53 protein-coding genes and 2 other annotated features (1 of these 55 running past the window's edge) are annotated in these 57,671 nt (G+C 37.1%); of the genes, 47 read left to right on the top strand and 6 right to left on the bottom strand.

The features are described from left to right. Positions 1–202, top strand: partial view of a CopG family transcriptional regulator gene (locus COO03_RS16110; RefSeq protein ID WP_097898132.1) — the end only. 338 nt of this gene lie to the left of the window's left edge; 202 of the gene's 540 nt are visible here — the last part of the coding sequence; the start codon falls outside the window, past its left edge; it ends in the stop codon at positions 200–202. Positions 203–767: 565 nt separating this feature from the next. On the opposite strand, the gene COO03_RS16105 is transcribed toward COO03_RS16110, so the two are convergent. Beyond that, a complete protein-coding gene (locus COO03_RS16105) occupies positions 768–2,156 on the bottom strand; it encodes an MFS transporter (protein WP_097898131.1) in 1,389 nt (462 codons plus the stop codon). Positions 2,157–2,954: 798 nt separating this feature from the next. Between COO03_RS16105 and COO03_RS16100 the strand changes: the two genes are divergently transcribed. Next, positions 2,955–3,716, top strand: coding sequence for a class I SAM-dependent methyltransferase (locus COO03_RS16100; RefSeq protein WP_230322538.1), 762 nt, complete (start codon positions 2,955–2,957; stop codon positions 3,714–3,716). 25 nt (positions 3,717–3,741) lie between these two features. Next, positions 3,742–4,269 (top strand): DUF6886 family protein, encoded by a 528-nt coding sequence (locus tag COO03_RS16095; protein ID WP_097898130.1) that lies wholly within the window; start codon positions 3,742–3,744, stop codon positions 4,267–4,269. Positions 4,270–4,564: 295 nt separating this feature from the next. On the opposite strand, the gene COO03_RS16090 is transcribed toward COO03_RS16095, so the two are convergent. Further along, the gene (locus tag COO03_RS16090) at positions 4,565–5,305 is read right to left on the bottom strand and encodes a GntR family transcriptional regulator (protein WP_097898129.1); all 741 of its coding nucleotides are present in this window, start codon (positions 5,303–5,305) and stop codon (positions 4,565–4,567) included. Positions 5,306–5,548: 243 nt separating this feature from the next. On the opposite strand from COO03_RS16090, the gene COO03_RS16085 reads away from it, so the two are divergent. The 16 genes from COO03_RS16085 to ysxE all read left to right on the top strand — a co-directional run bounded on the left by COO03_RS16085 (position 5,549) and on the right by ysxE (position 24,740). Further along, positions 5,549–5,962 (top strand): group I intron-associated PD-(D/E)XK endonuclease, encoded by a 414-nt coding sequence (locus COO03_RS16085; protein ID WP_097898128.1) that lies wholly within the window; start codon positions 5,549–5,551, stop codon positions 5,960–5,962. Between the two features lie 289 nt (positions 5,963–6,251). Next, a complete protein-coding gene (locus tag COO03_RS16080) occupies positions 6,252–6,500 on the top strand; it encodes a hypothetical protein (RefSeq protein WP_097898127.1) in 249 nt (82 codons plus the stop codon). A gap of 346 nt (positions 6,501–6,846) precedes the next feature. After that, positions 6,847–7,845 (top strand): hypothetical protein, encoded by a 999-nt coding sequence (locus COO03_RS16075; RefSeq protein ID WP_097898126.1) that lies wholly within the window; start codon positions 6,847–6,849, stop codon positions 7,843–7,845. Positions 7,846–8,176: 331 nt separating this feature from the next. Continuing rightward, positions 8,177–9,460 carry a trigger factor gene (gene tig / locus COO03_RS16070; protein ID WP_097898125.1) on the top strand — a complete coding sequence of 428 codons (1,284 nt, stop codon included), beginning with the start codon at positions 8,177–8,179 and terminating at the stop codon, positions 9,458–9,460. A gap of 262 nt (positions 9,461–9,722) precedes the next feature. Continuing rightward, entirely contained in the window at positions 9,723–10,982 is a 1,260-nt protein-coding gene (gene clpX, locus COO03_RS16065; protein WP_097898124.1) for an ATP-dependent protease ATP-binding subunit ClpX, read from the top strand. A gap of 106 nt (positions 10,983–11,088) precedes the next feature. Continuing rightward, positions 11,089–12,759: an ATP-dependent protease LonB gene (gene lonB, locus COO03_RS16060; protein ID WP_141523118.1), complete on the top strand. Its 1,671-nt coding sequence runs from the start codon at positions 11,089–11,091 to the stop codon at positions 12,757–12,759. A 231-nt stretch (positions 12,760–12,990) separates the two neighbouring features. Beyond that, entirely contained in the window at positions 12,991–15,321 is a 2,331-nt protein-coding gene (gene lon, locus COO03_RS16055) for an endopeptidase La (protein ID WP_097898122.1), read from the top strand. Next, entirely contained in the window at positions 15,318–15,914 is a 597-nt protein-coding gene (ysxC, locus tag COO03_RS16050; protein ID WP_097898121.1) for a ribosome biogenesis GTP-binding protein YsxC, read from the top strand. Before lon ends, ysxC begins: the two co-directional genes overlap by 4 nt. Positions 15,915–16,252: 338 nt before the next feature. Beyond that, a complete protein-coding gene (gene hemA / locus COO03_RS16045) occupies positions 16,253–17,590 on the top strand; it encodes a glutamyl-tRNA reductase (protein WP_097898120.1) in 1,338 nt (445 codons plus the stop codon). Between the two features lie 17 nt (positions 17,591–17,607). Further along, positions 17,608–18,441 (top strand): cytochrome c biogenesis protein, encoded by an 834-nt coding sequence (locus COO03_RS16040; RefSeq protein WP_097898119.1) that lies wholly within the window; start codon positions 17,608–17,610, stop codon positions 18,439–18,441. Between the two features lie 15 nt (positions 18,442–18,456). After that, a complete protein-coding gene (gene hemC, locus COO03_RS16035; protein ID WP_097898118.1) occupies positions 18,457–19,386 on the top strand; it encodes a hydroxymethylbilane synthase in 930 nt (309 codons plus the stop codon). Positions 19,387–19,388: 2 nt separating this feature from the next. Then, a complete protein-coding gene (gene hemD, locus COO03_RS16030; RefSeq protein WP_097898117.1) occupies positions 19,389–20,147 on the top strand; it encodes a uroporphyrinogen-III synthase in 759 nt (252 codons plus the stop codon). Positions 20,148–20,176: 29 nt separating this feature from the next. After that, complete coding sequence (gene hemB / locus COO03_RS16025) at positions 20,177–21,166, top strand: porphobilinogen synthase (RefSeq protein ID WP_097898116.1); 990 nt, start codon at positions 20,177–20,179, stop codon at positions 21,164–21,166. Further along, positions 21,166–22,455, top strand: a complete 1,290-nt coding sequence (hemL, locus tag COO03_RS16020) for a glutamate-1-semialdehyde 2,1-aminomutase (RefSeq protein ID WP_097898115.1) — start codon at positions 21,166–21,168, stop codon at positions 22,453–22,455. Before hemB ends, hemL begins: the two co-directional genes overlap by 1 nt. A gap of 139 nt (positions 22,456–22,594) precedes the next feature. Continuing rightward, the gene (gene spoVID / locus COO03_RS16015; protein WP_097898114.1) at positions 22,595–23,608 is read left to right on the top strand and encodes a stage VI sporulation protein D; all 1,014 of its coding nucleotides are present in this window, start codon (positions 22,595–22,597) and stop codon (positions 23,606–23,608) included. A gap of 106 nt (positions 23,609–23,714) precedes the next feature. Further along, positions 23,715–24,740 (top strand): spore coat protein YsxE, encoded by a 1,026-nt coding sequence (gene ysxE, locus COO03_RS16010; protein WP_097898113.1) that lies wholly within the window; start codon positions 23,715–23,717, stop codon positions 24,738–24,740. 27 nt (positions 24,741–24,767) lie between these two features. On the opposite strand, the gene COO03_RS16005 is transcribed toward ysxE, so the two are convergent. Beyond that, a complete protein-coding gene (locus tag COO03_RS16005) occupies positions 24,768–24,962 on the bottom strand; it encodes a hypothetical protein (protein WP_097898112.1) in 195 nt (64 codons plus the stop codon). A gap of 253 nt (positions 24,963–25,215) precedes the next feature. Beyond that, positions 25,216–25,447, top strand: a binding site (T-box leader). A 38-nt stretch (positions 25,448–25,485) separates the two neighbouring features. Between COO03_RS16005 and COO03_RS16000 the strand changes: the two genes are divergently transcribed. The 24 genes from COO03_RS16000 to pheA all read left to right on the top strand — a co-directional run bounded on the left by COO03_RS16000 (position 25,486) and on the right by pheA (position 50,182). Next, positions 25,486–28,131, top strand: coding sequence for a valine--tRNA ligase (locus tag COO03_RS16000; protein ID WP_097898111.1), 2,646 nt, complete (start codon positions 25,486–25,488; stop codon positions 28,129–28,131). Positions 28,132–28,227: 96 nt separating this feature from the next. Next, the gene (locus COO03_RS15995; RefSeq protein ID WP_097898110.1) at positions 28,228–29,529 is read left to right on the top strand and encodes a bifunctional folylpolyglutamate synthase/dihydrofolate synthase; all 1,302 of its coding nucleotides are present in this window, start codon (positions 28,228–28,230) and stop codon (positions 29,527–29,529) included. 168 nt (positions 29,530–29,697) lie between these two features. Beyond that, entirely contained in the window at positions 29,698–30,654 is a 957-nt protein-coding gene (locus COO03_RS15990) for a stage II sporulation protein B (RefSeq protein WP_097898109.1), read from the top strand. Positions 30,655–30,879: 225 nt separating this feature from the next. Next, positions 30,880–31,455 (top strand): Maf family protein, encoded by a 576-nt coding sequence (locus COO03_RS15985; RefSeq protein ID WP_097898108.1) that lies wholly within the window; start codon positions 30,880–30,882, stop codon positions 31,453–31,455. A gap of 47 nt (positions 31,456–31,502) precedes the next feature. After that, positions 31,503–32,180 carry a RadC family protein gene (gene radC, locus COO03_RS15980; RefSeq protein WP_097898107.1) on the top strand — a complete coding sequence of 226 codons (678 nt, stop codon included), beginning with the start codon at positions 31,503–31,505 and terminating at the stop codon, positions 32,178–32,180. 159 nt (positions 32,181–32,339) lie between these two features. After that, the gene (gene mreB / locus COO03_RS15975; RefSeq protein WP_097898106.1) at positions 32,340–33,356 is read left to right on the top strand and encodes a cell shape-determining protein MreB; all 1,017 of its coding nucleotides are present in this window, start codon (positions 32,340–32,342) and stop codon (positions 33,354–33,356) included. Between the two features lie 41 nt (positions 33,357–33,397). After that, positions 33,398–34,255 (top strand): rod shape-determining protein MreC, encoded by an 858-nt coding sequence (gene mreC / locus COO03_RS15970; protein WP_097898105.1) that lies wholly within the window; start codon positions 33,398–33,400, stop codon positions 34,253–34,255. Between the two features lie 12 nt (positions 34,256–34,267). Next, positions 34,268–34,813 carry a rod shape-determining protein MreD gene (gene mreD, locus COO03_RS15965; RefSeq protein WP_097898104.1) on the top strand — a complete coding sequence of 182 codons (546 nt, stop codon included), beginning with the start codon at positions 34,268–34,270 and terminating at the stop codon, positions 34,811–34,813. A 35-nt stretch (positions 34,814–34,848) separates the two neighbouring features. Continuing rightward, the gene (gene minC / locus COO03_RS15960; RefSeq protein ID WP_097898103.1) at positions 34,849–35,535 is read left to right on the top strand and encodes a septum site-determining protein MinC; all 687 of its coding nucleotides are present in this window, start codon (positions 34,849–34,851) and stop codon (positions 35,533–35,535) included. Between the two features lie 2 nt (positions 35,536–35,537). After that, the gene (gene minD / locus COO03_RS15955; RefSeq protein WP_097898102.1) at positions 35,538–36,335 is read left to right on the top strand and encodes a septum site-determining protein MinD; all 798 of its coding nucleotides are present in this window, start codon (positions 35,538–35,540) and stop codon (positions 36,333–36,335) included. A 175-nt stretch (positions 36,336–36,510) separates the two neighbouring features. After that, positions 36,511–37,254 (top strand): M23 family metallopeptidase, encoded by a 744-nt coding sequence (locus tag COO03_RS15950; RefSeq protein ID WP_097898101.1) that lies wholly within the window; start codon positions 36,511–36,513, stop codon positions 37,252–37,254. Beyond that, on the top strand, positions 37,247–38,107 hold the full coding sequence (locus COO03_RS15945) for a M50 family metallopeptidase (protein WP_097898100.1): 861 nt from the start codon (positions 37,247–37,249) through the stop codon (positions 38,105–38,107). Before COO03_RS15950 ends, COO03_RS15945 begins: the two co-directional genes overlap by 8 nt. Before the next feature lie 66 nt (positions 38,108–38,173). Next, positions 38,174–39,562 (top strand): Rne/Rng family ribonuclease, encoded by a 1,389-nt coding sequence (locus COO03_RS15940; protein ID WP_097898099.1) that lies wholly within the window; start codon positions 38,174–38,176, stop codon positions 39,560–39,562. Between the two features lie 77 nt (positions 39,563–39,639). Continuing rightward, positions 39,640–39,717, top strand: a sequence feature (ribosomal protein L21 leader region). 14 nt (positions 39,718–39,731) lie between these two features. Next, entirely contained in the window at positions 39,732–40,040 is a 309-nt protein-coding gene (rplU, locus tag COO03_RS15935) for a 50S ribosomal protein L21 (RefSeq protein ID WP_000270908.1), read from the top strand. A gap of 11 nt (positions 40,041–40,051) precedes the next feature. Beyond that, positions 40,052–40,396 (top strand): ribosomal-processing cysteine protease Prp, encoded by a 345-nt coding sequence (locus COO03_RS15930; protein WP_097898098.1) that lies wholly within the window; start codon positions 40,052–40,054, stop codon positions 40,394–40,396. Between the two features lie 3 nt (positions 40,397–40,399). Further along, positions 40,400–40,690 carry a 50S ribosomal protein L27 gene (gene rpmA / locus COO03_RS15925; RefSeq protein WP_017150650.1) on the top strand — a complete coding sequence of 97 codons (291 nt, stop codon included), beginning with the start codon at positions 40,400–40,402 and terminating at the stop codon, positions 40,688–40,690. 64 nt (positions 40,691–40,754) lie between these two features. Further along, complete coding sequence (locus tag COO03_RS15920; RefSeq protein WP_097898097.1) at positions 40,755–41,303, top strand: sporulation initiation phosphotransferase B; 549 nt, start codon at positions 40,755–40,757, stop codon at positions 41,301–41,303. Then, on the top strand, positions 41,303–42,589 hold the full coding sequence (gene obgE / locus COO03_RS15915; protein WP_097898096.1) for a GTPase ObgE: 1,287 nt from the start codon (positions 41,303–41,305) through the stop codon (positions 42,587–42,589). The genes COO03_RS15920 and obgE overlap by 1 nt, the downstream gene beginning before the upstream one ends. Positions 42,590–42,724: 135 nt before the next feature. Further along, positions 42,725–43,432, top strand: a complete 708-nt coding sequence (locus COO03_RS15910) for a response regulator transcription factor (protein WP_097898095.1) — start codon at positions 42,725–42,727, stop codon at positions 43,430–43,432. Continuing rightward, positions 43,422–44,504, top strand: a complete 1,083-nt coding sequence (locus tag COO03_RS15905) for a HAMP domain-containing histidine kinase (protein ID WP_097898094.1) — start codon at positions 43,422–43,424, stop codon at positions 44,502–44,504. Before COO03_RS15910 ends, COO03_RS15905 begins: the two co-directional genes overlap by 11 nt. A gap of 93 nt (positions 44,505–44,597) precedes the next feature. Continuing rightward, positions 44,598–45,374, top strand: a complete 777-nt coding sequence (locus COO03_RS15900; RefSeq protein WP_097898093.1) for an ABC transporter ATP-binding protein — start codon at positions 44,598–44,600, stop codon at positions 45,372–45,374. Next, on the top strand, positions 45,349–47,271 hold the full coding sequence (locus COO03_RS15895; protein WP_097898092.1) for an FtsX-like permease family protein: 1,923 nt from the start codon (positions 45,349–45,351) through the stop codon (positions 47,269–47,271). The genes COO03_RS15900 and COO03_RS15895 overlap by 26 nt, the downstream gene beginning before the upstream one ends. A gap of 49 nt (positions 47,272–47,320) precedes the next feature. Next, complete coding sequence (locus tag COO03_RS15890; RefSeq protein WP_097898091.1) at positions 47,321–49,234, top strand: FtsX-like permease family protein; 1,914 nt, start codon at positions 47,321–47,323, stop codon at positions 49,232–49,234. 96 nt (positions 49,235–49,330) lie between these two features. After that, complete coding sequence (pheA, locus tag COO03_RS15885) at positions 49,331–50,182, top strand: prephenate dehydratase (protein WP_097898090.1); 852 nt, start codon at positions 49,331–49,333, stop codon at positions 50,180–50,182. 42 nt (positions 50,183–50,224) lie between these two features. On the opposite strand, the gene COO03_RS15880 is transcribed toward pheA, so the two are convergent. From COO03_RS15880 to COO03_RS15870, 3 genes are all read right to left on the bottom strand, one after another. After that, the gene (locus COO03_RS15880) at positions 50,225–50,872 is read right to left on the bottom strand and encodes an MOSC domain-containing protein (protein ID WP_097898089.1); all 648 of its coding nucleotides are present in this window, start codon (positions 50,870–50,872) and stop codon (positions 50,225–50,227) included. An 86-nt stretch (positions 50,873–50,958) separates the two neighbouring features. Beyond that, entirely contained in the window at positions 50,959–51,501 is a 543-nt protein-coding gene (locus COO03_RS15875; protein ID WP_097898088.1) for a transcription repressor NadR, read from the bottom strand. After that, on the bottom strand, positions 51,501–52,643 hold the full coding sequence (locus COO03_RS15870) for an IscS subfamily cysteine desulfurase (RefSeq protein WP_097898087.1): 1,143 nt from the start codon (positions 52,641–52,643) through the stop codon (positions 51,501–51,503). Before COO03_RS15870 ends, COO03_RS15875 begins: the two co-directional genes overlap by 1 nt. Positions 52,644–52,811: 168 nt before the next feature. On the opposite strand from COO03_RS15870, the gene nadB reads away from it, so the two are divergent. The 4 genes from nadB to safA all read left to right on the top strand — a co-directional run. Continuing rightward, a complete protein-coding gene (gene nadB / locus COO03_RS15865) occupies positions 52,812–54,338 on the top strand; it encodes an L-aspartate oxidase (protein WP_097898086.1) in 1,527 nt (508 codons plus the stop codon). A 20-nt stretch (positions 54,339–54,358) separates the two neighbouring features. Beyond that, positions 54,359–55,192 carry a carboxylating nicotinate-nucleotide diphosphorylase gene (nadC, locus tag COO03_RS15860; RefSeq protein ID WP_097898085.1) on the top strand — a complete coding sequence of 278 codons (834 nt, stop codon included), beginning with the start codon at positions 54,359–54,361 and terminating at the stop codon, positions 55,190–55,192. Positions 55,193–55,223: 31 nt separating this feature from the next. Further along, positions 55,224–56,330 (top strand): quinolinate synthase NadA, encoded by a 1,107-nt coding sequence (gene nadA, locus COO03_RS15855; RefSeq protein WP_097898084.1) that lies wholly within the window; start codon positions 55,224–55,226, stop codon positions 56,328–56,330. Positions 56,331–56,577: 247 nt separating this feature from the next. Continuing rightward, positions 56,578–57,671 (top strand): SafA/ExsA family spore coat assembly protein (gene safA, locus COO03_RS15850; RefSeq protein WP_142316257.1); only part of this gene is annotated, 1,094 nt, incomplete at its 3' end.

Raw genomic sequence — 57,671 nt, 5'->3', positions numbered from 1 at the left:
GCAGAAGAATACTAATCCGATTCATTCGTTGTATATGCGTATTGGAGAAAGTGGCGCGCAAGAAAAGGCGAGCCGAACAGTTAATCTCGACAAGGAGATATGCGCAAGGTTAGACGGCTTTGAAGATAAGCATCGGTTGAATCGTGATGAGATCGTAGAGATTGCGCTTTGTGAATTCTTTGAGAAATATAAGGCGCAATAGTTGCGAGAGGGGGCGTGGATTTCATTATCTACGTCTTTTTTTCGGTTATAAGTGCGGAAAGGTACGCCGAGATTTGTATTTTAAGGCGATTATCTTTTCTTTAGTGGTAGGTATTTTAAATGCGTCAAAATTGTCGATAGATAATCGGTAGAATAAGAGGGCTTTCAACGTTGACGTAGAACTGCTATATAGCGTATAATAGTAATTAACAAAGACGGTCAGTTGACCGCCCAAATGAACGTTCAGCAAACGATGAAAGAGTCGTTTATATATCGTAGGTAAATGACGGAACGGGAGTTCGAATCTCTCCTGGGACGTACTTTGAAACCGTTAAGTTCGTAATGAACTTAACGGTTTTTTCGTTTTAGGTAATACTAAAAAGATTCTACCTTTGAAGAAATCACTTAAAAAATCATCAACAAAAATCAACTTCCTAAATATAATTTAGGAGTTTTTTGTGACTAAAAAACAGGAGTGTTTGATGTTTCATTTAATAAAAAAAGAACCCTAAACTTTTGGTCTTAGGGTTCTAATATGAAATAATCATTTTAAAGTTTTTATAAACCTACTTTGTTGCTTTTCGTCCCACTAATACCCAGTATAGAGATAAACTGAAAAGGGTAATGAGTACGAGAATGAATAGAATATTACTAAACATGGAAGCATCCGCATTGTTTATAATTCCTAGGAAATTTTTCTTCATTGCGGAATGGTCCATCATTGCAGCTGTATAGGCAATTCCGATTGACATAGCGACATTAAGTGTTAAATTATAAAATCCGATTGCTGTTCCTGTTTTTTCTTTATCAATTGTACAAATGCAAGAATCAAGTAATGGTGCATACATGAATGCAAATGAACTAGAGAATAGAACCATAGATATTACGAATACAACAACAGAAGTTTTGATAAAGAATCCGCCTAATAGTAAGCTGAGCATAATGCTGCACATAGCGATTGTAATACATTGCTTGCTTCCCATAACCTTCGCAACTTTTCCGGAAAGAGCCCCGACTATAGTAGCTGCTACATAGCCTGGAATCAATAATAGTGAAATTGTATCTAGCTTCAAACCATAAATCTTTTCAAGCAAGAATGGAAATAGGAAAATATATGCTAACTGTACAGAGTAGATTACAAAAGCAACTCCAAGCAATGAGATAAACTGTTTATTTTGAAAGAAGGATATACCGATAAAAGCCTTTGAGTTCTTGCTAATATAAGTAAGGAACAAGGCAATTGCAACAATAAACAAGATCAGGTACATCCAATTGAAATCTGTAATGTATAGTAGTAGAGACGCTGAAATGGCTCCAACTAAGAATAATCCTAATACATCTACATGACCGTTTTGCGCTTCTTCCTTAGGAAGATATTTTAAAATAAAAGGAAGAGTTAAAAGTGTTACTAAAGAAATTAAAAATAGAGTTGTCCAATGGAAATATGTTGAAACATAACCACCAGTTAATGCACCGATAAGCTGTGAAAGAGCAAAACTACTTGTACTTAATCCTAAAAATTTCTTTTGTTCATCTGCAGCTAAATGCTTTGTAACAAATATTACATATAACGTTTCAGCTGATGCTAAACCAGCAGTCTGGACAATACGTGAAATAACAACTAGTAAAAACGAATGTTGAAAAATATATCCCATGATGGAACCAGCGCAGATTAAAATAATCCCAGCGCTAAAAAGTTTTCTAAAACTAATGGAATCCGCTAAAGCTGCATAAACCACCGCCCCAATTCCAATCACAAGGCCAGCTAGGGTTGCTTGCCAGCTAACTGTTGTCGCTGAAATATTAAAATCTTTTGCCATATCAACAGAAATAATCTTAAACGAATTGTCAATTACTAAACATAATAGAAATAACAGTAAGGTAACAGGTACTGCTTTCTTGGCATTATATTTCTGAGTTTTCTTCATGCTTACATCTGCATTTATTGTAGACATAGCTATATTCCTCTCCTCTTGTTATTCAGGGAATTGTCTTCCTGAGTCATGATTGTCTGGCCTTTAACTACCAATTGATCCTTTTGTAAAAGGATGGTTTCAGTAATTTCTACACCATTTGTTTAATAGGGGATTCCTTGTGCACAGTTGTACCCATTTTTGTTCGTTCCTTCTTATGGTGCTTAGAAGGAAACGTTTTCATAAACAACTAAAAACATCTTGCTTTTTGATTACGCTTTCATGGTGATGCATAATAATTCTTTGAACTATATAATATTGTCTGTTTATCTAAAAACTTGTATGCACCTGAATAACGAAAAAAGATACCATGCTTTTCATTATTCAGGTGCATAAAAGGAAGCATTTTCATGAAGAACCAAAAATATCTTACTTTTTGATTACGCTTTCATGATCGTGCATGATAACTCTTTGAAATATACAATATTGTCCGGTTGTCTAAAAACTTGTATGCATCTGAATAATGAAAAGGATACCATACCTTTTCTTTGCTCACAACCCATCTTTCTTTTGGAATTTGTCTTTTTTGTTACAAAAAAGCGGTGGCAAATTTAATTGTTGTTTTGAACAGAAAGCCTTAATATTTTAAGAATTAAAAAAGCCAGAAATCCAACTAAGGATATCTGGCTTGATTTTATATTATATTAAAAAAGACATGACACTATCTACATGATATAAAAAACTGAATTATAAGTCTATATCTTTTTTTGGGAAAATGAAAAAATAAGAGTGTGCACAAGAAACGTAACGTTACGATCAATATAGAAAAGAGGGCGTACAATGGAAAGAACAATGACGACTGATGAAGCAATTAAGCGTTGGAACAAACATGCAGAGCATTTTACAGCAGGCTATGATGAGCATGGTGGTATTCATAGAGAGGTATTGTTAAATCCTGCAATTTTTTCATTAATAGAAGAGGTTAAAGGAAAAAAACTTTTAGATGCTGGATGTGGAGAAGGTTATTTAAGTAGGATCCTTGCCAAACAAGGTGCTACTGTGACAGCTGTTGATTATGCCGAAAAGATGATTGAAATTGCTAAACAAAGAACGAAAAGCGATGAAGCAATCGAATACAAACAGGGAAATTGTGAGAAGCTCGATTTTTTAGCAGATGAACAGTACGATATGATTGTTTCAAATATGGTTATTCAAGATTTAGAGAATTATGAGGCCGCATTAAGCGAGATGCATCGGCTTTTAAAGCAAGGTGGTACGTTTATTTTTTCTATTCTTCATCCTTGTTTTATTACGCCAAATAGTGGATGGATACGACATGAACAAGTCGATCAACAATATTGGAAGGTTCAGCGTTATTTCTATGAAGGGGTATATGATCAAAGGTTTCCGATAGATTCCGATGAAAAAATTGTATTTTATCATCGCACATTGACGAGCTATTTTAAGACGATTCACCGAGTTGGGTTTACCTTGGTAGATGTTATTGAACCGATTCCTTCTGTAGAAATGCTAAAAAGGTATCCGCAATTTGAAGAGGATTTACACTGTGCGGACTTCATTGTATTTAAATTAAGAAAATAAGGGATTATGATAAGGAGGGAAGCGTGTGCGCATATTTCATGTAAGTGAAGAAAAACGTATTCAAGTGTTTCACCCTCGAAAACCGACTCGGACGGACTTAGATCCAACGAAAGGGCTTGTATGGGCAATAGATGATCAATGTTTACCTGATTTTTTGATGCCTAGAAATTGTCCACGTGTTTGCTATCGTGTTGGCTCAAACACATCTGAAAGCGACAAGCAAACATATCTATCATCAAAATCATGTTCGCATGTCGTCGTTATTGAAAACAAATGGTTTGAAACGATGAAAAATACGAAATTATATTTGTATGAATTTGATACAAAGCAGTTCACACTGCAAGATGAGAATGCTGGTTATTATGTAAGTGAAACATCGCAAATTCCAATTGCTAAATTAGAAGTGGTTGATTTATTTGAAGAGCTGTTTAAACGTAATGTTGAACTACGTTTAGTAAATAATTTGTGGGATATGTTTGATGAAATTCAAAAAACAACATTTCAATGGTCTATGTGTAGAATGGGTTTTGCACAGCCGAGGTTGGATAAATAATTTGTAATCTAATAAGAGAATCCACTTTGAGAAATCTTTTCAAGATGGATTCTCTTGTTTTGATGTGATAAGAGGGGGTATTTTTGATTAGATTTTTTTTAGATGACTTCCTACTAATAAAAGTTTATATATAAATTCAATAAGTCATGGCTATGCAGAACAAAATATGACATGCATGTGCCTGCTCCTTTTGTTTGAAACATTGCATGTGGCAGGAAAAGGCCCTGACCGCTTCAATGTATGGCTAGATGCTCTCGTCCCTCTAAAAGAAAGTATTTTTTAAGAGCTTCTCCGATTACTTCGATGTTTTAATCCTAATTTGACTAAATTCTATTGGTATATAGTATTTATTATAAACCACAGGGTATTTATCGCTGATATATATACTTTCTAAAATTAAATCAAATTCCTCCCCATGGAAAATTTGGTATTTTAATGATGGAGTATTGGCGGAATTAGAACGTTTAATTTCAATGGTGGAGGAATTAGCCAGTTCATATATTTTCTCCTCTAGCATTTCCAATACTTGCTTCTCGTTATGTAAGTCAAGGTTTAATCTAGAAACGGCTTCTATTGGCATCATGGTAAAAGCAAACGCTACTATCTTATCGTGATTTTTATACCAGCGTTCCAACGCAACCACTGCGGTCATTTCTTGATTTAATACTTGCATTGCATAGTCCGTTACTAGGTCAATTCGGAAATTAAGCTCGATGTCATCTATTTTTTCTGTATAGCATTTATATAAGGGATTCCCCAGCTTCTCCAAGCCATCGCTACTTTCATTATGATGAAATTTTGTAATGAAATTTCCTTTTCCATGGATATTTTTAACCAATCCATCTTCCTGTAACAGTGCCAAAGCATGTCTTAATGTCATTCTGCTCACACCAAATATTTTGGCCAATTCAGGTTCTGTTGGAAGTTGGCTGCCTAGAGGAAATGTTCCATCCATGATTAATTTATATAATTGGTCATACACAGTGACGAATAGTGGTTTTTTTTGTTTATTGAGTTCATGAAGTTTATTATTCATTTTCTTATACCCCTATAGTTTTTTTAGTTCATGACTATAAATTCCGTTTCGTCTCGTTTTATAGTAGATTATTTTCTTTTTCTATTGTAACTTACTTTTTCTTGTAAATTAATACGCTTTCAAAAAATCATTATAATTTGTGCTAGATGTATGTGTCACTCAAACTGAAAAATATTGAAGAAGGGATTGTGAGTAGGTTATCGAATTTAGTAGAGAATAACTTTAAAGGTGTTGAATAGATATATGTATCATCATACAAAAACAAAAGGAGATTTAGGTGTTTTAAAAGCTCAGGTAGACTTGTATGAAAAGGGATATATGATTTTAATACCGCATACAGAGCATTCTCCATTTGATCTTGTAGTTTACAAAGAAGGGATATTTAAGAGAGTGCAAGTGAAATACAGAGAATTAAATGAGAGAGGAATACTTGAAATTAGATTTCGTTCTAGTTATTCAAATGCAAATGGGGTAGTCATAAAAAATGTAGATAAAGAGGAAATAGATATCTATTGTATATATTGCCCTCAAACGGATTTATGCTATTACTTTGATCCAAAATCGTTTCATAAATCAATTAGTTTAAGAATAGATCCGCCAAAGAATTATCAAGAAAAGAATGTCCACTTTGCAGATTATTATAGAGAACTTCCGTAAAACTACCTTCAGTTCTGTTAGGTAGTTTTTCTTTCGTCTTGAAATCTTACAATTCTGTAAGGTAAGTGTAAGGAAGTTCGATGGTAACCAATTGTCAGTCATTTATAATTAAGGTAACAAAGATGAGACGAGGAGGAAGAAAAAATGAAAGGATTAGTTGTAACGGGTTTAACAATAGCTTTTGGGTTTGTAGCATATGAGAAGTTAACGGATGTAATTGATATTGTGAAGCATCTAATAGCATAGAAAGATATTTTGACGTGAGAAGGGAAAGGGAATGAGGAAATGAATGGAATGGCTATTTGGAATTATAGGTGTCTGTAGTGTTGTATTAGTATTATTTGTTCCAAGTGTTATATTAAGTTCGACCACAAGTTTATTTTTTATGTGTTCGCTTGCCTGCATTATGCTTATTATTATGTTTCTAATGAAGCGAAGTAAGCCAATCTTCTTTTTTAGCGTGATTGTTATTACAATTATTGTTCTCCAAATGATTACTCTTTTTGTATATCCTACAATTATAAGTGCTTTTTGCTAATGAGAAATCCTCCGCTCCGGTTGCTGAGGGTTTTTATTTGTATAAAGTGAAACTTTAATCAGTGGGGGTTCTTCCTCCCCCATTGATTATTAGTTGAACCAATCGGGCTTTTACAGGCAGTTTATCTCTCGCCTAACTTCTTTGCTTTCGCTGAATTTTGAGGTGGGAGAATTACTGCCTGTTAATGCGGGATAAATGTATATTTCTAGTGTGAATTTGTTGATTTAATTACAAAAATTAAATATTTTTATATTCCGAATAAACGAATTTGGGATGTTGTGTTCTTATTACTCATTTGATATATTTACTTTGAAGATATTTAAAATCTAAAAAAAGAGGCGGACGTATGGATAAAAAAAAAAATACGGTCGTATTGTTTCCACAGTTATCAGAGCGCTATATTGATCAAGGTTTTTTGGCGCTGAAGGAACGAAAATTCGAAGATGCATTACGCTGCTTTGAAATATTACGTCAGTATAATGCAGAGACAGAACAAACAGAATTAGCTTCAGTTATTTGTTTGCTGGAATTAAAAAGAATAGAAGAATCAAAAGAACAATGTGAGAAGTTACTTGAGACAGGAACAGTCTTATTTGGAGATATTCTTGAAACATATGTGACAATTTTAGTTCAAACAAATGATTATGAAGGTGTCATTGAAACAATTGAGGAAGTTTTACAAACGAAGGAATTTGCTCCTGAGCAAAAGGAAAAATTAGCACAGCTTGCCTTATTTGCGCAAGGGATGCTACATGGGGAGGAAGGGCCTCAGGTAGATTCTAATTTTGATTTGGATGAATTTACCAACGAACTGTTTGTAGAAAATTTTGGGCACAAGCTACGGGTTATTAATAATCTTTCATTAAAAAATCTTGATAAGGCGTTGCCTGCTTTACAGAAATTTCTACTGGATGAAGAGCAACATCCCTATTTGAAAACTTCTATTTTATATAAAATGGTAGAAAATCGAATGGAAGAGAAAGTAGAAGTAGAGAAGTTTGGAGATACAATTACTGTTATCCCAGTAAATATAGGTCATAATGAGGAGCAATCCAATAAAATCATACATATATTATCGAATCGATTGGAACATGATCATCCAGATATATTTGAGACAATCATTACATATTGGAGAGAAATGCAAACTAGTATTTTCCCGTTTCCGCTATTAATGGATAAAGCCGAAGTTTGGGCAGCTGTTTTAGAGAGAATAGGGAGAAAACGTTTCGGATTGATAATCGATGAAGAGGAACTTATGACAGCATATAATATTAAGTTAGAAGAATTTCATATTGCTTATCAATGGTTTTTACGTGTTGAGAGGGAAGGGTATTTACCCGTATAATTATGAAAAAGAATCGTTCAGTTATTGAAACGAGAATATTCTATGTTATAATGTAAGGGTTGCAAAAGGCTGATTTCTGCCTGTTTGTAAGAGGAGAGAAGTATAATTCTCTTACTTAATATGTTTCATATTATTCTCGAACAAAATATACCTTGGTTGTTTTTTAGACAATTTATAGATTGGAACTGTGTATCTGAAAGCATTTGCTAGAGGAAAAGAGAGCCTGAATATAGTGGCTTTCACACTTTCGTTGTTTCTAAGAAAGGAATAATGGGAATCTTAATCTATAGAGGTATGTGCATACATTATTATAGTTGGAGGGAAAGAATAAATGGCTGCAAAATGGGAAAAATTAGAAGGTAACGTTGGCGTTTTAACAATCGAAGTTGAGGCTAAAGAAGTAAACAACTCTATCGACGCTGCGTTCAAAAAAGTAGTACAAACAATTAACGTACCAGGTTTCCGTAAAGGTAAAATGCCTCGTCCGTTATTCGAACAACGCTTTGGTGTTGAATCTTTATACCAAGATGCTTTAGATATCATCTTACCAAAAGCATATGGTGAAGCAATCGACGAAACTGGTATCTTCCCAGTTGCTCATCCTGAGATTGACATCGAGAAATTCGAAAAAAATGCAAACTTAATCTTCACTGCAAAAGTTACAGTAAAACCTGAAGTAAAATTAGGTGAATACAAAGGCTTAGCAGTAGAAAAAATTGAAACAACTGTAACTGACGAAGATGTAGAGAACGAATTAAAAGCTTTACAAGAGCGTCAAGCTGAGTTAGTTGTTAAAGAAGAAGGAACTGTTGAAAACGGTGATACAGCTGTAATCGACTTCGAAGGTTTCGTTGATGGCGAAGCATTTGAAGGCGGAAAAGGCGAAAACTACTCTCTAGCAATCGGTTCTGGTACATTTATCCCAGGCTTTGAAGAGCAATTAATTGGTCTAAAAGCTGGCGAATCTAAAGACGTTGAAGTATCATTCCCAGAAGAGTACCACGCTGCTGAACTTGCTGGCAAACCAGCAACATTCAAAGCAACAGTTCATGAAATTAAAGCAAAAGAACTTCCTGCTTTAGATGACGAGTTCGCTAAAGATGTAGACGAAGAAGTTGCAACTCTTGATGAGTTAAAAGCAAAACTTCGTACAAACTTAGAAGAAGGCAAGAAGCATGAAGCTGAGCATAAAGTTCGTGACGAAGTAGTAGAAAAAGCTGCTGCTAACGCTGAAATCGAAATTCCAGAAGCTATGATCGAAACTGAGTTAGATCGTATGGTTCGTGAATTCGAGCAACGTTTAAGCCAACAAGGTATGAATCTTGAGCTTTACTACCAATTCACAGGTACTGATGCTGACAAGTTAAAAGAACAAATGAAAGAAGATGCACAAAAACGTGTAAGAATCAACCTTGTTCTTGAAGCTATCATTGAAGCTGAAAAAATCGAAGTTACTGAAGAAGAAGTAGCAGCAGAAGTTGAAAAAATGGCTGCAATGTACAATATGCCAGTTGACGCTATCAAGCAAGCTCTTGGAAGCGCAGATGCTCTATCTGAAGATCTTAAAGTTCGTAAGGCTGTAGACTTCTTAGTAGACAACAGCAAAGCTGCATAATAAAATAACAAGGCACGATTTTGATCGTGCCTTGTTTTATAAATATAAATATATTTATAAAACTTTTCGATGAAGAAGGAAAAGTTCCTTTAAAAGTCGAATATACATATTTCAAAAGTTTTAAAAACTTTTTATTTGTACATAACTAGTCATATTATTTGTATTTCTCGCCACGTAGTGACATAATATGTATTTACATACGATACATTTATCGTGTACATACGAAGGCAAGATATTAGCACTTTGTAAGGGGTGTGAAAATATGTTTAAATTTAACGATGAAAAAGGGCAATTGAAATGTTCTTTCTGTGGTAAAACACAAACGCAAGTTCGAAAGCTTGTTGCTGGTCCAGGTGTTTATATTTGTGATGAGTGTATCGAGCTTTGTACAGAGATTGTGCAAGAGGAGCTTGCGAAGGACGAAGAAGTAGAATTCAAAGATGTACCGAAACCGGTAGAGATTCGTGAAATCTTAGATGAGTATGTCATCGGACAAGATAATGCAAAGAAAGCACTAGCGGTAGCGGTATACAATCATTACAAACGCATCAATTCTAACAGCAAAATTGATGATGTAGAATTGGCGAAGAGTAATATCGCACTTATCGGGCCAACAGGTAGTGGTAAAACACTATTGGCACAAACATTAGCGCGTATTTTAAATGTTCCATTTGCAATCGCGGATGCAACATCTTTAACAGAAGCTGGATATGTAGGGGAAGATGTAGAAAACATCTTACTAAAACTAATTCAAGCTGCTGATTACGATGTAGAGAAAGCGGAAAAAGGAATCATTTATATTGATGAGATTGATAAAGTGGCTCGTAAGTCAGAAAATCCATCAATTACACGTGATGTATCTGGTGAGGGTGTGCAGCAGGCCCTTCTGAAAATTTTAGAAGGTACTGTAGCAAGCGTTCCACCTCAAGGTGGTCGTAAACATCCACATCAAGAGTTTATTCAAATTGATACAACGAACATTCTATTCATTTGTGGCGGTGCGTTTGATGGCATTGAGCCAATTATTAAACGTCGCCTTGGTGAAAAAGTAATTGGATTTGGTTCAGAGAAGAAAAATGCGGATGTAAATGAAAAGCATGTTTTATCTCACGTATTACCAGAGGACCTTTTACGATTTGGTTTAATTCCAGAGTTTATTGGTCGTCTTCCGGTTATTGCGAACCTAGAGCCGCTTGATGAAGGTGCTCTTGTTGATATTTTAACAAAACCGAAAAATGCACTTGTAAAGCAGTTCCAAAAATTATTGGAGCTTGACGATGTTGAGTTGGAATTTGAAGAAGGCGCACTGATTGAAATTGCGAAAAAAGCAATTGAACGTAAAACAGGTGCTCGTGGACTTCGCTCTATTATTGAAGGCTTAATGCTGGATGTAATGTTCGAACTTCCATCTCGTAAAGATATCGAGAAATGTATTCTTACAAAAGAAACAGTAACGGACAACGCACCACCGAAATTGGTATTACAAGACGGTACTGTACTGGATACAAAAACATCTGCATAATGTAAGTGAGAAACAGCAATTTTTATAATTGCTGTTTCTTATTATGTTTAGCACTATTCCTCCCCGGAAATACTAAATGGTAAAACATAGCGGGAGGAAATGAATGATGAGCTGGACAAACATATTCTTACTTGTTCAACTTGTTTTTGGTGTCATTGTTGGATTATACTTCTGGCATTTGCTCCGAAACCAGCGAACACAAAAAGTTTCAATTGATCGAGAATCGAAAAAAGAATTAGAACAACTTCGTAAAATGCGTGAAATTGCTTTAACAGAACCGCTTGCTGAAAAGGTACGACCGAATTCTTTTCTAGACATTGTAGGACAAGAAGACGGGATCAAATCATTAAAGGCAGCGCTTTGTGGTCCGAATCCGCAACATGTCATTATATATGGACCTCCGGGAGTAGGGAAAACAGCGGCAGCACGTCTTGTGTTAGAAGAAGCAAAGAGAAATCCAAAGTCACCATTCCGTAGTAGTGCAACGTTTATTGAACTCGATGCAACGACAGCTCGCTTTGATGAACGCGGTATTGCTGATCCTTTAATCGGTTCAGTGCATGATCCGATTTATCAAGGTGCAGGTGCAATGGGACAAGCAGGAATCCCACAACCGAAAAAAGGCGCCGTAACAGATGCGCATGGCGGTATTTTGTTCATTGATGAAATTGGTGAGCTGCATCCGATTCAAATGAATAAAATGTTAAAGGTATTAGAAGATCGCAAAGTATTTTTGGAAAGTGCGTACTACAGTGAAGAAAATACAATGATTCCAACATACATACATGATATTTTTCAAAAAGGCTTACCAGCCGATTTTCGTTTAGTTGGAGCGACAACTCGTTCTCCGGATGAGATCCCTCCTGCTATTCGTTCACGTTGTTTAGAGGTTTTCTTCCGTGAACTTGATACGGAAGAGATTCAAAAAGTAGCGAAGAACGCAGCCGAAAAGGTAAAAATGGAAATTGGGGCACAAGGGATTGAAATGATTGGAATGTATGCAAGGAATGGGCGAGAAGCCATTAATCTTGTGCAGATTTCTGCTGGAATGGCGATCAATGAAGATCGTTCTTTTATTAAGGATGAGGATATTGAGTGGGTTGTACACTCTAGTCAGCTTACTCCAAAGTATGAGAAACGAATTTATCCGATTCCAAGGATTGGTCTAGTAAATGGCCTGGCGGTATATGGGCCCAATACAGGTGCGCTATTAGAAATTGAAGTAACAGCTATTCCTGCTCAGGATAAAGGGACAGTCAATGTTACAGGAATTGTGGAAGAAGAGAGCATTGGTAGTCAAACGAAATCAATTCGCCGTAAAAGTATGGCAAAGGGGTCAGTGGATAATGTATTAACCGTGCTCCGCTCTTTAGATTTGTTGCCAGAAGGATATGATATACATATTAACTTCCCAGGCGGTATTCCAATTGACGGACCTTCAGCAGGAATTGCAATGGCAACAGGAGTATACTCAGCCTTGCATCGCGTTTATGTGAATAATGAAATTGCGATGACAGGAGAAATAAGCATTCATGGGGAAGTCAAGCCAGTAGGCGGCGTATATGCAAAAGTGAAAGCGGCGAAAAAAGCAGGGGCGAAAAAGGTCATTATTCCTGCTGAAAATATGCAGCCATTTTTATACACGATAAAGGGTATTGAGATTATTCCTGTTCGAAAACTAAAAGAAGTTTTTGAGTTAACATTCGTACAGGAAAAATTACATCGTGAAATTGATGTGCATCGTAAGTTAGATGAAGGTGATGTACAATCGATGTAAAATGAAATTCAATAGGGCTTTAAGAAGTGTTTTCCTTTTAGGTAAATGCGAAACAGAACAGATAATATTTGCCAGACTTCGTTTAAGTTTGTATGCTTAAGCGGGGTCCCTTTTTTCTTTTATAGAAAGAAAAGTAGGAGATTTGCAATTGTAAAGAATCTCTGCAATTGCATCAAGGTGTATTGTAATATAAAATAGTTGAACAGGAGTTTAATTTATTATGGAGGTGCTATGTCTAGTATGAATACGAACGAAAGAATTGTGCCCCTCCTACCATTAAGAGGCGTTCTCGTATATCCAACGATGGTTCTGCATCTTGATGTAGGACGTGATAAGTCGATACAAGCACTAGAGCAGGCAGCAATGGATGAAAATATCATCTTTTTAGCAATGCAAAAAGAAATGAATATCGATGATCCAAAAGAAGATGACATATATAGTGTAGGTACAGTGGCGAAAGTAAAGCAGATGTTAAAACTGCCGAATGGTACGCTTCGTGTCCTGGTAGAAGGTTTACATAGAGCAGAAATAGTAGAATTTATTGAAGAAGAAAATGTAGTACAGGTTTCTATTCAAACGGTAACAGAGGAAGAAGAAGGCGATTTAGAAGAGAAAGCTCTTATGCGCACGTTACTTGAACATTTCGAGCAGTATATTAAAGTCTCAAAAAAGGTTTCAAATGAAACGTTTGCAACAGTAGCTGATGTAGAAGAGCCAGGCCGCTTAGCAGATTTAATCGCTTCTCATTTACCGATTAAAACGAAACAAAAGCAAGAAATTTTAGAGATTCTATCAGTGAAAGAAAGATTACATACACTTATCTCCATTATTCAAGATGAACAAGAACTACTTAATTTAGAAAAGAAAATTGGGCAAAAAGTGAAACGTTCGATGGAGCGTACGCAAAAAGAATACTTCTTGCGTGAACAAATGAAGGCGATCCAAACAGAGCTTGGTGATAAAGAAGGTAAGGGTGGCGAAGTTGAAGAGCTTCGTGAAAAAATCGAAGAGGCAGGAATGCCAGAAGAAACAAAGAAGGCTGCCCTAAAAGAATTAGATCGTTATGAGAAGTTGCCAGTAAGCTCTGCGGAGAGCGGTGTGATTCGTAATTATATGGATTGGTTATTAGCACTTCCGTGGACAGAAGCAACAGAGGATATGATTGACCTTGCACATTCTGAAACGATTTTAAATAAAGATCATTATGGTCTTGAAAAAGTGAAAGAACGTGTACTGGAATATTTAGCTGTACAAAAGTTAACAAATTCTTTAAAAGGACCGATTCTTTGTCTAGTAGGACCTCCTGGGGTCGGAAAAACATCATTAGCACGCTCGATTGCAACATCGTTAAATCGTAATTTTGTCCGTGTTTCCCTTGGTGGTGTTCGTGATGAATCTGAAATTCGAGGTCACCGTCGTACATATGTTGGAGCTATGCCAGGTCGTATTATTCAAGGGATGAAAAAGGCAAAGACAATCAATCCAGTCTTTTTATTAGATGAGATTGATAAGATGTCCAATGATTTCCGTGGTGATCCGTCTGCGGCGTTACTTGAAGTATTAGACCCAGAACAAAATCATAACTTTAGTGATCATTATATTGAAGAGCCATATGATTTATCAAAAGTTATGTTCGTTGCAACTGCAAACACACTTGCAAGCGTTCCAGGTCCGCTTCTTGATCGTATGGAAATTATTTCGATTGCTGGTTATACAGAGATTGAAAAAGTACATATTGCTCGTGAACATTTATTGCCAAAGCAATTAAAAGAACACGGCTTACGAAAAGGGAATCTACAAGTGCGTGATGAGGCGCTTCTTGAAATCATTCGTTATTATACACGTGAAGCGGGTGTCCGTACGTTAGAGCGTCAAATTGCTAAGATTTGTCGTAAAGCAGCGAAAATCATTGTTACAGAAGAACGTAAGCGAGTTGTTGTAACGGATAAAAATATTACTGACCTTCTAGGTAAGCATATATTCCGTTATGGACAAGCTGAAAAGAGAGACCAAGTCGGAATGGCAACTGGTTTAGCGTATACAGCTGCTGGTGGCGATACACTTGCAATTGAAGTTTCTGTATCACCAGGAAAAGGGAAATTAATTTTAACAGGGAAACTTGGGGATGTTATGAAAGAATCCGCACAAGCTGCATTTAGTTATATTCGCTCTCGTGCAGAAGAACTTCACATTAATCCAGATTTCCATGAAAAGAACGATATTCATATTCATGTTCCAGAAGGAGCAGTTCCAAAAGATGGTCCATCAGCTGGGATTACAATGGCAACGGCACTTATTTCTGCGCTAACAGGCGTTCCTGTAAGTAAAGAAGTTGGTATGACGGGTGAAATCACCCTTCGTGGTCGCGTATTACCAATTGGTGGTTTGAAAGAAAAAACATTAAGTGCTCACCGCGCGGGCTTAACAAAAATTATTTTGCCAGCAGAAAATGAAAAAGATTTAGATGATATTCCAGAAAGCGTAAAAGAAAACCTTACGTTTGTGCTTGTGTCTCATTTAGATGAAGTATTGGAGCACGCATTAGTAGGAGTGAAACAATGAAAGTAACAAAAGCAGATATTGTAATTAGTGCTGTTAGACCAGAACAATATCCAGATAGTGACTTACCAGAAATTGCATTAGCAGGTCGTTCTAATGTTGGGAAGTCTTCCTTTATTAATAAAATTTTAAATCGTAAAAAGTTAGTGCGTATTTCTTCTAAACCAGGAAAAACGCAAACGTTAAACTTTTTCTTAATCAATGAAATGATGCACTTTGTCGATGTTCCAGGTTATGGATATGCGAAAGTATCGAAATCAGAGCGAGCGGCATGGGGCAAAATGATTGAAACTTACTTTACAACGCGTGAACAATTAGATGCGGCTGTATTAGTAATTGATTTGCGTCATCCACCAACAAATGATGATGTCATGATGTATGATTTCTTAAAGCATTATGAAATTCCTACAATTATTATTGCAACGAAAGCTGATAAAATTCCGAAAGGGAAATGGCAAAAGCATTTGAAAGTTGTAAAGGAAACGCTTGATGTGGAAGCTGGCGATGAAGTGGTTCTATTTTCTTCCGAAACAGGACTTGGAAAAGAAGAAGCATGGAAAGCCATTCATAAGTTTACAAAAACAAAAAACGCGTGACGATTCGTCGCGCGTTTTTTTGTTACATTATGGAACAATCATACATAATTTTCTGCATGGTGAAAGAAGATAGAGAAAGAGAGTATTTCAATTCTTATGGAATAGTTTCCATCACTTGATTCTGACAGTTTTTTTTGGTAACGTACAAATAGAGTTATTATCTTGTAATGATTATAAAGTAAAATATTTATTTTGGAAGATTTGGTTTGTCTCCTGTAAGCAGTAGGCAGAACGAATAAAAAAATTCTTGTTGTTCACACGATTGTCAGATTCATAACAGGAAAGTTGTATTATGATAGTAGATAAGGTGATAAAACGGGTGAAGGGGGACATGCTGCGTGCATATTCTTGTTGTTGGTGTAAATTATCGAACAGCCCCTGTAGAATTTCGTGAGAAACTCACATTTCAGGCAGCAGAGCTAGAAAGGGCAATGACAACATTACAGAATCAAAAGAGCGTGTTAGAGAATGTCATTGTATCAACGTGCAATCGCACTGAGATTTATGCTGTCGTCGATCAATTACACACGGGACGATATTACATTAAGAAATTTTTAGCTGAATGGTTTCAGCTTGAGATAGAAGAGGTTTCGCCATACTTGTCTATTTTTGAACAAGATGGTGCTATTGAACATTTATTCCGTGTAACGTGCGGATTAGATTCTATGGTGGTCGGTGAAACGCAAATTTTAGGTCAAATTCGAGATAGTTTCTTAGAAGCGCAAGAGATAAAAGTAACAGGGACGATTTTTAATGAATTGTTTAAACAAGTGATTACGCTAGCGAAGCGTGCTCATTCAGAAACAACAATCGGTGAAAGTGCGATGTCTGTTAGCTATGCTGCGGTTGAACTTGGAAAGAAAATTTTTGGAGATTTAACAGATTGTCACGTTTTAATTCTTGGCGCTGGAAAAATGGGTGAACTTGCGCTGCAAAACCTGTATGGAAGTGGAGCGCGCAAAGTAACAGTTATGAACCGTACGTTTACGAAAGCGGAAACAATGGCTGAGAAATATATGGGACATGCAAAACCGTTAAGTGAATTACAATGTGTATTATTAGAAGCAGATATTTTAATTAGTTCAACTGGTGCATCAGATTATGTCATTACGAAAGAAATGATGACAAGAGTAGAACGGCTGCGCTGTGGTCGCCCGCTATTTATGGTTGATATTGCAGTGCCGCGTGATATTGATCCGGCAATTGATGAGCTAGAAGGATCTTTCTTGTATGATATTGATGATTTGCAAGGAGTAGTCGAGGCAAACCGCGCTGAACGTTTAAAAGAAGCGGAAAAAATTCAACTTATGATTGAAGAAGAAATCGTTACATTTAAAAGCTGGGTAAATACGCTTGGGGTTATTCCTTTAATTTCAGCTCTTCGTGATAAAGCACTAGCTATTCAAAGTGAGACGATGCAAAGTATTGAACGGAAAATTCCGACGCTTAATGATCGTGAGAAAAAAGTAATTAGTAAGCATACGAAAAGTATCATTAATCAACTGCTGAAAGATCCAATTTTAGTAGCAAAAGAGTTAGCAACAGAAGAGGGAGCTACGGAAAAGCTCGCTTTATTCGCGAAAATCTTTGATTTAGAAGTGGAAGAAGAGGTCGTAGAATATACGGAAGAGCCGAAACATAAACGAGCGTGGACAACATCCGTTCCATCTTTATAACATGGAAGGATGGTCGGATGAGCTTTTTAAATAATAGTATTATTTATCATATCGCAATTATTTTATATGCTTGTAGTATTAGTTTATATTTTATAGATTATTTCCAAAGTAACCGAAAGGCGAATCGACTTGCTTTTTGGTTACTTTCAATTGTATGGGTACTTCAGTCTGTTTTTATGCTACTACGGGCTACAGAATCAGAAACAAATCCGATTTTAACTTTACTGTCAGGAATTTATTTTTATGTGTGGTTATTAATTACAATGTCATTAGTAATCAATCGATTTATGCGCATTGACTTTTTAGTTTTTTTTACAAATGTCGTCGCTTTTGGCGTAAGCGCTTTTTCTATTTTTACTCCGATCGGAAAGATGTCGCCGATACTAGCGCATCAATTAGTTTCAGAGCTTGTATACGTCCATGTAGGCATGGCGATTACTTCATATGCGGCATTTACAGTGTCATTTATTTTTTCTATTATGTACTTGCTGCAATATCGATTATTAAAACAGAAAAAATGGAATGCAAGATTAAGACGGTTAGGAAATTTATCGAAGCTTGAGTCTATGTCATATGGATTGAATCTATTTTCTGTTCCGTTTTTCTTACTAGCTATTTTGCTTGGATGCATATGGGGATATACAAAATTAGATAATTTCCATTGGTATGACACGAAAGTAATCGGGTCTTTTGTTGTTTTATTTGTCTATTGTGCGGGTCTATATTTACGAGGATCGGATACATTGCAAGGTAAGAAGATTATACATTGGAACATTGGAGCCTTTCTCGTGATGCTAGTCAATATTTTTCTATTAAGCAGTTTATCGAACTTCCACTTTTGGTATTTATAATGAGGAGAGAAAATTATGCGCAAAATTATTGTAGGTTCAAGAAAGAGTAAGTTAGCATTAACGCAAACAAATTGGTTTATTGATCAATTAAAAGCGCTTGGCTTGCCATATGAATTTGAAGTAAAAGAAATTGTTACAAAAGGCGATGTCATTTTAGATGTGACACTTTCAAAAGTAGGCGGGAAAGGTTTGTTTGTAAAAGAGATTGAACATGCATTGCTTACAAAAGAAATCGATATGGCTGTACATAGTATGAAGGATATGCCAGCTGTGCTTCCAGATGGATTAACCATTGGATGTATACCAAAGCGTGTCGATCCGCGTGATGCGTTTATTTCGAAGAACGGAGAATCTTTCGGAGACTTACCAGAAGGTGCGATACTTGGGACAAGCAGTTTAAGACGCAGTGCACAGCTATTGGCCGCTAGACCAGATTTACAAGTGAAGTGGATTCGCGGGAATATCGATACGAGATTACGTAAATTAAAAGAAGAAGACTATGATGCAATCATTTTAGCAACAGCTGGATTACAAAGAATGGGCTGGGATGATGATGTCATTACAGAACACTTAGATGAAACATTGTGCGTACCAGCTATAGGACAAGGTGCTTTAGCGATTGAATGTCGTGAAGATGATAAAGATTTATTGCAATTATTATCACATATCAATGATGCAGTAACAGAACGAACAGTGGCTGCCGAACGAGTATTCCTTCACAAGCTTGAAGGTGGTTGCCAAGTACCGATTGCTGGCTATGCAACGCTTCAGGAGAATAATGAAATTGAATTAACAGCGCTTGTTGGCTCTATGGATGGTTCAGTTTTGTTAAAAGAAACAGTTGTAGGTGTGAGCCCTGAGCAAGTTGGATTAGAAGCTGCAGATCGTTTAATGAAACAAGGAGCAAAAGAGCTCATTCTCGCTGCAAATAAGGAGCAACATTAATCATGGACGCTCTCGCTGGCAAAACAGTATTGGTTACACGGGCCCAGCATCAAGCAAAACAAATGAGTGCAGCGGTGAAAAAAGAGGGCGGAATTCCAGTGGAAATTCCGCTTTTGCGTATGGAAGGAGCATCTCAGCAAACGTTTCAAAGTGTATCTCAACAGTTGAATGTATATGACTGGATTATTTTTACGAGTAAAAACGGGGTAAGCTTCTTTCTGGATAGTTTAGGCAAGAACATGCCTTCGACTGTACAGATTGCCGCAGTAGGTGTAAAAACAAGGCGGGAGTTAGAAAAAAGAGGTTATCAAGTTCATTTTGTTCCAACTGCGTTTGTTGCTGAAACTTTTGCAGAGGAGTTTGTAAAAAAATTAACCGGGAAAGAACGTATGTTATTTCCAAGAGGAAATTTAGCTAGAGATGTTATTCCGAATAAACTGCGGGAGCTTGGGGTGCTTTTAGAAGAGCTGGTCGTATATGAAACAAAACCAAATTATATGAAGCGTCTAGAACTGATCGAAGCTTTAGAATCAGGTAAGATAGATATTGTGACATTTACGAGTCCCTCTACAGTTGTAAGCTTTGTGGAATTACTTAAGGGTACAAACTGGAGAGAATGGATAAAAAAATGTACAATTGCTTGTATAGGACCGATAACAGAACAAGAGGCAAAGCGTTATTTTGCTGATGTCATCGTTCCAGAAGAATACACAGTGGAATCGTTAATACAATGCATTTCTAAATTGAATCTAAATGCATAATTTAAATAAAAGAATGGGGATAGAAATCTATGAATTCTTTACAATTTAATCGTCATCGTCGCTTAAGACAAAGTGGAAATATGCGTGCACTTGTACGTGAAACATTTTTACATACAGAAGATTTTATTTACCCTATTTTCGTACTTGAAGGTGAGAATGTTCGTAACGAAGTTCCTTCTATGCCAGATGTATATCAAATTTCCTTAGACCTTTTGCAAGCTGAAATGCAAGAAGTTGTAGATTTAGGTATTCGTTCTGTTATCGTATTTGGTTTACCTGCTGAAAAAGATGAAGTTGGCTCTTCCGCATATTGTGAACACGGCATTGTACAACGTGCGATCAAACAAATTAAAGAACAGTTTCCAGAGTTAGTAGTAGTTGCGGATACGTGTTTATGTCAATATACAAGCCATGGTCATTGTGGTGTGATTGAAGATGGCGTTATTTTAAATGATGAATCCCTTGAGATTCTTGCAAAAACAGCAGTAAGTCAGGCGAAAGCAGGAGCGGATATTATTGCCCCATCTAACATGATGGATGGATTTGTAACAGCAATTCGCCATGCATTAGATGAAAATGGTTTTGCACACGTCCCAGTTATGTCATACGCTGTGAAATACTCATCTGCATTTTATGGTCCATTCCGCGATGCAGCGCATGGTGCGCCGCAGTTTGGTGATCGTAAAACGTATCAAATGGATCCAGCAAACCGAATGGAAGCATTACGTGAAGCTGAGTCAGATGTAATGGAAGGAGCAGATTTCTTAATTGTAAAACCAGCTCTTTCTTATTTAGATATTGTTCGCGATGTGAAGAACAATTTCAATTTACCAATCGTTGCATATAACGTAAGCGGAGAATATTCCATGATTAAAGCGGCAGCGCAAAATGGTTGGATTAATGAAAAAGAGATTGTACTTGAGAAATTATTAAGCATGAAACGTGCAGGAGCAGACTTAATTATTACGTATCATGCGAAAGATGCAGCACGATGGTTACAAGAGGGAGGCGCACAGTAATGAAAAAGTTTGATAAATCCATTGAAGCATTTGAAACGGCGCAAGATTTAATGCCTGGCGGTGTAAATAGTCCAGTTCGTGCCTTTAAATCTGTTGGCATGAATCCGCTGTTTATGGAGCGCGGGAAAGGTTCTAAAGTGTACGATATCGATGGGAATGAATATATCGACTACGTATTATCATGGGGACCACTGATTCACGGGCATGCGAATGAGCGCGTTGTAGAATCATTAAAAGCTGTAGCGGAAAAAGGGACAAGCTTTGGTGCACCAACAGAAATTGAAAATAAATTAGCGCAGCTTGTTATTGAGCGTGTACCATCAATTGAGATTGTACGTATGGTAAACTCCGGTACGGAAGCAACGATGAGTGCACTTCGTTTAGCGCGTGGTTACACAGGTCGTAATAAGATTTTGAAATTTATTGGTTGTTACCACGGCCATGGCGATTCATTATTAATTAAAGCAGGTTCTGGTGTTGCAACGCTTGGTTTACCAGATAGCCCAGGTGTACCAGAAGGTGTAGCGCAAAATACGATTACAGTAGCGTATAACGATTTAGAGAGCGTGAAATATGCTTTCGAACAATTTGGTGACGATATCGCTTGTGTTATCGTAGAGCCAGTGGCAGGAAATATGGGGGTAGTTCCACCGCGGCCAGGATTTTTAGAAGGACTTCGTGAAGTGACGGAGCAAAATGGTGCGTTGCTGATTTTTGATGAAGTAATGACAGGATTCCGCGTTGCTTATAACTGTGGACAAGGGTATTACGGTGTAACACCTGACTTAACTTGTTTAGGAAAAGTAATCGGTGGTGGTCTGCCGGTCGGAGCATACGGCGGTAAAGCAGAAATTATGCGCCAAGTTGCACCAAGCGGACCAATTTACCAAGCAGGTACATTATCTGGTAACCCTCTAGCAATGACCGCAGGTTATGAAACATTAGTACAATTAACACCAGAATGTTATAAAGAATTTGAACGTAAAGCTGAAATGCTAGAAAATGGCCTGCGTAAAGCTGCTGAAAAACACGGCATTCCGCATCATATAAACCGTGCAGGTTCTATGATCGGTATTTTCTTCACGAATGAACCGGTTATTAACTACGATGCAGCAAAAACTTCAAACTTAGAATTCTTTGCAGCTTATTATCGTGAAATGGTAGAGCAAGGTGTATTCTTACCACCTTCTCAATTTGAAGGTTTATTCTTATCAACAGCACACAGTGATGCGGATATTGAAGCAACGATTGCGGCAGCAGAAATTGCAATGTCAAAATTAAAAGCATAAAGTGAAACTTTAANNCCTGACAACCTTTTTATTATGTCGTATATTGCCAACGCGCCGATATATGAAAAATGGATAGGAAGCGTCTATGTATAGTTTGATTTTTTACTCATAAAAAGACCCCCAGACACATAAACCTGTAATGACATACAGTTTGGGAGGGGGAAAAGAAGTGACAACAGATCATTCATTACGTTTTTCATTAAAAGAATCGGTTTGGTTCCAAAGCGGACAGGAAGTCGAAGAACTTTTGTCAATTTCGTTAGATCCAGACGTTGAGATAGAAGAGCTTGATTATGAGGTAATTGTAAGAGGGCAGTTAGATTTAACAGGGGAATATGTTGCTAGACAAGATGACTCTGAATTTTCACTGAGGGAGTTATCTCCCGCAAAAGCAATTGATTATGTAGAAACAAGAGAAGACGGGGTAAACGAACTCGTCCATTCTTTCCCACTAGAAATTTCGATTCCGCGAAATCGAGTAAAACAAATTGAAGAATTGTATGTTTCGATTGAAGAATTTGATTATGAACTAAAAGAAAATGGCTGTTTACAACTATTAGCGGATATATCCATCTCTGGCCTGTGTGATGAAGAGAGAGTGCCAGATGAAATGGAAGAGGTAGAAATTGAGTATGCGGAAGTTAAGAGAGAGCAGGAAATAAAAGCTGTAGATGAGGAGAAAACATCGGTAGAGGCTGAAGAAGTAACGCTTCACACAGAATCAAATGGATGGGAAGATTATGCATTTGAACCGTTTCAATTAGAGGAGCGGAAAGAACAGGGGTTAGAAGAGGAAGTAGAACAAGAAGAGCGGGAAAAAGAACAAGAAGTCACACCTCAATTTGAATTGTTCGGCCGGAAGGGTTTTAAGAAAGAGAAAGTAGAGAAAGTGAAAGAAGAACAGGAAGAATCATTATACTCACAAAGAGATGAAAATGCACTATATTTAACGAAATTATTTACAAAAGAGCCGCAGGAAGAGTTCACAAAGTTACGGATGTACTTCGTGCAAGAAGGGGATACAATTGAATCGGTTGCAGAGCGTTATGAAACGTCTGTACAGCACTTACACCGCATCAACCAAACGGATGACATTTATTTAACCGCAGGGCAGGTTATATATATACCTGTTTCAAAAGCGAAGGTAAAGTGAGTGAAGAATTTTCTTCACTCACCTCTTTTCTTTCATTTTCCTGTTTGTGAAGGGTGATTTAAGTTTTGTTTTATTTGTATTTTTTGAATGAGAAAGGATCAGTCGTATGGATATAGAATTACGAAATCGCTATGAACCAATCGTCAGACGATATCAACTGGACACCCAGCATATGGAAGAACACGGAAATGTAATGAAAATTTATACGAATCAAGGTCCATATGCATTAAAGAAATTACCAGATAAAAGATTAGAGCGGAATAATTTCATGCATCATATTCAATATTTAAAAGAAAAAGGATTTTCAAATTATGTACCTATTTATCATGCGACGGACGGAAATTATATTTTAAGTGATGGAACATATAGTTATTATTTAATGCCTTGGCTTGAGCGAGCGGAAGGGCATGGGGAGGACAATGACCAATATCATAAAATGTTTCAGACATTAGCGATGCTCCACCAAAAAACGATAAAAGAAGAAACATATACAGAAGAAGCTTTGGAGGGTCATTATACGAATATATCAGAGCGCTGGGAGAGGGAGGGAGAGACGTTAGAGCAATTTCTTGTAGAATCTGAGGCGAAGTGGTACATGTCTCCGTTTGAATTACAATATTGTACGTATTTTCATCATGTCATGAGGGCACGTGATTTTGCAACAAAACAACTGACTGAGTGGTATGAAGCGATGAAAGAGAAAGAGAAAACGCGCGTTTCTTTTGTGCATGGAAATGTATCACTCAATCATTTTTTATTTGACTATGAACGGAATGGTTATTTTATTAGTTTAGAAAGATCCCAGTTCGCAACACCTGTGCAAGATATTGTTAGCTTTTATTCCCGCTCTTTGAACACATATCCAATTGCGAGAAGCGATCGCTTTGAATGGTATCAAGCATACCAAAAGAATTTTCCATTTACAAAAGAAGAGCAGCTCTTAATGTTCGCTTATTTAACGTATCCCTCCCCATTTATTCGACAAATTCATTCTTATACAAGCGCACAACAAGTTCGTAATAAACAGAAAGAACTGCATGGTGTGAAAATGTTACAGCAATCACATTGGCTTGTAAGTAACGTAGAGTATTTTATTTCACAATTACAAGCTGCGCAGCAAGGAAATGGATAACAGCCGTAGTCTCAAGGTTCTTTGAGGCTACGGCTGAAAATGTAAGCGGATTGTGGCTACAACAAAAATAATAAGGATGATGAAATCTAAAAAGGTTGGAAATAGTAAAGTGCGAATCCCTTGGAAAATAGTAAGTGGGATTGCAAAATCAGAAAACATTGTTTGCAAATTTCTGGCCCATGAAGGAGCAGAAAAATTGTAGGTGCGTCGATATCGTCGCATAATGATTCCCCCGTATAGGAAGTGTAACTGCTTTATTGTCATATAGGAAAGGTGAAGGTAATATTACAGTATGCAGGATAAGTACCCAAGGTGCTTGTGTTGTATTTTTTAGTTTCTTGCATATATTATAAAAAACTGGTTAAGCTGATTGAAAATAGAATGTAATCATTCTAGATGTAAGTCGAAAAATATTTTTATCTTGACGAATATGGTTTCGTTTTTTACACTATTGTATATAATAAATAACAATTATATAAATGCATTGAAGGGGAAGAGTATAACATTAAACGTCTTCAGAGAGGAGAATTATTAGCTGGGAGATTCTCTAGATAGTCATGTTAGAAGGTAGCCCTGGAGCATCTTTTCTGAACGGAGTCATTCTCATTAGGAAAAGACGGATTTGTCCGTTATCAAATTAAGAGTATAAGCAAATTTTGAATTTGTTTGTAAATAAAGGTGGTACCGCGATGTCCCTCGTCCTTTTTGGATGAGGGGCATTTTTTATTTTGAAGGAGGGAAAGTAATGTCAAACACGGAAAAGAATTTACCAACTAAATATGATCATATGTCCGTTGAAGAAGGCCGTTATAAATGGTGGCTTGAGGGCAAATATTTCGAAGCAACAGGAGATGAAAAGAAACAACCTTATACAATTGTAATCCCACCGCCAAACGTAACTGGTAAGTTGCACTTAGGTCATGCTTGGGATACGACGCTTCAAGATATTTTAACTCGTACAAAGCGTATGCAAGGTTACGATGTATTATGGCTTCCAGGAATGGACCATGCTGGTATCGCAACGCAAGCGAAAGTAGAAGGAAAACTTCGTGAAGAAGGTATTTCACGTTACGATCTTGGCCGTGAGAAGTTCCTTGAAAAAGCTTGGGAATGGAAAGAAGAGTACGCTTCTCACATTCGTCAACAATGGGGGAAAGTTGGTTTAGGACTAGACTATTCTCGCGAACGTTTCACATTAGATGAAGGTTTATCTGATGCGGTTAATAAAGTATTCGTTCAATTGTACGAAAAAGGCTTAATTTACCGCGGTGAATATATTATTAACTGGGACCCAGCAACACGCACGGCTCTTTCTGATATTGAAGTAATTCATAAAGATGTTCAAGGTGCATTCTACCATATGAACTACCCATTAACAGATGGCTCTGGTCACATTCGTCTTGCAACAACTCGTCCAGAAACGATGCTTGGTGATACAGCAGTAGCAGTACATCCAGAAGATGATCGTTACAAACATTTAATCGGAAAAACAGTTACACTGCCAATCGTAGGCCGTGAGATTCCGATTATTGCTGATGAATACGTAGAAAAAGACTTCGGCACAGGCGTTGTAAAAATTACACCAGCTCATGACCCGAATGACTTTGAAGTAGGTAACCGTCATGACTTACCACGTATTTTAGTAATGAACGAAGATGGAACGATGAACGAAAAGGCTGGTAAGTATAACGGTATGGATCGTTTTGAATGCCGTAAAGCGTTAGTGAAAGATTTACAAGAAGCTGGCGTATTAGTAGAAATCGAGCCTCATATGCATGCAGTAGGTCATAGTGAGCGTAGCGGTGCAGTTGTTGAGCCTTACTTATCAACACAATGGTTTGTAAAAATGGCTCCACTTGCAGAAAAAGCAGTAGAACTTCAACAAAAAGAAGAAGAGAAAGTAACGTTCGTACCAGATCGTTTTGAAAACACGTACTTGCGTTGGATGGAAAATATTCATGACTGGTGTATTTCTCGTCAGTTATGGTGGGGACACCGCATTCCAGCTTGGTACCATAAAGAAACTGGTGAAGTGTACGTAGGTACAGAAGCACCAGCGGATATTGAAAACTGGAATCAAGATAACGACGTACTTGATACATGGTTCAGTTCAGCGTTATGGCCGTTCTCAACACTTGGTTGGCCAAATGAAGATGCAGCAGACTTTAAACGTTACTATTCAACAGATGCTTTAGTAACTGGTTATGACATTATCTTCTTCTGGGTATCTCGTATGATTTTCCAAGGTTTAGAGTTTACAGGAGAGCGTCCATTTAAAGACGTATTAATTCACGGTTTAGTTCGTGATGAGCAAGGACGTAAAATGAGTAAATCTCTTGGTAACGGTATTGATCCGATGGATGTTATCGAGAAGTATGGTGCAGATGCAATGCGCTACTTCTTATCAACAGGAAGTGCACCAGGTCAAGATTTACGTTTCAGCATGGAGAAAGTAGAATCTACTTGGAACTTCATTAATAAAATTTGGAATGCATCACGCTTCGTATTAATGAACATGGATGACATGAAATATGAAGAAATCGATTTAACTGGTGAAAAATCAGTTGCTGATAAGTGGATTTTAACTCGTTTAAATGAAACGATTGAAAGTGTAACACGTAACATGGATAAATATGAGTTCGGTGAAGCTGGTCGTTCATTATACAACTTCATTTGGGATGATTTCTGTGACTGGTACATCGAAATGGCGAAGCTTCCACTATACGGTGAAGATGAAGCAGCTAAGAAAACAACGCGTTCTATTTTAGCTTACGTACTAGACCAAACGATGCGTCTATTACACCCATTCATGCCATTCGTAACAGAGAAGATTTGGCAGCATTTACCACATGAAGGCGAATCTATTACGGTAGCTGCATGGCCAACAGTTCGCGAAGATTTACAAGATAAAGAGGCGGCAGCAGAAATGCACCTTCTAGTTGATATCATTCGCTCTGTTCGTAACATCCGTGCAGAAGTAAATACGCCAATGAGCAAAAAAGTTCAAATGCAAATTAAAGCAAAAGATGAAGCGGTACTGACGCAGCTTACGAAAAATAGCTCTTACATTGAGCGTTTCTGTAATCCAAGTGAATTAACAATTAAGACTGATTTACAAGCGCCAGAAAAAGCGATGACTGCAATCGTATCAGGTGCAGAGTTATTCTTACCGTTAGCTGATCTTATCAATCTTGATGAAGAGAAAGCACGTCTTGAAAAAGAACTTGAGAAGTTCGATAAAGAAGTAGAACGTGTACAGAAGAAACTTTCAAATCAAGGATTCGTAGCGAAAGCTCCTGCAGCAGTTATTGACGGAGAGCGTGCGAAGGAGCAAGATTACCTAGAAAAACGCGAAGCAGTTCGTCAACGTCTAGCTGATCTTCAAAAATAAAAATTATTTTTAAGAGACTTGCCATATTGGTGAGTCTCTTTTCTTTGCGTATAATAGAGTTAAGAAGGTTGTTTTTTTGAAAGGGGAATAGCACGCGTGGTACATACATACGAAGAAGCAATCGGCTGGATTCATAGCCGATTAAAGTTTGGTATTAAGCCAGGATTAGAAAGAATGCAGTGGATGCTAGAGGAACTTGGAAATCCCGAGCGTCATATAAAATGTGTGCATCTTGCAGGTACAAATGGAAAAGGTTCAACTTTAACGTATATGCGTTATATGCTGCAAGCTGAAAACTATAAAGTTGGAACATTTACGTCTCCATACATTGAAACATTTAATGAACGAATTAGCGTTAACGGTACACCGATTGCAGATGAAGAAATTACTAAGCTTGTAAATATGGTAAAACCAGTTGTAGAAAAATTAGATGAAACAGATTTAGGAGAAGCAACGGAGTTTGAAATTATTACAGTAATGGCAATTTGCTATTTCGGTAAAGTAAACTTCTGCGACATTGTCTTATTTGAAACTGGTCTCGGCGGTCGTTTTGATTCTACAAATGTCATTCATCCGGTTCTAACAATAATTACAAATATCGGCCATGATCATATGCATATTCTAGGAAATACGCTAGGGGAAATTGCGTACGAAAAAGCAGGGATTATTAAATCGGGCGTTCCTGTTATTACCGGAGTACAGGATGAAGAAGCACTTGAGGTTATCAAAAAGGTTGCCAAAGAAAAGAGTGCAAGCTTGTATGAGCTTGGAAAACAATTTACAGCGATGCGTCAGCGTTCGGATGCAGATGGAGAGCACTTTGATTTTTCTTGTCCGTTTGCTTCGTTTGAGGAAGTTCGGATTTCGATGAAAGGAAGTCATCAGGTAGGCAATGCAGCATTAGCATTAATGGCAGTTATGTATCTTAAAACATATTTGTCATTCTTACTGGAAGAGGAGCATATTCGCACAGGATTAAGTGAAGCGTATTGGATTGGACGATTTGAAAAGTTGCAAAGTAATCCTGATGTCATTATAGATGGCGCTCATAATCCAGAAGGAATTACGAGTCTTGTAAAAACAGTGAAGGATCATTATAACGATAAAAACGTTATTGTTTTATTTACTGCCCTTGGTGATAAACAGCTAAACAACATGGTAGGACAATTAGAAACAATTGCAGATGAAATGGTTTTTACAACATTTACGTTTGATCGTGCGATTTCTGCTGAAGAGCTTGCGACTCACTCAAGTAAGGAAACAAAACAAGTTTTTGAGAATTGGAAAGAAGCCATTGATACGAAGATGAATCATCTTCAAGAAAGTGATGCTTTCATCATAACAGGTTCTCTTTATTTCATTTCAGAAGTTCGAAAATATATTCTTGAGAAAAACTAGGACAGCAACTGCTGTCCTAGTTTTTTTTGTTCTACAAATGAAGACGAATGCATAGATATAGGATAACTATATGGGGGAATTTGACGAATCCCTCTGACAAATATCTCGGTTTTTTATGCAATGAATATGATATGATGCGGACAACGATAAGAGGTGAGGTGTGAGCGTATGGACAAGCAATCACGAACAATCTCGGTTAAGGTAAACGGAATAGAAGCGAAGTATGAAGAAAAGAAGAAGGAAAAAGATGAGTTTGATTGGATGGAAGTCGATAGTGAAACTCCGCAAAATGTAGTCCCGTTTCAGAAAACAAAGATATCCTCTATCAAACAATATCAAAAAAAATGGAGCAATGCTCTTATCTTTACAGTTGCAGCTGCGATTATTATTGGCACGATGCTCGGAATGAGCATGCTTCATTTATTAACGGGGGAAGGGAGAACTGAAGAAGCGACGGTAACAGCTTCTCCGCAGCCGAGTGGAACAGAAACGAAGGAAGTAGGAACTGAGGAGAAGAAGAAAGAGAAGTCAAAGACAGGAAATGCGGCAGCTTTAGCGCCAATCACGCTATTTTTTGTTCAAGGAGGTCTATATTCCTCTGAAGAAAAAGGACAGGCTGCCATTCAAGAGTGGAAAGAGAATGGTGGCGCAGCAGCTTTAAAATCGAATGGTGATAAGTATTCACTTGTTGTGGCTATTGCTAGTGATGAACAATCTGTAGATAAATTAATGGAACAGTATAAGAAAGATGGCATCTCTGTTTTGAAAAAGAGCTGGGAGATTACCGATAAAGCATTGCTAAAAAATGATAAGGAATTTGGCTCCTTTTTAAACAAGTTACAGTCCTTATGTACTCATTTTGTAAAATATGCATCCAGTGTACAGGCAGGGGGAAAAGGTGATCAAAAAGAAATAGATGCGATAGAAAAGGAATGGAAGACAATTGAAAAAGAAGGAAAAGCAATGAAGCGTGAGGACGTGAAAAAATTATATACGTATGCATCCATAGCGGTACAAACGATTAAAGAAGGGAAGGGTGATAAGGAGGCAGTAGCAAAATTAAATCAAGTTGTTATTGATAGTTTACTTTCATATGAAAAAATAGTTTCACAAAAAGCGAAATAATAGGATAATAAAATGAAGAGGGAAGAAGTGTGTGAACTTCTTTCCTTTCTTTCGGTTTTATACTAGATCAAAGTGCTTTCTTTATGTACAGAATATAGTCGTATAAAAACGAAAACTTTTATTTCCTAAAAAGAAAATGATATTTTTACAATTTGTGGGGAAAATATTCATTTGATACGATCAAGTTATATGATTCTGTTACATGTAAGAAAGAAAGGAGAAAACATGAAAAAACTTATTTTAGCTTCTGGATCACCACGCCGTAAGGAACTACTTGAACTAGCAAACGTCCCGTTTGAAATTGTCGTAAGTGAAATAGAAGAAACAATCGGTGCATATTCGTCACCTTCTGATATTGTGATGTCACTTTCTTTGCAAAAAGCGTCTGCTGTAGCAGAAAATCACGAAGATAGTGTGGTATTAGGGGCAGATACAATTGTTACATATGAATCGCGTATTCTTGGAAAGCCTAACGATGAAGCGGAAGCGAAGAGAATGTTGCAGCTCTTATCAGGAAAAACACATGAAGTATATACAGGTGTTGCACTCATTTCAAAAGAAAAAACGGTCACATTTTATGAGCGCACAGAAGTTACGTTTTGGGAGTTAACGGAAGAAGAGATTGATGCGTATATTGCAACGAAAGAACCGCTTGATAAGGCTGGAAGTTATGGTATTCAAGGGAAAGGTTCTATCTTTGTTCACCATATTCAAGGAGATTATTACAGTGTAGTAGGTTTACCAATTGCGCGTCTTGTTCGTGAATTGAAACAGTTTGATAGCGATGTATCCCATGCGTGAAATTGCATGGGGTTTTCTTTGCGACAAATTGAAAAAGGAGTGAAGATATGAACGGTATTCGTGATGTTTTGAAAGAGGAACAGCCACGGGAGCGTTTATTATTAGAAGGAGCAAGCAATTTATCGAATCGGGAACTTCTTGCAGTGTTGCTTAGAACTGGTTCTAAGGAAGAATCGGTTCTAACATTAGCAGGCAAAATTTTGTGCCATTTTGACGGATTACGAATGTTAAAAGATGCTACAATAGAGGAGATGACAAGTATCCATGGTGTGGGGATCGCAAAAGCATCTCAGCTTATTGCTGCTTTCGAACTAGGACGAAGAATGGTGCGCCTAGAGTATCAAAATAGATATAGCATTCGAAGTCCAGAAGATTGTGCTAGGTATATGATGGAAGAGATGCGCTTTTTGCAACAGGAGCATTTCGTTTGTTTATATCTAAATACGAAGAATCAAGTGATGCATCGGCATACAGTTTTTATTGGAAGCTTAAATGCCTCAATTGTACATCCTCGCGAGGTGTTCAAGGAAGCCTTTCGCCGCGCAGCAGCCTCTATTATCTGTCTGCATAATCACCCTTCAGGAGACCCGACGCCAAGCCGCGAAGATATTGAAGTAACAAAACGGTTAGTGGAATGCGGTAAGATTATTGGAATTGAAGTTCTTGATCATATCATTATAGGCGACCATAAATTCGTGAGTTTGAAAGAAAAAGGTCATATTTAAGACTATTCTTTTTACTTATTTTGTTTTATAATGTGATTTATGAGTTTTTTGTAGACAATCATCTACAATAAAGGATGAAAAATATAAAAACGTACTGTTTTATTATAAATATAAAGTAAGAAAATGAGTCCGTGAAAATGAGAAAGGAAGATAGATGACATGTTTGGAATTGGTGGTTTTACTCGTGATCTTGGAATAGACTTAGGAACAGCGAATACGCTTGTATATGTGAAAGGAAAAGGTGTTGTTTTACGCGAACCTTCAGTTGTAGCACTGCAAACTGATTCAAAACAAATCGTTGCAGTTGGTAGCGATGCGAAACAAATGATTGGTCGTACACCAGGAAACGTAGTGGCTCTTCGCCCTATGAAAGACGGCGTAATTGCTGATTATGAAACAACAGCAACAATGATGAAATATTATATTCAACAGGCGCAAAAATCAAATGGATTTTTCTCTCGTAAGCCTTATGTAATGGTATGTGTTCCATCTGGGATTACAGCTGTAGAAAGACGTGCAGTAATTGATGCAACTCGTCAAGCTGGCGCGCGTGATGCATACCCAATTGAAGAGCCATTTGCAGCAGCAATTGGTGCAAACTTACCGGTTTGGGAGCCAACTGGTAGTATGGTTGTTGATATTGGCGGTGGTACAACAGAAGTTGCAATCATTTCATTAGGTGGGATTGTAACAAGTCAATCTGTTCGTGTTGCTGGTGATGATATGGATGATTCAATCATTCAGTACATTAAGAAAAACTACAACTTAATGATCGGGGAAAGAACAGCGGAAGCTTTAAAAATGGAAATTGGATCTGCTGGGGAACCAGAAGGTGTTGAACCAATGGAAATCCGTGGTCGTGATTTAGTAAGTGGTTTACCAAAAACAGTATTAATTAAACCAGAAGAGATTGCAGAAGCATTAAAAGATACAGTAGATGCAATCGTAGAATCTGTTAAAAACACATTAGAAAAAACTCCACCTGAGTTAGCAGCGGACATTATGGACCGTGGTATTGTATTAACAGGTGGTGGTGCATTACTTCGCAACTTGGACAAAGTAATTAGTGATGAAACAAAAATGCCAGTTCTTGTTGCAGAAAATCCATTGGATTGCGTAGCAATTGGAACAGGTAAAGCGTTAGATAATATTGACCTTTTCAAAACTGCTCGTTAATATTCCGAAATAAAAAACAATGAAATTAAGAGGGTGTGAACGTGCCACAGTTTTTCTTAAACAAAAGATTAATTGTTTTGTTAGTTAGTATTATTCTTCTCGTGGCATTGATTGGAATCTCATTGAAAGAACGGAAGAGTTTAACATGGCCAGAGCAGTTTGTAAAAGATGCTGTCGGTGTTGTAGAACGTGTATTCCAAAAGCCAGCGAATTATGTTGCCGGATTCTTTGAGAATGTAGAAGATGTAAAGCGCACGTATGAAGAAAATAAACAGTTAAAAGAAAAATTAGATAATTATGCGACGTTATCAGCAAACGTAGAAAATTTAAAAAAAGAGAACAAGGAATTAAAAGAGCAAGTTGGTATAAAAGATTCACTTGATGCTCACCAAGAAATTCAAGCTACTGTTGTCTCTCGTAATCCAGATAAATGGTACGATTTAGTTGGAATTGATAAGGGAGCACAACAAGGTATTAAGAAAGATATGGCTGTTATGACTCCAAAAGGCTTAATTGGGCGTGTGAAAAGTGTATCTCAATTTACGTCAACAGTAGAGTTGTTAAGCTCCATGAATCGTACAAACCGTATTTCTGCTGTTGTACAAGGAAAAGAAGATAGCATCTTTGGATTAATTGAAGGCTATGACAAAGAAAAACAATTACTTCTTTTCACAAAGATTTCATCTAATGTACAAGTAGAAAAAGGTCAGATGGTTGTAACATCTGGACTTGGTGATATTTTCCCGAAAGGTTTAGTGATTGGGAAAATTGTAGATGTTCAACCAGATGCATACGGATTAACACAAACAGCTTACGTAGAACCTGCTGCGGATTTAAATGATGTAAATCATATTATGGTTGCAAAACGAACTATGCCTTCAGCACCGTTAGAACAATAAGGGGGAGAAGAGATGACGACTATTTTAAAAAGGGCGGTTCTTCCTCTTCTGCTCCTTTTTGTTTTTTTATTTGAAAATATGTTTTCGACTGTAGTTCCGACAGAATTATTTTGGAAGGGTAGCATAGCAGCGCCGCATTTCCTTATCATTGTTCTATGTTTCATTACCGTTTATTACAGTCCCCTTCAAGGCATTTACTATGGACTATTATTCGGTTTTTTATTTGATACGGTGTACACAGAACTTGTTGGTGTATATATATTTGCTTATCCGATTTTAGCGTATCTTGTTTATAGTGCGATGAGAGTCTTGCAATTGAACTTATTTATTGTTTCTTTTATCGTATTAACGGGTATTGCAGCATTAGAGTATTATGTATATGGATTCTTAACGTTATTAGGACGTATTCACGTACCAGCGCATATCTTTTTCACAGATCGTCTCCTCGCTACTTTATTGCTAAATGGAATTTTCTTATTGATAGTTTGTTTCCCACTGAGACGATATCTTGTGCGTCTTTCAAAAGCGATGGAAGAAAAAGAAAAAAGGATTTTCTGATTTTATGTCGAATTGAATCGGTGGGGTGAACTTTAGTGGAAGAAAAAAAGCAACAGAATGTAACAATAAAGGGGACAAAAGATGGACTAACACTTCATTTAGATGATTGCTGTTTATTTACTGAATTGTTGCAAGAACTGGATGAGAAACTTTCAACCCATTATTACGATGGTGATGAGCGCTCATTAATTGAAGTGTATGTTAAAGTAGGAAATCGCTATTTGACAGAGGTGCAACAAGAAGAAATTCGTACCTTAATTCGCAATAAGAAAAATCTTGTTGTGGATTCTATTGAGAGTGATGTTATAACAAAAGCTGAGGCTATAGCTTGGAAAGAAGAAACAGAAATTGTCCCTATTTCCAAAATTGTTCGCTCGGGTCAAGTTTTGCATGTAAAAGGGAATCTATTATTAATTGGAGATGTTAATCCAGGCGGAACGGTTATCGCTGGGGGGAATATTTTTGTCATTGGAACATTACGAGGAATTGCACATGCTGGATATTATGGAGATACAGATGCTGTAATTGCGGCATCTGTTATGAATCCAATGCAACTTCGAATTAGTGATGTGACAATGCGGGCTCCGGAAGAGAAAGAAGACGGAGCAGAGACGGCAGAATGTGCGTATATTAATGAGAACAATCACATTGTTGTCGATCGCCTGCAACTTCTCACTCATCTTAGACCTAATTTAACAAAGTTAGAAAGGGGAATTGTATAGCTGTGGGAGAGGCAATAGTAATTACATCTGGAAAAGGCGGGGTAGGCAAAACTACAACGTCTGCAAACATTGGTACAGCCTTGGCATTATCCGGGAAAAAGGTATGTTTAATTGACACGGATATTGGTCTAAGAAATTTAGACGTAGTAATGGGGCTAGAAAATCGTATTGTATTTGATCTTGTTGATGTCGTCGAAGGTCGTTGTCGTTTACCTCAGGCTCTCATTAAAGATAAGCGCTTTGATGAGCTTTATTTATTACCTGCAGCACAAACGAGTGATAAATCCGCGGTAACACCTGAACAAATGGATGAGTTAATACAACTATTACGTCAAGATTATGATTACATATTAATTGATTGTCCTGCAGGTATTGAGCAGGGATTTAAAAATGCAGTAGCAGGTGCGGATAAAGCAATTGTTGTAACGACACCTGAAGTATCTTCTATGCGCGATGCGGATCGTATTATCGGGCTTTTAGAAAAAGAAGATATTGAACCACCAAAACTTGTCATTAACCGTGTGCGTAGTCATATGTTACATGAGCAAGATATGCTTGATGTAGATGAGATTGTACGTACACTTTCGATTGAACTACTTGGAATTGTCGAAGATGATGATGAAGTTATTCGTGCTACAAATACAGGGGAGCCTGTAGCATTGCAGCCAACTGGAAAAGCAGCGTTAGCTTATCGAAATATTGCAAGACGCTTGTTAGGTGAAAATGTACCATTACAAGCGTTTGAACGAGAGAAAGTATCCGTATTTACAAAGATGAAAAATTTCTTTGGAATTCGTTAGAAGCACTTCGCATATATGCGGAGTGCTTTCTTTTTTCTTCTCATGAATATCTTCCTGTTAGGGCTCATACATATGTACAAACTGTATAAAGTTACGCAAATAGATAACGGTGTCTACTTTGAAGTTTCACTTGATTTGTTAATTGAATAAAAGGTGAAAAAAGGAAGGGGACAGTATGAAGAATAGACGGGTAGAGGAAATTCGAAAACGGATTGCGAAGAGAAAAGAAGAACAAGAGAGGCTAGAGGAAGAACAATATTTCTCTGGAGAAAATTTTGATGGGGAAACGATATTCATTGAAGAAGGTGAAAAGGAGATTCATCCCCTTTTTCGTAAGGAAGTCTTTTTATTTAAGGTTTTACTATCCGCCATACTGGTTCTTTCAGTAGCCATTTTATTTAAAAATGCGCCCGCCCCTCTTAATGGAGCGCGAACTGCTGTAACGAAAGTGATGCAGGAAGAATTTCAGTTTGCGGCAGTGTCAAAATGGTATGAGGATCAATTTGGAAAGCCACTTGTATTTTTGTCTACGAGTAAAAAGAAGCAAGGAGCAGAACAAAAAGATTATGCAGTTCCAGCCTCTGGGAAAGTCATGCAAGGCTTTCAGAAAAATGGGCAAGGCGTATTTGTACAAACAGCTGCGGATGCAACTGTTGAATCAGTGAATGAAGGAGTTGTTATTTTTGCTGGCAAGAAAGACGGGCTTGGAAATACAGTTGAAATTCAACATGCGGATGGTACGGAATCATGGTATGGAAATTTAAATGAAACATCAGTGAAGTTATATGATTACGTTTCAAAGAAGCAAAAAGTTGGAACAGTCGGTAGTGATATGGATCATAAGAATGGTAAATTTTATTTTGCAATCAAAAAGAATGAAAAATTTATCGACCCGATTCAGGTGATTTCATTTGACTAAATATAGCGAAGTACTGTCAAAAATTACGATACATCCATTGTTCTGGGGGATTATAACCATTGGGATTTTTACGGCACGTTTTAAAGAATTATTACTTTTATTTTCCATTGTATTGATTCATGAACTTGGGCATGCATTCGCAGCGGCCCATTATAACTGGCGCATCAAGCAAATACAACTCTTGCCATTTGGTGGTGTGGCGGAGCTTGAGGAACATGGGAATAAGCCGTTAAAAGAAGAATTAGTCGTTGTGATGGCAGGGCCGATTCAACATGTATGGATGATTGGAATGGCATATATTTTATATCGAGCAGGATGGGTTAATGATGACCTGTATCATTTTTTTGTGTGGAACAATTTCATCATTTTAGGGTTTAATTTGTTGCCGATTTGGCCACTGGATGGCGGGAAAGTTTTATTTAATGTGTTATCACATCGATTTCCTTATTTACAAGCACATGAGAAAATGATGAAAATATCATGTGTTTTTTTTAGTGTGATATTGGGATGGCAGCTACTTTGGAATAGTAATAATATTATGATGTGGGTGCTTCTTCTTTTTTTAGCCCTTTCGTTATATCAAGAATGGAAGCAGCGGCGTTATGCATTTATGCGTTTTTTACTAGAACGTTATTATGGAAACAAGCGAGGTATTGAAAAGATTGCTCCCATTGAGGTAAAAACAGATGATCGGTTATATACGATTTTCACAAAGTTCCGCAGGGGGTATAAACATTCCATTATTGTTCATGGTAAATATAAAGAGCACTATACATTAGATGAAAATGAATTGCTATACGCGTACTTCACTGAAAAACGAACAACCTCATCTGTGGAAGAGTTAATTGGTTAGTGTTGACGATGACACTAACCTTTTATATTGTAGGAAGAAAAGAAACTGAAAAGTGAGGAAGGTATTTTGAAGACGTTATACATCAATTATACGGGTTCTGAAAAGAGAGTGGCTATAGAAGAAAAACAAAAGATTGTTGAGCTTTTATGGCAACGGAATGAAGATCAAGAAATTGTTGGACACATTTATGTTGGACGTGTTGTGCGAACGATTGCTGGGATGAACGCAGCATTTGTAAACATCGGTTTAGAAAAACATGCTTACCTTTCATATGATGATGTACCAGCGTCATATCGAGTACATGAAGGACAAGCATTGCTCGTGCAAGTGGTAAAAGAAGCGATTGATACAAAAGGACCGAAGCTAACAGCGAATGTAGAATTTACCGGGAAATATGTCGTTTATATGCCATATGATGAAATGCGTGCTGTTTCCCGGAAAATAAAAAGTCATAAGAAAAGGCAACAATTACTTGAAATTCAAGTAGAAGGAACGGGAGGATATATTTTTCGTTCAGCATGTGAAAAAGGTGCAATTGATGAAATACAAGCTGAAATGCAACATTTTCAAGAGCTATTTGAAGATTTAAAAAGAAAAGAGGGGCAAGGAAAGGCCCCGATACTTCTCCATCGCCCAGCAACTTTTTTAGATCGTGTATTTCAAGAGAATCCTATTGAATCGGTAGAAAAAGTAATTGTAGATACGAGAAGTATCGTAAAGGAATTGGAAGATAAAGTAGGAAAAGAAAAGGTGTCATTCTACAGTGAAAAGGCTTCTATGTTCAGTCATTTTCGCGTAGAGCGAGAAATTGAAAAAGCACTGCAAAAAATCGTATGGTTACAGAACGGTTCGTATTTAATTATCGAACAAATGGAGACGATGACAATAATCGATGTGAACACTGGTAAATTTACCGGGAAACAAAACTTACAGGATACAGTAGTACGAACAAATGAAATGGCTGCCGAAGAAATTGCTCGCCAGTTAAGGCTTCGTGATATTGGGGGTATGATATTAATTGATTTCATTAATATGAAAAAACAGGCTGATAAGGAGAAAATAAGAGAGAGCTTAATTACGGCTTTACAAGGGGACCGTACCTATACGAGAGTACTTGGATTTACCGAACTAGGTATTTTAGAAATGACACGTAAGCGCAAAAAACACTCGCTGCGTGATGTATTACTAGAAGATTGTTCACAGTGCAAAACGACAGGGTATATCATTTCTAATGAAACAATCGCATATGAGCTAGAAAGAGAGCTTATTACATATAGTCATGTAGAAGATGAAGCAGTGCTAATCGCAGCACCGAAAGAAGTACAAAAAGCATTTTCACATAAAGAATTACAAAAAAATATACCGTTTCAAATTTATTTTACAGATGAAGAAGCTGAGAAGTATGCGATTATTCGATTTGGAACGAAGCAAGAAATGATGAATCGAAAAAAATAGTTAGCAGAACATTTATTGACAATCGTCCATGTTTCATGGTAACATCTCTATGTTATAGTTTATAGCACCTAAACGGCTATATGCTACAACCGCACAAGACAGGTTCCTAAAAGGCAGTTCATGTCTACCTTGTGTTGGCGAGTCTTAGTAATTATGAGGAGGTGCAAGTATGTACGCAATTATCGAAACAGGTGGAAAACAAATCAAAGTTGAAGCTGGTCAAGAAATCTACATTGAAAAATTAGATGTTGAAGCTGGTGAAACTGTTACTTTTGACAAAGTTCTTTTCGTTGGTGGCGAAAACGTGAAAGTTGGTAGCCCAGTTGTAGAAGGTGCAACAGTTACTGCGAAAGTTGAAAAACACGGTCGCGCTAAGAAAATCATCGTTTTCAAATACAAAGCGAAAAAGAACAATCGTAAGAAACAAGGTCATCGTCAACCTTACACTAAGCTAGTAGTTGAAGCAATCAACGCTTAATTCTGGTTAAGATGATTAAAATTACGATAAGTCGCACGAAATTAGGAAGTATCCAATCATTTAGAATGACTGGACATGCCGATTATGCACCGCATGGACAAGATCTTGTCTGTGCTGCAACAACAGCGGTTGTGTTCGGATCTATAAATGCAGTGGAAGTACTTTGTAATGTGCAGGCAACTATTGAACTCGGAAGTGATGGCGGATTCTTAACGTATGAATTGCCTAATGATTTAGACGCTCATACGATGGAAAAAGCACAAACGCTTTTAGAAGGATTGGTTGTTTCGCTTAAGACGATCGAACTTGATTACGGAAAGTATATCCGTTTAATAGAAAAAGTGCAGGAGGTGTAACGTATGTTAAGATTAGATCTTCAGTTTTTCGCATCTAAGAAAGGTGTAGGTAGTACAAAGAACGGTCGTGACTCTCAGTCAAAACGTCTTGGTGCTAAACGCGCAGATGGTCAAATGGTTTCAGGTGGTTCAATTCTTTACCGTCAACGCGGTACAAAAATTTATCCAGGTGTTAACGTTGGTCGTGGTGGCGATGACACTTTATACGCGAAAGTTGACGGCGTAGTACGCTTCGAGCGTCTTGGCCGTGACCGCAAACAAGTGAGCGTATATCCTGTTGCTCAAGAAGCATAAGAAACTCACGGAAAACTCTAACCTGGGTGCAGGTTAGAGTTTTTCTATATTAAGGGGTATCTAAATGAAAGAAAAATGGACAATTATAGATGCGTTGCGCCATTCTAGACATGATTGGCTCAATCGTATGCAGATGATTAAAGGAAACCTTTCACTTGGAAAAGTGGAAGAGATTCATGAGCTCATCAATCGTTTTGTCCAAGAAGCGAGACAAGAATCCAATCTGATGGGGTTATCGATGCCTTTATTTTCAGAATGGATTTTAACATATAACTGGAAACAGCAACCGTGCTTATTGGAGTACGAAGTATTAGGGGAACTACATAACTTATCTCATTTCGATGAGGCCGTGTGTACATGGACGAATGGATTTTTCTCAATGCTTCAACATAGTTTAGACGTTTATGTTGAAAATTATGTTTGTATCACAATTGAATGTGACGCGGAGAATGCTCGTTTCTTTTTTGATTTTCGTGGCAAGCTAACGAATGTAGAAGAACTACAAATGTGGCTGTCAAACCAAAACAATGAATGGTATTCCATTTCTTATACAATGCGAGACGATGAAGTCTCGGTTATATTACAACCAATCGAAAAAAGTGTGGTGAAATAATGTTTGTAGATCAGGTCAAGATATATGTAAAAGGCGGCGACGGTGGAAACGGAATGGTTGCATACCGTCGTGAAAAGTACGTTCCAAAAGGTGGCCCAGCAGGTGGCGATGGCGGTAAAGGTGCAGATGTTGTTTTCGTTGTTGACGAAGGCTTACGTACATTAATGGACTTCCGCTACCAACGTCATTTCAAGGCTGATCGTGGTCAACATGGAATGAGCAAAGGGCAACATGGCCGTAAAGCTGACGATTTAATCGTAAAAGTTCCACCAGGAACAGTTGTAAAAGATGAAGCAACTGGTCAAATTCTTGCTGACTTAGTAACGCATGAGCAATCAGCTGTTATTGCAAGAGGTGGCCGCGGTGGCCGTGGTAACTCACGTTTTGCAACAGCTACAAACCCAGCGCCAGAAATCGCTGAGAACGGGGAACCGGGCCAAGAACGTGATGTAATCTTAGAATTAAAAGTATTAGCGGATGTTGGACTTGTTGGATTCCCAAGCGTAGGTAAATCAACATTATTATCCGTTGTATCATCAGCGCGTCCGAAAATTGCTGAATATCACTTTACAACAATCGTTCCAAACCTTGGTGTTGTTGAAACTGGTGATAACCGCAGCTTCGTTATGGCTGACCTTCCTGGACTTATTGAAGGAGCACATGCCGGCGTTGGACTTGGACACCAATTCTTACGTCATATCGAACGCACACGTGTTATCGTGCATGTGATTGATATGTCTGGTTTAGAAGGCCGTGATCCATATGAGGATTATGTAACGATTAATAATGAATTAAAAGAATACAATCTGCGTTTAACAGAGCGTCCACAGGTTGTTGTTGCGAACAAAATGGATATGCCAGATGCAGAAGAAAACTTACAAGCATTTAAAGAGAAAGTGGGAGAAGAAGTAAAAATATTCCCAATCTCAGCAGTAACAAAACAAGGTGTTCGTGATCTATTATTTGAAGTAGCAAACTTATTAGAAACAACACCGGAATTCCCAGTACATGATGTTGTAGACGAATCTGAAGCAAGTGTAATGTACAAATTTGAGACTGAAGGTGTTAAATTCGAAATTACACGTGAAAGTGACGGTACATTTGTCATTTCTGGTTATGACATTGAGAAAACATTCAAGATGACAGACTTCTCGCGTGATGAATCTGTACGTCGTTTTGCTCGTCAAATGCGTGGAATGGGTATTGATGAAGCTCTTCGTGCACGCGGTGCAAAAGACGGCGACATTGTAAAAATTCTTGAATATGAATTCGAATTTATCGATTAAGACTGCCAAAATACGGCAGTCTTTTTTATAATGGAGAAAGGAGTGTAATTTATAAGAAGGGTATATTGATTTTAGATGTCAGAAGAATCAAAGAAATAGTCACTCCGCAGTAAGATACAAGGGGAGAACGAGAGCATGTATAAAATATTAATTGTAGAAGATGACGAAAAAATTGCAGAAATATTAGAAGAGCATTTAGAGAAGTATGGCTATCAATCATTTCGAGCGACGGATTTACGCCATATAAAAGATGAGTTTGTGAAAGTGAATCCGCATTTAGTTTTACTCGATATTAATTTACCGTACTTTGATGGCTTTTATTGGTGTCGTCAAATTCGAACAGTATCTAACGCACCGATTATTTTCGTCTCTGCACGAACAGGAGAAATGGATCAAGTTATGGCAATTGAAAATGGTGGGGACGATTATATTACAAAGCCATTCCATTTAGATATTGTAATGGCAAAAGTAAAAAGTGCCCTGCGCCGTGGATATGGTGAATATGCTTCATCGACAGAAAGTGATTGCGTGGGCGTGAGTGGATTATTACTATTCCCATCACAACATACAGTAGAGTGGAAAGGGCAGCAAATAGAGCTTACAAAAAATGAGTTTTATTTACTAGAGTGTTTAATGAAGCAGGCGAATCAATATGTAACACGTGAAGAACTCTTAGAGGCGTTATGGGATGAAGTAGCTTTTGTTGATGATAATACATTAACTGTGAACGTAAAACGAGTGAGGAAGAAACTAGAGGAACTTGGAATTGAAAATGCAATTGTCACAAAACGTGGGTACGGTTATGCGCTTCTTACAGAGTGGGGAGAAGGACATGAAGCTTAAAAGTTACCTCGTGGATCGTTTTCCTTTAATCCTTTCTTATGTTGTAAGCCTTTGCTTATTTGGACTCGTATTACAGTTACAAAGTCTTTTAGAAAAGCGTCCACTTGATTGGAGTACGTGGCTATATGGACTTTTATTAGGGACGGTCGTGTTTATTTCATACCTCGTGTATGATTATCGAAAACGAAGTGTGTTTTTAAAGAGAATAGAACAATATATCATTGGCGGACATACGTTACATGACTCTTTACTCATTGATGCTTCTTATACATCGGAACAAGAAATGATTGTAGAAGCATTCACTTTGCTGAGACAGCAATATATGAATGAAGTTCATAAGCAGCATGCGAAAGAACAGCAGCAAATGATCTTTATGAACCAATGGATTCATCAAATGAAAACACCGGTATCAGTTATTGAATTATTGTTGCAGAAATTTGGAAAAGCGCACCGTGAAGCAAGGGAAACGGTTGAAAGTATACGAGAAGAAAATAACCGTATTTTAAATGGTTTAGATTTAGCATTGCATATGGCGAGGTTAGAGCAGTTTGCGAAAGATTATAAAGTAGAAGTAGTAAATGTCATAGATGTTGTTCGAGATATTATTAATCAAAATCGAAAGTCTTTTATTCAATCTTCTGTATATCCGAAATTGATGTTTGAAGAGGATACTTGTATGGTTGCATCTGACAGAAAGTGGATTAATATCGCAATTAGTCAAATTGTTGTGAATGCAATAAAGTATACAAAAATCTCTCAAGCAGATAAAAAAGAAATTCAGTTTCAAATAGAAGAGAAGGATCAGAAAATTTTATTACATATTCGTGATAATGGAATTGGTATCCCGAAGCAAGATGTAAAGCGTGTATTTGATCCGTTCTTTACCGGGATAAATGGCCGAAAAACGAGGGAAGCAACAGGAATGGGATTATATATTACAAAGGAAATTTGTGATAATCTTCATCACGGAATTGAAGCACAATCGACTGAAGGGGAAGGCACAACATTTACATTCCAATTTGCAAAAGACGAAGAATATCATGCTTTGACGAGAAAAATGACAAAATTGTAAGATAACAAATGGTTTTGTAAGGGAAATCACTCGTTTCTTTTTCTCGTTTTTTTTATAGTAAATGTAAGAAGAAAACGCATAGGGGGATTAGAAATGAGTGTTCTTGAAGTAAAAGGGTTAACGAAGGTGTACCAATCAAAAGGTTCAGTGGCAACGACCGCTTTAAACGATATAAACTTTAAAATTGAAGAAGGCGAATTTGTAGGAATTATGGGTCCGTCAGGAAGCGGGAAAACAACGCTTTTGAATTTATTAGCAACAATTGATAAACAAACATCAGGACATGTTTATGTAAATGGGGAAGAAATTAGTCAAATGCGTGCTGCAAAATTAGCAGAATTTCGCCGTACGCATTTAGGATTCATTTTCCAAGACTTTAACTTACTTGATACGCTATCTATTAAAGAAAATATTATTTTGCCACTTGTTATGGCGAAGAAATCTGTAAATGAAATTGATACGAAAGTACTAGAAATTGCGAAGTTTTTAAACATCGAAGGTATTTTAAACAAAAAAGTGTATGAAGTATCAGGTGGACAGCAACAACGTGCCGCAGCTGCACGTGCCATTATTCACGAACCTACATTAATTTTAGCAGATGAGCCGACAGGAAACTTAGATTCTAAATCAGCAAAATCATTAATGGGTGCTCTGCAAGATTTACATGAACAAAAGAAAGTGACAATTGCAATGGTAACGCATGATCCAGTAGCGGCTAGTTACTGTGAACGTATTCTCTTTATCCGTGATGGAGAAATTTTCTCGGAGATTCATAAAGGAAAAACAAAGCAAGCCTTTTTCCAAGAAATTTTGGATGTACTTGCGATGCTAGGAGGAGAATATCATGAACTTTCGCCAGCTCGCGCTTAATAATGTAAAAGGAAATTGGCGTAATTATAAAGCCTTTCTTATTAGTAGTTGTTTATCGATTGTAGTATTTTTCATGTATGCTTCCTTCATTTATCATCCAGATGTAGTGAGCGGAAATATTAGCATGAAGGCTATGGTTACAAAAGGGCTGGAATCAATGAACTATATCATTGTCATCTTTTCGGCACTGTTTATTTTATATGCTAATGCAACATTTTTACGAGCACGAAAAAAAGAATTTGGTTTATTAACGTTAATTGGTGGTACGAAAGCTCAGATTGGCCGCATGATTGTTTTAGAGCAAATGATCCTAGGGGTAATCGCAATTATAATAGGAATTGCACTTGGTATGCTTGGCTCAAAACTTTTCTTCCAAGCGTTAAGTGTATTACTTGGCATTGATAAAACACTTCCGCTCGTATGGAATGGAAAAGCAGTTTTCATTACAGCTGGTGTATATTTCGTTCTCTTTTTCATCCTATCATTATTTGGTCTTTGGACGATTGCACGTTTACAAATTATTGATTTATTAAGAGAGGCAAGAAAACAAAAAGTAGAGCCTTTTGCATTTACATGGTTATGTGTAGCTGGTGTAGGATGTATCATTGCTGCATATGTACTTTGTTTCCAAGTTACAATTATGAATTTCCTTATGTTATTTTTACCGATTGTAGGACTTACAATTGGGGGAACGTACTTACTATTTACACAAGGTAGCACTGTCATATTAAAGGCGTTACAGAAACGAAAAAAATCATATTATACATATCCAAATATGTTTGTACTTAGCAATCTTATTTATAAAATGAAAGATAATGCTCGCTTTCTCTTTGTTATTTCAATTATTACAGCGATTGTTTCTTCGGCAATTGGTACGCTATATGTATTCTTTGAAGATATGAGTTATAAAACGGTAACTCAAACGCCACATGCTATTTCATATGAGGAAAAGGGAGTAAATACGCATAACATTATTAGTGAAGAAAAAGTACAAGGATTATTAAAAAAGCATGGGTTTGAAGATGTGCGAAAAGTAGCCTACGTAAAACTGCCTGCAACGCAGAAAGTAACGTTTTTTAACAGTGAACATGAAGTACCAACGACGATTATTTCAGAAAAAGAATATAATGCGGAAGTACGCAAACAAAAGAGGGAAGAAGTTAGAGAAGTTCATAACACACCAGGTAGTGCGACGATGGTCATGAGTGATATGACAAATGATATGGTGAAGATAGATCGTACGAAACCCTATGAAATTACAATTAATGGACAAAAACAGTCGGTTCAGTTAAATGAACCAACTTCATATTCTATTTTTAATGATGACGAATATCTTATTGTGAATGATCAAGATTTTGAAAAATACGCAAAGCTCGTACCGGATGAAAAAAAGATGAAATATTATGGTTATTATATTGAAGATTGGAAAAGTACAGAAGATCTTGTGCTAGATTTGAAAAAGGAAATTGCACCAGAACAACAAGAGAATTTCCATAATTCCGTTCTTATGTATAAAGCGATAAAGGAACAAGGTGCAATCACAATGTTCATCGGTTTCTTCGTAGCGGTACTGTTTTTCTTCTTCGCTTGCAGCCTGACATACTTTAAATGGTTTAACGATAAAGAACAAGATCGTATTCAATTTAAATCATTAAAGCGAATTGGAATGACAGATAAAGAAATTCGTAAAATTGCAATTCGTCAAATGGGAGTTATCTTCTTTATCCCAATTGTTATTGGTGCTATTCATAGCGGATTTGCTCTTCATACATTAGGGAAAATGCTTTATATAGATTTATGGAAATCAGGTGCGATTGTTATTGGAGCATATATGTTAGCTTCGGCAATTTACTTTGCAATTGCACAAAGAGGATATTTAAAACACGTAAAAAGCTAGGGGAACCTCTAGCTTTTTACGTGTGTAACAAGTTACAGGGGGCATGTAGATGAATGTTCGGCAATTAGCAATACAAAATATAAGAGGAAATTGGCGTAGTTATAAAGTATTTTTCTTGAGTAGTTGTTTTGCTATATTTGCTTCTTATGCGTATATGTCAGTAATTGTACATCCTTATATGCAAGAAACGATGTGGTATCAAAATGTACGATGGGGACTCACTATATGTAATGTCATTATTATTTGCTTCTTTATTGTATTTATTTTGTATTCCACTTCTATTTTCATAGAGGCACGTAAAAAAGAATTAGGATTATATATGTTAATGGGGGCGACGAAGTCTAATTTAATTGGCATGATAATGACCGAACAAATGTTGGTTGGGTTTTTTGCTAACGTTTTCGGTATTGGAATTGGCATGATATTTTTAAAGCTCTTTTTCATGGTATTTAGTATGCTACTTAGACTTCCAAAAGAATTAACTCTTATTTTTGATATAAAAGCTATTTTTATAACGTTTATTACATATACAAGCGTCTTTTTCGTTTTATCATTTGTAAGTGCTTTGCGTATATGGAATATAAAAGTGATTCGTCTATTAAAAGAATTTCGAATGGATAAAAGGGAAGCGAAAATCTCAAAATGGCTTTGTTTATTTGGATTTTTCTGTTTAGTGATTGGGTATAGTTTAGCTCTCCAAACGACGATGTTAACGATGGGATTATACTTTATTCCAGTTGTTATATTAATCTCTGTTGGAACATACTTTTCATTTACACACGGTGCTACACAAATATTAGAAATGATAAAACGAAATAAAAAAATAATGTATACGTATCCGTATTTGTTTATAGTAAATCAACTATCATATCGAATGAAGGAAAATGGTCGTTTCTTTTTCCTTTTATCTATGGCAACGACGGTTGTTGTTACAGTAACGGGGACGGTGTTCTTATATTTTTCAGGTATGGAAGAGATGTGGCGCGGAGGAGGAGCACAATCGTTTTCATATATAGAAAAAGGGGTTAAATCTCATGAGATTTTTGATAAAGGTACCATTGAAAATTTATTACATAAACATGGGTTTCATAAATTCCGCTATACGAATTTTGTAGGATTACAAACAACATTTCAGTCTAATAATAGGGAAAATACAGAGGCAACTATAATAAGAGCGAGTGATTATAGTAAAGAGGCAAAAGAGCAAGGACAGAAGAGTTATCATCCACAAAGAGGAACCGTTACCCTTGTTTATTATAATAAGTATAATGGACCAGTTTTATATAATAAGAAAAAGATTCAATTAAATGTGTTTGGACAAACGTTAGAGTATACATTTAACGGACAAAAAGAAGGAATGCTATTTAACAATCATATCACTCAAATGAATGGAATATTTTTCGTTATGAATGATCAAGATTTTAATAGTATAGCAAACACAATTCCTGATTCTGAAAAAATTATATATCGAGGTTACACATTAAATAATATTGAAAATACAAAGAACTTAAACGAAGATTTACGTAAACATATGAAAAAAAATCAGGATGGTGCATTCCGAAATAATATGGAATTGTATGTGAATATGAAGGAAGTTGGAGAATTTACTTTATTTGTCGGTTCGTTTATTAGCATATTATTCTTTCTCGCATCATGTAGCATTGTATATTTTAAATGGTTTCATAATATTTCATCGGACCGTAAGCAATATCAATCCCTCTCTAAAATTGGAATGACGAAGCAAGAAGTATGGAAAATTTCTCGTTGGCAATTAAGCATGTTATTCTTTTCGCCTATTGTAGTAGGGAGTATGCATAGTGCGGTTGCGTTATATACGTTCCATAGGACAGTTTTTATGGAAGGCTCATTTCAAAAAGTATGTGTTGTAATTATGTTTTATCTTTTGGCATGCGCTATTTATTTCTTCTTCGGCCAAAAAGAATATATGAAACATATAGACTAGCAAATGCTATTCTTTTTGAAATATTCGAAAATTACGTAGAAAAATATAAATATTCATGGTATAACAGTAAGAAAATGAAAAAGAGGGGAAAAGACGATGATTCGAGTTGGATATTTAGGACCAGAAGCAACATTTACAAATATGGCGGTGAGTCGTTTTTTTCCGGAAGCAGAGCATGTACCGTATCGAACGATTCCAGATTGTATGGATGCAGCAGCAAATGGAAATGTGGATTTTGCAGTTGTACCGTTAGAAAATGCGATAGAAGGTTCTGTTAATATTACGGTTGATTATCTTGTGCATGAGCAGCCGCTTTTCATCGTAGGAGAAATTACAGTGCCGATTCAGCAACATTTACTTGTGTATCCAGATCATGAAAAAGCGTGGAAAGAAGTGTATGCTGTACATTCTCATCCACATGCAATTGCACAATGTCATAAGTTTTTAAATGAGGAATTAAAAGGTGTAACAGTTTGTGATATGACATCGACAAGTGCTGCGGCGCAATATGTGAAAGAGCATCCAAAAGAAAAAATCGCTGCAATTGCAAATGAAACGGCAGCGGAAAAGTATGGCTTAACAATTGTGCAGCGTGATATTCATACGCATAAAAATAATCATACGCGTTTTCTTGTGTTACATAAAAAACAAAGAGCATTGCTCAAGAAAAATGGAGAGAATCGTGGAGAGAAAACGACGCTTATGATAACGTTACCTGCTGATTATGCAGGGGCGCTTTATCAAGTGTTATCAGCTTTTGCATGGAGAAAATTAAATTTATCCAAAATCGAATCCCGTCCGATGAAAACGGGACTTGGCAACTACTTCTTCTTAATTGATGTTGATAAGGCATACGATGACGTTTTGTTGCCAGGCGTGACGATGGAGCTTGAGGCACTTGGTTTTTCTGTTACAGTGCTTGGGAGTTATTCATCATATTGGTTGTAATTATAAAAGGATCCCGCCAGATAAAAGGTGGGATCTTTTATATTATTTCAATTTTGCGAGACGATCTGTTAATTGTTCACGCCAAACTTCTGCTAGTTCTGAAACAGCAAGAATCTTTTCCAGTGCCTCTATATCTTTCCGTCTATGAAAATATATTTCGTTAGAAAATAGAACAGAGACTTGATTTGGATGACGCTCTAGCAGTTTAATTTGTGAGTCTTTACGCACAATACCTTCTTGAAGAACGCGGCATAAATAGCCGGTATATCCAGTTGCCACAATGCGCGGTAAGATGCCAGGGATACCGAGTCGTTTTGAAATGGTACTACATGGTATTCTAGCTTGTGTCACTTGAATGATTGCTTCGCCTAATTGATATGTATCACCGATGAAAACATCGCGTTCTAACATATTTATAACAGTAATGTTTTCACCAAATGTAGAAGAAGGAAGCGTTGTTTGAAATTCTTGTTCCCATAATGCGTAATGTTCATGTGGATAGACGCAAACAGCACGATCCGGGCCACCGTGATGCTTTAAGTCAGCTACATCATCACCAAGGAATCCGTCTTTAGAGAGGAAGGCTTCTTCTATAGGCTCTTTACATATGCCCGTCGTCATTTCTTTGTCTTCGTTATACTGCATTTGTTTTGGTTTACCGATGCTAAAGTGAACGAGTTCAATTCCCATATGTAGTCTCCTTTACAATTGTTTTCAATATTATACCACCTTATAAATAAAAGCACAGAGAATGATGAAAACCTCTGTGCTTTATATTAATAAACGAGAAATCCAGCTCGATCTAGCGCGTCGCAAGCAGCATTTAATTTTTCTCTAGAATCTGCTTCAATTGTATGTAAGTGAATACCACCTGTTAACTGTGAGAGATAGGAAGCATTTGTATCCTCAATCTTTTGTAAATATTGTTCAACATCAAAGCGGTTGCTTACCATAATAGAGGCTGTTAAGTCACCATATACAGGATGCTCTACCTTTACGTCTTTAATTGTAACTCCGTGATCGACAAGCATGATTAGTTCTTGGCGGACTTCTTCTGGCTTATGTTGGCAGACGATGACGCGTTCAAAAGCCTGCTGTTTTGTCTGTGGCTTTAAATATAAGTACCCTTGTGCAGTTGCGATAATTGGCTCGTTTCGCGCTTTTAGTAAGGAGATATCTTGTACAATGACTTGTCTGCTGACATTTGTCTTCTTAGATAATTCACCCCCGGATAACGGCTCATTAGCCGCAAGGAGCCATTGCAGGATGAGTTGCCTTCTTTCTTCACCTAAAATCTTCTTTTGATCATTTTGTTTCATTATGAGTTACCACCTCTATAAAATGGATTTCTAATTGTTTGTAGTGCATGAATGGTCATATCAATTTGTTCTTTTGTTGTGTGATGCCCAAATGAAAAACGGACATACTGTTTTGCCTCTTCATACGTTTTCCCAACTGCAAGTATTGTTTTTGAAGGTTCTTGTTTACCAATCTGACAAGCACTTCCCGTTGAAATGGCAATGCCGTGACGGTTACATTCTAACATCGTGTACTGTCCTTCTATTCCTTTTATTGTAACCCCAATAATGTGTGGTAAACAAGCAGTAGAATGTCCTTCTACTTGAATTTCCAAAGAAAGTGATTGCAATTTATCAATAAAGTAAGAGCGTAATTGTTTGAAACGAGCGTATTCCTTATCGCGATTATCTAATATATGCTCTGCTGCTGTCAGAAAAGAAGCGATGCCTGGGACGTTGACTGTACCAGGACGAAAGCCTCTTTCATGAGACGCTCCTGGGAACACTTGTCCCCAGCGAACTTGCGGATTGATATAGCAAGCTCCTACACCTTTTGGCCCATAAATTTTATGCGCTGAAACAGAAAGACTATCAATTTGCATCGCTATCACATCGATTGGAAGTTTACCAAATGTTTGAACACAATCTGTATGAAATAAAATATGGTGTTTTTTTAAGAGTGCCCCAATTTCCGAGATGGGCTGAACGGTTCCAATTTCAGAATTTCCATGTTGAATACTTGCTAGAACAGTATCTTCTGTAATGGCTGCTTCTAAAGCATCTAGATTAATAAGTCCGTATGTATCAACGGGCATTTCAGTAATTGTATATCCTTGCTGCGCTAAAGAGTGAAAGTAGCTGTGAATGGATGCATGCTCCACAGGGGTCGTAATAATGTGTTTACCGCTTCTAGCATTTAAGAGTGATTGGATCGCTAGATAATTAGATTCTGAACCACCACTTGTAAAAAAGACACCCTGTTCCTTCCCGCCAATCATCTCTGCAAACGTTTCTCTGCAAACTTGTAGTAAAGATGCAGCTGATCCACCTATATCATGTAAACTTTGTTCATTACCAAAATATTGTTCCGCTGCCTTTGTATATGTATCGATTGCTTCTTTGCTCATTGGTGTTGTTGCCGCATAGTCAAGATATATCATAATATGTAGTCCTTTCTATAGTAGAGTTACATGCATTTTTTATTTTTAAGTAGTATGAGAGTTTCTGTAAGTTTCGTAATGAATGAATTAAAAAACTCTTGTCATTATTTTAAAACTATGTAAATATAGGTGTCAAGACAGTTGTAAAGTATAAGCTAGGAGGCAATGATCATGCCAAGTGCAGATGTTTTAATCATTGGAAGTGGTGTTGCAGCACTTAGTGTTGCGAAAGAGATTTGTCACAAAAAGAATGTGATAATTATCACAAAGAAAACGCGGCGCAATAATAATACGCATTTAGCTCAGGGAGGAATTGCAGCAGCTGTAGCTACATATGACAATGCGAATAATCATTATGAGGATACGTTAGTGGCAGGTTGTAATTATAACAATAAAGAGGCAGTTCGTTATTTAGTTGATGAAGGTCCGAAAGAGATTCGTAAACTGATCGCAAATGGTATGAAATTTGATGGAGATGAAAAGAGGCCTCATCTTGGTAAGGAAGGTGCACATCGAAAACGACGTATTTTACATGCGGGAGGAGATGCAACAGGAAAAAATTTATTAGAGCATTTGATTCAAGAAGTAGCTCCGTATGTTACAGTCGTGGAGCAAGAAATGGTGCTCGATTTAATAATAGAAAATGATACATGTATAGGTGTTTTGACTCGCGATTGTGAAGGAAACTTGCAGCGTTATTATGCTGACCATACTGTATTAGCTACAGGTGGTATTGGCGGTGTATACACTTTTACCTCTAACGATGAAACGATTACGGGCGATGGACTCGCAATTGTATACCGGGCTGGTGGAGAGCTTGTCGATTTAGAGTTCGTACAATTCCATCCAACAATGTTATATGTAGACGGGCGTTGCTGTGGGCTTGTGTCTGAAGCGGTGCGCGGCGAAGGGGCTGTCCTTATAAATAGAAAAGGACAGCGTTTTATGATGGATGTACATCCGCAGCGTGATCTTGCACCGCGCGATGTAGTAGCACGTGCTATTCATGAACAGATTCTTGCTGGCGAAAGTGTGTACTTAGATATTTCTTCGATTCAAAACTTTAAGCAGCGTTTTCCTACTGTGTCGTCATTATGTAAAAAGAATGGTGTATATGTAGATCAAAGTAAGATTCCAGTTGTACCAGGTGCTCATTTTCACATGGGCGGTGTGAAAACGAATTGTGACGGAGAAACATCAATTGCTCATTTATATGCTGTGGGTGAAGTAGCTTGCAACGGTGTCCATGGTGCAAACCGATTAGCGAGTAATTCATTGCTAGAAGGACTTGTATTTGGTAGACGGATTGGGCAACATATTTTAGCTCATCCAGCACAAAGGAACATAAGTGATAGTAAAGGGATACAAACAAGTTCTGCAATTGCTCAGTTACCAACGAAAAAAGAAATACAAGAACATATGATGAAGTACGTTGGAATTGTTCGGACAAAGCAGAGTTTATTGCATGCGAAGAAATGGCTTAATCAGTATGGTATGCAACACATGCAATTACAATATGATGGCCTTACAAATAAAGAAATAACCATTATAAACATGCTAACAGTCTGTGAGTTGATGACAGAGGCAGCAATGCGAAGAAAAGAGAGTATAGGTGGTCATTATCGTAGTGATTACCCAGAAAGAAATAAAGTGATGGAAGAAATTATTCTTGCAAAAAGAAAATCACAACTTGCGTAACGAGAGGAAAGAGGGGTTTTATGAACACGTTAAAAGTTAGAGAAGCATTAAATCGATTTTTTCTAGAAGATATAGGGGAAAGAGATGTAACGTCGCAGCTTATTTTTCCGGATAATTTAGAGGCAAAAGGAACATTTCTTGTGAAGGATACAGGTGCATTTGCAGGTACAGCGGTAATCGAGCAAGGATTTCGATTAATAGATGATAGAATTCAGGTCGAATTTTATAAAAAAGATGGAGATTTCGTAGAGAAAGGAGAAATTTTGGCAACTGCACAAGGTCCAATTGCCTCGTTATTAACAGCAGAGCGCGTTATATTAAATGTAATTCAACGTATGAGCGGTGTAGCAACAATGACGCGTAGCGCTGTTCTTACATTAGACAGTAATCATACGCGTATTTGTGATACAAGAAAAACAATGCCAGGACTTCGTATGTTTGATAAATATGCGGTTGTATGCGGAGGTGGATTTAATCACCGCTTTGGATTATACGACGGTGTCATGATTAAAGATAACCATATCGCTTTTGCAGGATCGATTACAAAAGCAGTCGCATCTGTGAAAGAAAAGCTTGGACATATGGTGAAGGTAGAAGTGGAAACAGAGACAGAAGAACAAGTGCGAGAAGCTGTATCGGCAGGTGTGGACATTATTATGTTTGATAACCGTACACCAGAAGAAATTCGAGAATTTTCTATGATTGTACCTAGTGCCATTGTAACGGAAGCATCAGGTGGTATAACAATTGAAGATTTATCAAAATACGGAAAAACAGGGGTAGATTATATTTCGCTTGGATTGTTAACACATTCAGTGAAAGCTTTAGATATCAGTTTCAATATTGAAGCGTAAGGAGAAAGCGGATTAGAGGGGGAGATTACTGATGAGTATTTTAGAGAAGGTTCAGCCAATTGAAGCGCTGTTACCAGAGCGGTATCAGACAATGTCTGTGCAGGAGATGGAAGAGCGTGTTCATGAAATTAAAGAAAGATTAGGTAAAGAGTTATTTATTCCGGGACATCATTATCAAAAAGATGAAGTTGTTCAGTTTTCAGATGCTGCTGGAGATTCATTGCAACTTGCACAAGTAGCAGCGAGTAATAAGGATGCCAAATATATTGTGTTTTGTGGTGTGCATTTTATGGCAGAAACAGCTGATATGTTAACGACAGCTGAGCAAGTAGTTATTTTACCAGATATGCGTGCAGGTTGTTCTATGGCGGATATGGCAGATATTGAACAAACAGAAAGGGCATGGAAAGAACTTACAAAGTTATTTGGGAATACGATGATTCCATTAACATATGTGAACTCTACCGCAGCCATTAAAGCATTTTGTGGCCGTAATGGCGGTGCAACAGTAACGTCTTCAAATGCAAAAAAAATGGTGTCTTGGGCATTTACGCAGAAAGAGCGTCTAGTCTTTTTACCAGATCAACATTTAGGAAGAAATACAGCATATGATTTAGGGATTCCACTTGATAAAATGGCGGTTTGGGATCCGCATACAGATTCATTAGAGTACGACGGAGATATTGAGGATGTAAAAGTAATTTTGTGGAAAGGACATTGTTCTGTTCACCAAAATTTTACTGTGAAAAATATTGAAAGCGTAAGAAAAAATCATCCTGATATGAATATCATTGTTCATCCAGAATGCTGCTATGAAGTTGTTGAAGCTTCTGATTATGCTGGATCAACAAAATATATTATCGATAGGATTGAACAGGCGCCATCTGGAAGTAAATGGGCGATTGGTACCGAGATGAATTTAGTGAACCGGATTATTCATCAGCATCCCGATAAGGAAATTATTTCATTAAATCCTTTTATGTGTCCTTGTTTAACAATGAATCGTATTGATTTACCACATCTGCTTTGGGCGTTAGAAATGATAGAGAGGGGAGAACAAGTCAATGTCATTCAAGTAGACAAACAAGTCACAAAAGAAGCAGTTCTAGCATTAAATCGTATGTTAGAGCGTGCTTAAAAGCAGCGGGGTTCCCGTTGCTTTTTTATTGCATATAATCATAACTAGGAAGAAATAGGCATACATTGTGTTGAGGAAATCATTGTAATTTTTATATACTTATTCCACTTTGAACAATAGTGAAAATGTAAGAAGTGCTAAAAAGTGAATTGTTTGTAAAAGCAGTATTGATAAAGTTTGGTTTTTAAAGAAAGTATTCCTTCAAAGTGTTTTTATTTATAGATAAGTTATACAGGAGGGGGAAAATTTGAAAATTCATATCGTGCAAAAAGGGGATACCCTTTGGAAAATTGCGAAAAAGTACGGAGTGGATTTTGAAACGCTGAAAACGGCGAATACACAGCTCAGTAATCCAGATCTTATTATGCCTGGCATGAAAATTAAAGTACCATCAGGCAGTGTTCATGTGAAAAAAAATGTGGGTGCTGGTTCAGCCCCTCCGAAAGAATATGTGAAGGAAGTACAACAAAAAGAATTTGCAGGCACACCTAAGCCACTTGGGATAGAAGAGGAAGAAGAAATGACGTATCAATCCGCACCAATTACGCAGCAGCCAGCCATGCAGCAAACTCAAAAAGAAGTACAAAAAGAAAAACCAATTCAAAAGGAAATGCCAATCCAAAAAGAAAAACCGATTCAGAAGGAAGTACCAATTCAAAAAGAAAAACCTGTAGAGAAGCTACCTGCTGTTGAAAAGCCAGCTGTGATTGAAAAACCACCAGTTGTTGAAAAGGTAGAAAAGCCAGCAGCAAAAGAAAGTACAAAGTTTTCAGTAAATATATTGCCGCAACCACCGCAGCCGCCTATTAAACCTGCAAAAGAATATAAAATTTCAGATGTAATAAAAAAGGGAAGCGAGTTAATTGCTCCTCAAATTAATAAGATGAAGCCAAATAACATAATTGCTTCGAAAACGAAAAAAGGAAATGTAAGTAATATAGTGTCACCACAAGTACAAAAAGAAAATGTAGGTAACATGGTGTCACCACAAATGAAAAAGGAAAATGTAAGCAATATAGTGTCACCGCAAGTACAAAAAGAAAATGTAAGCAACATGGTGTCACCGCAAATGAAAAAAGAAAATATAAGCAATATAGTGTCACCGCAAGTACAAAAAGAAAATATAAGCAACATGGTGTCACCACAAACGAAAAAGGAAAATGTAAGTAATATAGTGTCACCACAAGTACAAAAAGAAAATGTAGGAAATATAGTTGCACCACAAGTACAAAAGGAAAATGTGGGCAACATAGTTGCACCAAATGTAACAAAAGAAAATCTTATCATTCCGCAAGTCTTGCCACCGAATATTACGATGCCAATGATGGAAAACAACCAGAT

Origin of the sequence: Bacillus sp. AFS098217, assembly GCF_002551815.1 — a bacterium.
Taxonomy (GTDB): Bacteria; Bacillota; Bacilli; order Bacillales; family Bacillaceae_G; genus Bacillus_A.
Note: the sequence above shows the minus strand (reverse complement) of the source record. Positions and strands in the feature narration are given on the sequence as shown.

Coding starts and splice junctions, on each gene's coding strand:
- COO03_RS16105 (WP_097898131.1), bottom strand. CDS start 2,156: ATGTCTACAATAAATGCAGATGTAAGCATGAAGAAAACTCAGAAATAT.
- COO03_RS16100 (WP_230322538.1), top strand. CDS start 2,955: ATGGAAAGAACAATGACGACTGATGAAGCAATTAAGCGTTGGAACAAA.
- COO03_RS16090 (WP_097898129.1), bottom strand. CDS start 5,305: ATGAATAATAAACTTCATGAACTCAATAAACAAAAAAAACCACTATTC.
- COO03_RS16085 (WP_097898128.1), top strand. CDS start 5,549: ATGTATCATCATACAAAAACAAAAGGAGATTTAGGTGTTTTAAAAGCT.
- COO03_RS16080 (WP_097898127.1), top strand. CDS start 6,252: ATGGAATGGCTATTTGGAATTATAGGTGTCTGTAGTGTTGTATTAGTA.
- COO03_RS16075 (WP_097898126.1), top strand. CDS start 6,847: ATGGATAAAAAAAAAAATACGGTCGTATTGTTTCCACAGTTATCAGAG.
- tig (WP_097898125.1), top strand. CDS start 8,177: ATGGCTGCAAAATGGGAAAAATTAGAAGGTAACGTTGGCGTTTTAACA.
- clpX (WP_097898124.1), top strand. CDS start 9,723: ATGTTTAAATTTAACGATGAAAAAGGGCAATTGAAATGTTCTTTCTGT.
- lonB (WP_141523118.1), top strand. CDS start 11,089: ATGAGCTGGACAAACATATTCTTACTTGTTCAACTTGTTTTTGGTGTC.
- lon (WP_097898122.1), top strand. CDS start 12,991: ATGTCTAGTATGAATACGAACGAAAGAATTGTGCCCCTCCTACCATTA.
- ysxC (WP_097898121.1), top strand. CDS start 15,318: ATGAAAGTAACAAAAGCAGATATTGTAATTAGTGCTGTTAGACCAGAA.
- COO03_RS16040 (WP_097898119.1), top strand. CDS start 17,608: ATGAGCTTTTTAAATAATAGTATTATTTATCATATCGCAATTATTTTA.
- hemC (WP_097898118.1), top strand. CDS start 18,457: ATGCGCAAAATTATTGTAGGTTCAAGAAAGAGTAAGTTAGCATTAACG.
- hemD (WP_097898117.1), top strand. CDS start 19,389: ATGGACGCTCTCGCTGGCAAAACAGTATTGGTTACACGGGCCCAGCAT.
- hemB (WP_097898116.1), top strand. CDS start 20,177: ATGAATTCTTTACAATTTAATCGTCATCGTCGCTTAAGACAAAGTGGA.
- hemL (WP_097898115.1), top strand. CDS start 21,166: ATGAAAAAGTTTGATAAATCCATTGAAGCATTTGAAACGGCGCAAGAT.
- spoVID (WP_097898114.1), top strand. CDS start 22,595: ATGACATACAGTTTGGGAGGGGGAAAAGAAGTGACAACAGATCATTCA.
- ysxE (WP_097898113.1), top strand. CDS start 23,715: ATGGATATAGAATTACGAAATCGCTATGAACCAATCGTCAGACGATAT.
- COO03_RS16005 (WP_097898112.1), bottom strand. CDS start 24,962: ATGCGACGATATCGACGCACCTACAATTTTTCTGCTCCTTCATGGGCC.
- COO03_RS16000 (WP_097898111.1), top strand. CDS start 25,486: ATGTCAAACACGGAAAAGAATTTACCAACTAAATATGATCATATGTCC.
- COO03_RS15990 (WP_097898109.1), top strand. CDS start 29,698: ATGGACAAGCAATCACGAACAATCTCGGTTAAGGTAAACGGAATAGAA.
- COO03_RS15985 (WP_097898108.1), top strand. CDS start 30,880: ATGAAAAAACTTATTTTAGCTTCTGGATCACCACGCCGTAAGGAACTA.
- radC (WP_097898107.1), top strand. CDS start 31,503: ATGAACGGTATTCGTGATGTTTTGAAAGAGGAACAGCCACGGGAGCGT.
- mreB (WP_097898106.1), top strand. CDS start 32,340: ATGTTTGGAATTGGTGGTTTTACTCGTGATCTTGGAATAGACTTAGGA.
- mreD (WP_097898104.1), top strand. CDS start 34,268: ATGACGACTATTTTAAAAAGGGCGGTTCTTCCTCTTCTGCTCCTTTTT.
- COO03_RS15950 (WP_097898101.1), top strand. CDS start 36,511: ATGAAGAATAGACGGGTAGAGGAAATTCGAAAACGGATTGCGAAGAGA.
- rplU (WP_000270908.1), top strand. CDS start 39,732: ATGTACGCAATTATCGAAACAGGTGGAAAACAAATCAAAGTTGAAGCT.
- COO03_RS15930 (WP_097898098.1), top strand. CDS start 40,052: ATGATTAAAATTACGATAAGTCGCACGAAATTAGGAAGTATCCAATCA.
- rpmA (WP_017150650.1), top strand. CDS start 40,400: ATGTTAAGATTAGATCTTCAGTTTTTCGCATCTAAGAAAGGTGTAGGT.
- COO03_RS15920 (WP_097898097.1), top strand. CDS start 40,755: ATGAAAGAAAAATGGACAATTATAGATGCGTTGCGCCATTCTAGACAT.
- obgE (WP_097898096.1), top strand. CDS start 41,303: ATGTTTGTAGATCAGGTCAAGATATATGTAAAAGGCGGCGACGGTGGA.
- COO03_RS15910 (WP_097898095.1), top strand. CDS start 42,725: ATGTATAAAATATTAATTGTAGAAGATGACGAAAAAATTGCAGAAATA.
- COO03_RS15905 (WP_097898094.1), top strand. CDS start 43,422: ATGAAGCTTAAAAGTTACCTCGTGGATCGTTTTCCTTTAATCCTTTCT.
- COO03_RS15900 (WP_097898093.1), top strand. CDS start 44,598: ATGAGTGTTCTTGAAGTAAAAGGGTTAACGAAGGTGTACCAATCAAAA.
- COO03_RS15895 (WP_097898092.1), top strand. CDS start 45,349: ATGAACTTTCGCCAGCTCGCGCTTAATAATGTAAAAGGAAATTGGCGT.
- COO03_RS15890 (WP_097898091.1), top strand. CDS start 47,321: ATGAATGTTCGGCAATTAGCAATACAAAATATAAGAGGAAATTGGCGT.
- pheA (WP_097898090.1), top strand. CDS start 49,331: ATGATTCGAGTTGGATATTTAGGACCAGAAGCAACATTTACAAATATG.
- COO03_RS15880 (WP_097898089.1), bottom strand. CDS start 50,872: ATGGGAATTGAACTCGTTCACTTTAGCATCGGTAAACCAAAACAAATG.
- COO03_RS15875 (WP_097898088.1), bottom strand. CDS start 51,501: ATGAAACAAAATGATCAAAAGAAGATTTTAGGTGAAGAAAGAAGGCAA.
- nadB (WP_097898086.1), top strand. CDS start 52,812: ATGCCAAGTGCAGATGTTTTAATCATTGGAAGTGGTGTTGCAGCACTT.
- nadC (WP_097898085.1), top strand. CDS start 54,359: ATGAACACGTTAAAAGTTAGAGAAGCATTAAATCGATTTTTTCTAGAA.
- nadA (WP_097898084.1), top strand. CDS start 55,224: ATGAGTATTTTAGAGAAGGTTCAGCCAATTGAAGCGCTGTTACCAGAG.